This window comes from Pantoea sp. VS1 (assembly GCF_002207995.1).
GTDB lineage: Bacteria > Pseudomonadota > Gammaproteobacteria > Enterobacterales > Enterobacteriaceae > Pantoea > Pantoea dispersa.
On the sequence record NZ_NHZE01000013.1, the window covers coordinates 223678 to 280476 of the forward strand.

General features: G+C 60.4%; 52 protein-coding genes and 1 riboswitch (1 of these 53 only partly in view). Of the genes, 35 read left to right on the top strand and 17 right to left on the bottom strand.

What is annotated here, in order from left to right:
* Positions 1 to 15: 15 nt before the first annotated feature.
* Positions 16 to 798, bottom strand: coding sequence for a molybdenum-dependent transcriptional regulator (gene modE, locus CBW22_RS07090; protein ID WP_088516305.1), 783 nt, complete (start codon positions 796 to 798; stop codon positions 16 to 18).
* Positions 799 to 915: 117 nt separating this feature from the next.
* On the opposite strand from modE, the gene CBW22_RS07095 reads away from it, so the two are divergent.
* The 4 genes from CBW22_RS07095 (at position 916) to modC (ending at position 3722) form a co-directional block, all read left to right on the top strand.
* Positions 916 to 1074, top strand: coding sequence for an AcrZ family multidrug efflux pump-associated protein (locus CBW22_RS07095; RefSeq protein ID WP_021508511.1), 159 nt, complete (start codon positions 916 to 918; stop codon positions 1072 to 1074).
* Positions 1075 to 1201: 127 nt separating this feature from the next.
* Positions 1202 to 1975 carry a molybdate ABC transporter substrate-binding protein gene (modA, locus tag CBW22_RS07100; RefSeq protein ID WP_088516306.1) on the top strand — a complete coding sequence of 258 codons (774 nt, stop codon included), beginning with the start codon at positions 1202 to 1204 and terminating at the stop codon, positions 1973 to 1975.
* On the top strand, positions 1972 to 2664 hold the full coding sequence (modB, locus tag CBW22_RS07105) for a molybdate ABC transporter permease subunit (RefSeq protein WP_058757855.1): 693 nt from the start codon (positions 1972 to 1974) through the stop codon (positions 2662 to 2664). The genes modA and modB overlap by 4 nt, the downstream gene beginning before the upstream one ends.
* Positions 2664 to 3722 (top strand): molybdenum ABC transporter ATP-binding protein ModC, encoded by a 1059-nt coding sequence (gene modC / locus CBW22_RS07110; RefSeq protein ID WP_088516307.1) that lies wholly within the window; start codon positions 2664 to 2666, stop codon positions 3720 to 3722. Before modB ends, modC begins: the two co-directional genes overlap by 1 nt.
* 107 nt (positions 3723 to 3829) lie before the next feature.
* Here modC and CBW22_RS07115 read toward each other — a convergent pair whose 3' ends face one another.
* The gene (locus CBW22_RS07115; protein ID WP_088516308.1) at positions 3830 to 4648 is read right to left on the bottom strand and encodes a pyridoxal phosphatase; all 819 of its coding nucleotides are present in this window, start codon (positions 4646 to 4648) and stop codon (positions 3830 to 3832) included.
* 148 nt (positions 4649 to 4796) lie between these two features.
* On the opposite strand from CBW22_RS07115, the gene pgl reads away from it, so the two are divergent.
* Complete coding sequence (gene pgl, locus CBW22_RS07120) at positions 4797 to 5792, top strand: 6-phosphogluconolactonase (RefSeq protein WP_088516309.1); 996 nt, start codon at positions 4797 to 4799, stop codon at positions 5790 to 5792.
* Positions 5793 to 5870: 78 nt separating this feature from the next.
* Here pgl and CBW22_RS07125 read toward each other — a convergent pair whose 3' ends face one another.
* Both CBW22_RS07125 and bioA read right to left on the bottom strand, forming a co-directional pair.
* Positions 5871 to 6347: a kinase inhibitor gene (locus CBW22_RS07125; protein ID WP_088516310.1), complete on the bottom strand. Its 477-nt coding sequence runs from the start codon at positions 6345 to 6347 to the stop codon at positions 5871 to 5873.
* 67 nt (positions 6348 to 6414) lie between these two features.
* Positions 6415 to 7707 carry an adenosylmethionine--8-amino-7-oxononanoate transaminase gene (bioA, locus tag CBW22_RS07130; protein ID WP_088516311.1) on the bottom strand — a complete coding sequence of 431 codons (1293 nt, stop codon included), beginning with the start codon at positions 7705 to 7707 and terminating at the stop codon, positions 6415 to 6417.
* 87 nt (positions 7708 to 7794) lie between these two features.
* Between bioA and bioB the strand changes: the two genes are divergently transcribed.
* Genes bioB through bioD form a run of 4 tightly spaced genes read left to right on the top strand, consistent with a single transcriptional unit; the run spans position 7795 to position 11382 of the window.
* The gene (bioB, locus tag CBW22_RS07135) at positions 7795 to 8826 is read left to right on the top strand and encodes a biotin synthase BioB (protein ID WP_058757850.1); all 1032 of its coding nucleotides are present in this window, start codon (positions 7795 to 7797) and stop codon (positions 8824 to 8826) included.
* On the top strand, positions 8827 to 9978 hold the full coding sequence (bioF, locus tag CBW22_RS07140; RefSeq protein ID WP_088516312.1) for an 8-amino-7-oxononanoate synthase: 1152 nt from the start codon (positions 8827 to 8829) through the stop codon (positions 9976 to 9978).
* Positions 9959 to 10714, top strand: a complete 756-nt coding sequence (gene bioC / locus CBW22_RS07145) for a malonyl-ACP O-methyltransferase BioC (protein ID WP_058781278.1) — start codon at positions 9959 to 9961, stop codon at positions 10712 to 10714. Before bioF ends, bioC begins: the two co-directional genes overlap by 20 nt.
* Positions 10711 to 11382, top strand: a complete 672-nt coding sequence (gene bioD / locus CBW22_RS07150; RefSeq protein ID WP_058775301.1) for a dethiobiotin synthase — start codon at positions 10711 to 10713, stop codon at positions 11380 to 11382. Before bioC ends, bioD begins: the two co-directional genes overlap by 4 nt.
* A 42-nt stretch (positions 11383 to 11424) precedes the next feature.
* On the opposite strand, the gene CBW22_RS07155 is transcribed toward bioD, so the two are convergent.
* Complete coding sequence (locus tag CBW22_RS07155) at positions 11425 to 12141, bottom strand: ABC transporter ATP-binding protein (protein WP_021508499.1); 717 nt, start codon at positions 12139 to 12141, stop codon at positions 11425 to 11427.
* A gap of 918 nt (positions 12142 to 13059) precedes the next feature.
* On the opposite strand from CBW22_RS07155, the gene uvrB reads away from it, so the two are divergent.
* On the top strand, positions 13060 to 15081 hold the full coding sequence (uvrB, locus tag CBW22_RS07160) for an excinuclease ABC subunit UvrB (protein WP_021508497.1): 2022 nt from the start codon (positions 13060 to 13062) through the stop codon (positions 15079 to 15081).
* Positions 15082 to 15111: 30 nt separating this feature from the next.
* Here the strand turns inward: uvrB and CBW22_RS07165 are convergent, their stop codons facing one another.
* A complete protein-coding gene (locus CBW22_RS07165; RefSeq protein WP_021508496.1) occupies positions 15112 to 16014 on the bottom strand; it encodes a gluconeogenesis factor YvcK family protein in 903 nt (300 codons plus the stop codon).
* A 194-nt stretch (positions 16015 to 16208) separates the two neighbouring features.
* Positions 16209 to 16345, top strand: a riboswitch (molybdenum cofactor riboswitch).
* Here CBW22_RS07165 and moaA point away from each other — a divergent pair.
* The 7 genes from moaA to CBW22_RS07200 all read left to right on the top strand — a co-directional run bounded on the left by moaA (position 16334) and on the right by CBW22_RS07200 (position 20976).
* Positions 16334 to 17320, top strand: coding sequence for a GTP 3',8-cyclase MoaA (moaA, locus tag CBW22_RS07170; protein ID WP_021508495.1), 987 nt, complete (start codon positions 16334 to 16336; stop codon positions 17318 to 17320). Its footprint overlaps the riboswitch before it by 12 nt.
* 17 nt (positions 17321 to 17337) lie before the next feature.
* On the top strand, positions 17338 to 17853 hold the full coding sequence (moaB, locus tag CBW22_RS07175; RefSeq protein ID WP_088516313.1) for a molybdenum cofactor biosynthesis protein B: 516 nt from the start codon (positions 17338 to 17340) through the stop codon (positions 17851 to 17853).
* A gap of 2 nt (positions 17854 to 17855) precedes the next feature.
* A complete protein-coding gene (gene moaC, locus CBW22_RS07180) occupies positions 17856 to 18341 on the top strand; it encodes a cyclic pyranopterin monophosphate synthase MoaC (protein ID WP_058757847.1) in 486 nt (161 codons plus the stop codon).
* The gene (gene moaD, locus CBW22_RS07185; RefSeq protein ID WP_058757846.1) at positions 18334 to 18579 is read left to right on the top strand and encodes a molybdopterin synthase sulfur carrier subunit; all 246 of its coding nucleotides are present in this window, start codon (positions 18334 to 18336) and stop codon (positions 18577 to 18579) included. Before moaC ends, moaD begins: the two co-directional genes overlap by 8 nt.
* A gap of 2 nt (positions 18580 to 18581) precedes the next feature.
* A complete protein-coding gene (gene moaE / locus CBW22_RS07190) occupies positions 18582 to 19034 on the top strand; it encodes a molybdopterin synthase catalytic subunit MoaE (protein WP_021508491.1) in 453 nt (150 codons plus the stop codon).
* A gap of 82 nt (positions 19035 to 19116) precedes the next feature.
* Positions 19117 to 20211, top strand: a complete 1095-nt coding sequence (locus CBW22_RS07195) for a DUF1615 domain-containing protein (protein ID WP_088516314.1) — start codon at positions 19117 to 19119, stop codon at positions 20209 to 20211.
* A 57-nt stretch (positions 20212 to 20268) separates the two neighbouring features.
* On the top strand, positions 20269 to 20976 hold the full coding sequence (locus CBW22_RS07200) for a Bax inhibitor-1/YccA family protein (RefSeq protein WP_088516315.1): 708 nt from the start codon (positions 20269 to 20271) through the stop codon (positions 20974 to 20976).
* Positions 20977 to 21112: 136 nt separating this feature from the next.
* Here the strand turns inward: CBW22_RS07200 and CBW22_RS07205 are convergent, their stop codons facing one another.
* The 3 genes from CBW22_RS07205 to CBW22_RS07215 are packed head-to-tail and all read right to left on the bottom strand — an operon-like array spanning position 21113 to position 24080.
* Positions 21113 to 22078 (bottom strand): lysylphosphatidylglycerol synthase domain-containing protein, encoded by a 966-nt coding sequence (locus tag CBW22_RS07205; RefSeq protein ID WP_058757844.1) that lies wholly within the window; start codon positions 22076 to 22078, stop codon positions 21113 to 21115.
* Positions 22078 to 23322 (bottom strand): cardiolipin synthase ClsB, encoded by a 1245-nt coding sequence (gene clsB / locus CBW22_RS07210; protein ID WP_058757843.1) that lies wholly within the window; start codon positions 23320 to 23322, stop codon positions 22078 to 22080. Before clsB ends, CBW22_RS07205 begins: the two co-directional genes overlap by 1 nt.
* A complete protein-coding gene (locus CBW22_RS07215; RefSeq protein WP_021508486.1) occupies positions 23319 to 24080 on the bottom strand; it encodes an endonuclease/exonuclease/phosphatase family protein in 762 nt (253 codons plus the stop codon). Before CBW22_RS07215 ends, clsB begins: the two co-directional genes overlap by 4 nt.
* A 176-nt stretch (positions 24081 to 24256) precedes the next feature.
* Between CBW22_RS07215 and CBW22_RS07220 the strand changes: the two genes are divergently transcribed.
* The 4 genes from CBW22_RS07220 to CBW22_RS07235 all read left to right on the top strand — a co-directional run bounded on the left by CBW22_RS07220 (position 24257) and on the right by CBW22_RS07235 (position 28635).
* A complete protein-coding gene (locus tag CBW22_RS07220) occupies positions 24257 to 24649 on the top strand; it encodes a YbhQ family protein (protein ID WP_021508485.1) in 393 nt (130 codons plus the stop codon).
* A gap of 238 nt (positions 24650 to 24887) precedes the next feature.
* Positions 24888 to 26294: an ATP-dependent RNA helicase RhlE gene (gene rhlE, locus CBW22_RS07225; protein ID WP_021508484.1), complete on the top strand. Its 1407-nt coding sequence runs from the start codon at positions 24888 to 24890 to the stop codon at positions 26292 to 26294.
* A 4-nt stretch (positions 26295 to 26298) separates the two neighbouring features.
* Positions 26299 to 27261: a tRNA dihydrouridine(16) synthase DusC gene (gene dusC, locus CBW22_RS07230; RefSeq protein ID WP_058769474.1), complete on the top strand. Its 963-nt coding sequence runs from the start codon at positions 26299 to 26301 to the stop codon at positions 27259 to 27261.
* A gap of 174 nt (positions 27262 to 27435) precedes the next feature.
* Entirely contained in the window at positions 27436 to 28635 is a 1200-nt protein-coding gene (locus CBW22_RS07235) for an MFS transporter (RefSeq protein WP_021508482.1), read from the top strand.
* On the opposite strand, the gene CBW22_RS07240 is transcribed toward CBW22_RS07235, so the two are convergent.
* Positions 28619 to 30226: an inorganic phosphate transporter gene (locus CBW22_RS07240; protein ID WP_088516316.1), complete on the bottom strand. Its 1608-nt coding sequence runs from the start codon at positions 30224 to 30226 to the stop codon at positions 28619 to 28621. The two genes, CBW22_RS07235 and CBW22_RS07240, sit on opposite strands and share 17 nt — an antisense overlap.
* Before the next feature lie 166 nt (positions 30227 to 30392).
* Here CBW22_RS07240 and CBW22_RS07245 point away from each other — a divergent pair, with 166 nt between their 5' ends.
* Complete coding sequence (locus tag CBW22_RS07245) at positions 30393 to 31418, top strand: transporter (RefSeq protein WP_088516317.1); 1026 nt, start codon at positions 30393 to 30395, stop codon at positions 31416 to 31418.
* Between the two features lie 98 nt (positions 31419 to 31516).
* On the opposite strand, the gene CBW22_RS07250 is transcribed toward CBW22_RS07245, so the two are convergent.
* A complete protein-coding gene (locus tag CBW22_RS07250) occupies positions 31517 to 32629 on the bottom strand; it encodes a L,D-transpeptidase family protein (RefSeq protein ID WP_058757840.1) in 1113 nt (370 codons plus the stop codon).
* 199 nt (positions 32630 to 32828) lie between these two features.
* Positions 32829 to 34643, bottom strand: a complete 1815-nt coding sequence (locus CBW22_RS07255) for a glycoside hydrolase family 15 protein (RefSeq protein WP_021508478.1) — start codon at positions 34641 to 34643, stop codon at positions 32829 to 32831.
* Between the two features lie 118 nt (positions 34644 to 34761).
* Between CBW22_RS07255 and CBW22_RS07260 the strand changes: the two genes are divergently transcribed.
* On the top strand, positions 34762 to 35541 hold the full coding sequence (locus CBW22_RS07260; protein ID WP_058757839.1) for an SDR family oxidoreductase: 780 nt from the start codon (positions 34762 to 34764) through the stop codon (positions 35539 to 35541).
* Here the strand turns inward: CBW22_RS07260 and CBW22_RS07265 are convergent.
* Complete coding sequence (locus CBW22_RS07265) at positions 35538 to 36113, bottom strand: DedA family protein (RefSeq protein ID WP_021508476.1); 576 nt, start codon at positions 36111 to 36113, stop codon at positions 35538 to 35540. The two genes, CBW22_RS07260 and CBW22_RS07265, sit on opposite strands and share 4 nt — an antisense overlap.
* 164 nt (positions 36114 to 36277) lie before the next feature.
* Here CBW22_RS07265 and CBW22_RS07270 point away from each other — a divergent pair, with 164 nt between their 5' ends.
* The 3 genes from CBW22_RS07270 (at position 36278) to CBW22_RS07280 (ending at position 40694) form a co-directional block, all read left to right on the top strand.
* Positions 36278 to 36865, top strand: a complete 588-nt coding sequence (locus tag CBW22_RS07270) for a Yip1 family protein (protein WP_021508475.1) — start codon at positions 36278 to 36280, stop codon at positions 36863 to 36865.
* A 224-nt stretch (positions 36866 to 37089) separates the two neighbouring features.
* Entirely contained in the window at positions 37090 to 38028 is a 939-nt protein-coding gene (pbpG, locus tag CBW22_RS07275; protein ID WP_088516318.1) for a D-alanyl-D-alanine endopeptidase, read from the top strand.
* 224 nt (positions 38029 to 38252) lie between these two features.
* Complete coding sequence (locus CBW22_RS07280; RefSeq protein WP_088516319.1) at positions 38253 to 40694, top strand: DUF3772 domain-containing protein; 2442 nt, start codon at positions 38253 to 38255, stop codon at positions 40692 to 40694.
* A gap of 102 nt (positions 40695 to 40796) precedes the next feature.
* Here the strand turns inward: CBW22_RS07280 and dld are convergent, their stop codons facing one another.
* Positions 40797 to 42506, bottom strand: coding sequence for a D-lactate dehydrogenase (dld, locus tag CBW22_RS07285; RefSeq protein ID WP_088516320.1), 1710 nt, complete (start codon positions 42504 to 42506; stop codon positions 40797 to 40799).
* Between the two features lie 155 nt (positions 42507 to 42661).
* On the opposite strand from dld, the gene bglX reads away from it, so the two are divergent.
* Both bglX and CBW22_RS07295 read left to right on the top strand, forming a co-directional pair.
* Positions 42662 to 44959 carry a beta-glucosidase BglX gene (gene bglX / locus CBW22_RS07290; RefSeq protein WP_031279874.1) on the top strand — a complete coding sequence of 766 codons (2298 nt, stop codon included), beginning with the start codon at positions 42662 to 42664 and terminating at the stop codon, positions 44957 to 44959.
* A gap of 178 nt (positions 44960 to 45137) precedes the next feature.
* Entirely contained in the window at positions 45138 to 46016 is an 879-nt protein-coding gene (locus CBW22_RS07295) for an oxygenase MpaB family protein (RefSeq protein WP_088516321.1), read from the top strand.
* Here the strand turns inward: CBW22_RS07295 and CBW22_RS07300 are convergent.
* A complete protein-coding gene (locus CBW22_RS07300) occupies positions 46007 to 46300 on the bottom strand; it encodes a hypothetical protein (protein WP_088516322.1) in 294 nt (97 codons plus the stop codon). The two genes, CBW22_RS07295 and CBW22_RS07300, sit on opposite strands and share 10 nt — an antisense overlap.
* 226 nt (positions 46301 to 46526) lie before the next feature.
* Here CBW22_RS07300 and CBW22_RS07305 point away from each other — a divergent pair, with 226 nt between their 5' ends.
* Positions 46527 to 47636 (top strand): suppressor of fused domain protein, encoded by a 1110-nt coding sequence (locus tag CBW22_RS07305; RefSeq protein WP_021508468.1) that lies wholly within the window; start codon positions 46527 to 46529, stop codon positions 47634 to 47636.
* 51 nt (positions 47637 to 47687) lie between these two features.
* On the opposite strand, the gene CBW22_RS07310 is transcribed toward CBW22_RS07305, so the two are convergent.
* Positions 47688 to 48581: a LysR substrate-binding domain-containing protein gene (locus tag CBW22_RS07310; RefSeq protein WP_088516323.1), complete on the bottom strand. Its 894-nt coding sequence runs from the start codon at positions 48579 to 48581 to the stop codon at positions 47688 to 47690.
* A 100-nt stretch (positions 48582 to 48681) separates the two neighbouring features.
* Here CBW22_RS07310 and CBW22_RS07315 point away from each other — a divergent pair, with 100 nt between their 5' ends.
* The 3 genes from CBW22_RS07315 (at position 48682) to idi (ending at position 52230) form a co-directional block, all read left to right on the top strand.
* The gene (locus CBW22_RS07315) at positions 48682 to 49416 is read left to right on the top strand and encodes a sulfite exporter TauE/SafE family protein (protein ID WP_088516324.1); all 735 of its coding nucleotides are present in this window, start codon (positions 48682 to 48684) and stop codon (positions 49414 to 49416) included.
* 191 nt (positions 49417 to 49607) lie between these two features.
* Positions 49608 to 51503, top strand: a complete 1896-nt coding sequence (locus CBW22_RS07320) for a methyl-accepting chemotaxis protein (protein ID WP_058769488.1) — start codon at positions 49608 to 49610, stop codon at positions 51501 to 51503.
* A 193-nt stretch (positions 51504 to 51696) separates the two neighbouring features.
* On the top strand, positions 51697 to 52230 hold the full coding sequence (gene idi, locus CBW22_RS07330; protein WP_088516326.1) for an isopentenyl-diphosphate Delta-isomerase: 534 nt from the start codon (positions 51697 to 51699) through the stop codon (positions 52228 to 52230).
* A gap of 31 nt (positions 52231 to 52261) precedes the next feature.
* On the opposite strand, the gene CBW22_RS07335 is transcribed toward idi, so the two are convergent.
* Positions 52262 to 53728, bottom strand: coding sequence for an MFS transporter (locus CBW22_RS07335; protein WP_088516327.1), 1467 nt, complete (start codon positions 53726 to 53728; stop codon positions 52262 to 52264).
* A 217-nt stretch (positions 53729 to 53945) separates the two neighbouring features.
* Between CBW22_RS07335 and osmF the strand changes: the two genes are divergently transcribed.
* The 3 genes in view from osmF to CBW22_RS07350 are tightly spaced (at most 3 nt apart) and all read left to right on the top strand, a layout consistent with a single transcriptional unit that may run on beyond the window.
* Positions 53946 to 54854, top strand: a complete 909-nt coding sequence (gene osmF, locus CBW22_RS07340; protein WP_058775319.1) for a glycine betaine ABC transporter substrate-binding protein OsmF — start codon at positions 53946 to 53948, stop codon at positions 54852 to 54854.
* 3 nt (positions 54855 to 54857) lie between these two features.
* Entirely contained in the window at positions 54858 to 56024 is a 1167-nt protein-coding gene (locus CBW22_RS07345; protein ID WP_088516328.1) for an ABC transporter permease, read from the top strand.
* Positions 56017 to 56799: the 5' portion of an ABC transporter ATP-binding protein gene (locus CBW22_RS07350; protein ID WP_021508457.1), read on the top strand. It continues 153 nt past the right edge of the window; 783 of the gene's 936 nt are visible here — the first part of the coding sequence; its start codon is at positions 56017 to 56019; the stop codon falls past the right edge of the window. Before CBW22_RS07345 ends, CBW22_RS07350 begins: the two co-directional genes overlap by 8 nt.

Genomic DNA, 56799 nt, shown 5'->3' on the forward strand with positions numbered 1-56799 from the left:
ATCATGGCGGCCAGATCAGAGCAGTGTGGCGATGATGGCGTGTTCTGCATTAAAACAGGCGGTCACGGCGCTGCCGGGCTGCAGATTATGCTGGCGAAGCACCTGGCTGGGGACGGTGGCGCACAGCATTTCACCGCCCGTCAGCGCAATCAGCACTTCACTCTGCGTCTCGCCGGGTTCGATGGTGTGGACAAGGCCCGGCAGCTGATTATCGCCCTCGGCGGCGTCAGGCGTCAGGCGGATCCACGGCGCTTTGATCAGCACCAGCACCTCTTTACCGCTGTCGAGCTGCAGCCGCTCCGCGCTGAGTTCGGTCAGAGCCACCTGCAGGCGCGTCACGCCGTCGTTCAGCAGTACCTCAACGTGCTGCTGCACCTGCTGACGATCGCGCGCCTGCACCGTGCCAAACAGCTGGTTGCGCGCGCTGGTTTGCAGGGAAAAGCGGGCGATCGCCGCCAGCAGGCTGTCGAGCGGCAGGCTGTCGTTTTGCAGCACGTCAAAGGCTTTTTGCTGGATCTGCTCCATCAGCTGAAACAACTGGATCAATCGCTCGCCGTAGCGCGTCAGCCGGGCACCGCCGCCGCCTTTGCCGCCGGTCGCGCGTTCGACCAGCGTCTGATCCGCCAGCTGATTCATCTCATTGATGGCGTCCCAGGCGCTTTTATAGCTGATGCCCGCCAGTCTGGCGCCCTGGCTGATGGAGCCGGTTTCCTGCACGCGCCTGAGCAGCTCAATACGGCGCGGATCGGCAAACAGTTTCTGCTGAAGACGAATGTGAAGAGAGAGTTCTGCCTGCATGTCAGCTCCTTAGGTGAATGCGCCAATTGTAAGGCCTAAAGTAAAAGCACGAAAAGGGCAGTGCCTTTTTTTCTCCAGCCGTTACAATCACTTTTTTACTCTTTGCGCGAGGTTTCCATGCTGGAACTGTTAAAAAGCCTGGCGGTCGCCATCATCATGGTGCCCATCGTGATGGCGATTATGCTGGGTCTGATTTACGGCCTGGGTGAAGTCTTTAACGTCATCTCTAAATTTGGCCGCCGCGACGACCGTCCCGCCAATAGCTCACACCACTGATTTTTAACGCCCGCACGCTGCGGGCGTTTTGCCCTTAACTTCCCGCCGTTTTTGCCGATATAAAGCTCATGACAGCTTTCAGGCTCGCGTTGTATTATCAACTATATAACGTAACCTGGAGCTCTCTATGCAAAATACGCTTTATCACTGGGCGGCGGCAGCCGTGGTCACCGTGTCACTGTCGGGTCAGGCGCTGGCGGCGGAGAAAATTACTGTGTTCGCTGCGGCCTCGCTGACCAACGCGATGCAGCAGATTGCCACGCAATATCAGCAAAAAAGCGGCGTTGAAGTGGTATCCTCGTTCGCTTCCTCGTCGACGCTGGCGCGGCAAATCGAGCAGGGCGCCCCGGCGGATCTGTTTATCTCTGCCGATCAGCAGTGGATGGACGATGCGGTGGCGAAAAACAGCGTGATCGGCAGTACGCGCCACACGCTGCTGGGCAACGATCTGGTGCTGGTGGCGGCAAAAAGCGCTCACGCGCAGCCGGTGACCATCAATGCGCAGACCCAATGGCAGAACCTGCTTAAGGGCGAGCGCCTGGCGGTGGGCGATCCGGATCACGTGCCGGCAGGCATTTATGCCAAAGAAGCGCTGCAAAAGCTGGGCGCGTGGGACACGCTGGCTTCACGGCTCGCACCGGCTAACAACGTGCGTGCCGCGCTGGCGCTGGTGGAGCGCCGCGAAACGCCGTATGGCATCGTGTACGGTTCCGACGCGGTAGCCAGTGATAAGGTGCAGGTGGTCGGACGCTTCCCCGAAGCGAGTCACAAACCCGTAGAGTACCCGATGGCGGTGGTCAGCGATCACCAGAACGCAGCGGTGCAGGCCTTCTATGACTATCTGCAGGGGCCGGATGCCGCTGCCGTGTTTAAACAGTATGGATTTACGCCGAAGAGATGATACTGAGCGATCCCGAATGGCAGGCCGTGTTTCTCAGCCTGAAAGTTTCCTGCGTGGCGGTGCTGTGCAGCCTGCCGTTTGGCATCCTGATGGCCTGGATTCTGGCGCGCTGTCGCTTTCCCGGCAAAACCCTGCTCGATAGCCTGATTCACCTGCCGCTGGTGCTGCCGCCGGTGGTGGTGGGCTATTTGCTGCTGCTGACGCTGGGCCGGCGCGGCCTGATTGGCAACTGGCTGTACGACTGGTTCGGCGTGACCTTCGCCTTCAGCTGGCGCGGTGCGGTGCTGGCCTCGGCGGTGATGGCGTTTCCGCTGATGGTGCGCGCCATTCGTCTGGCACTGGAAGCGGTAGACAGCCGGCTGGAGCAGGCGGCGCGGACCTTAGGCGCGGGCCGCTGGCGGGTGTTTTTCACCATCACGCTGCCGCTAACTTTTCCGGGTATCATCGTGGGCACCGTACTGGCGTTTGCCCGCTCGCTCGGTGAGTTTGGGGCCACCATTACTTTTGTCTCCAACATTCCCGGCGAAACCCGCACCATCCCGTCAGCCATGTTTACCCTGATTGAAACGCCCGGCGCGGAAGGCACTGCGGCGCGGCTGTGCGCGGTGGCGATTGCGCTGGCGCTGCTGTCGCTGGTGGCCTCAGAGCTGCTGGCGCGCTGGGGCCGCAAGCGGCTGGGAGCGGCCTGATGCTGAAAATCAACATTGCGCAACAGCTCGGTGAGCATCAGCTCAACGTCGATGTGGAAATTCCGGCCAGCGGCATCACCGCGATCTTTGGCGTGTCCGGGGCAGGAAAAACCTCATTAATCAATGCTATCAGCGGTCTGACGCAGCCGCAGAGTGGCCAGATTGCGCTTAACGATCGTCTGCTGTTTGACCGCGACAGCGGCATCAATCTGCCGCCGGAAAAACGCCGCATCGGCTACGTGTTTCAGGATGCGCGCCTGTTTCCCCATTATCGCGTGCGCGGCAATCTGCAGTATGGCATGGCGCCCAAAATGAAAGCGCAGTTCGGGGCGCTGGTGACGCTGCTGGGACTGGATGCGCTGCTGGATCGCTATCCGGCCTCGCTGTCGGGGGGTGAAAAGCAGCGCGTGGCGATGGGCCGGGCGCTGCTGAGCGCGCCGGATATCCTGCTGATGGACGAACCGCTGGCGTCGCTCGATCTGCCACGCAAGCGCGAGCTGATGCCCTATTTGCAGAAGCTGGCGAAGCAGGTGGAGATTCCGCTGCTGTACGTGAGCCACAGCCTGGAGGAGATTGTCCAGCTGGCGAATCAGGTGCTGGTGCTGGATAACGGTAACGTCAAAGACTTCGGCGCGCTGGAAAAAGTGTGGGGCAGCAGCGCGATGCGGCCCTGGCTGCCGGCGGCCGAGCGCAGCAGCGTGTTGCGCGTGCAGGTGCTGGAGCAGCATCCGGATTACCCGATGACCGCGCTGTCGCTTGGCGATCAGCACATCTGGGTCAGCCGGGTGAATCAGCCGGTGAAAAGCGTACTGCGCATCCGTATCGCCTCGGCGGACGTGTCGCTGGCGCTGCAGCCGCCGCAAAACACCTCGATCCGCAATATTTTACCGGCGCAGGTGGTGGAGCTGCTGGAGCTGGACGACCAGGTCGAAGTGAAGCTGCGCATCGGCGTCAGCGAGCTGTGGGCGCGCATTTCACCGTGGGCGCGCGACGAGCTGAATATCCGGCCCGATCAGTGGCTGTATGCGCAGATCAAGAGCGTGTCGATTACAGCGTAACACAAACCGGACGACAGCGCGGTACGTCCGGTCTGCGGATCAGCGCGATTAATCGCGCTTTTTTCCGGTCAACCTGACTGATGCCTTGTGCCGCGATCAGCCTGGCATTACAGCACTTCCTGGTAGATCACCTGCGCAATGCCCGGCTCAAGGTTGGTGCCGATCACTTTGCGCGCGCGCGCTTTGATGGCGTCATCGGCATTGCCCATCGCCACGCCCAGCCCGGCCTGCTCCAGCATGCTGAGATCGTTGTAATTGTCGCCAAACGCCAGCACGTCCTGCATGCTCAGACCCTGGCTCGCCACCCACTGCGCCAGGCGTTTGCCTTTGCTGTTGCCGGCCTGAGCGATGTCGACCTGATCGTGCCACGACCATTCACACGCCAGACCCAGCTCGCGTTCGGTGCGTTCGGCAAACTGCTGCAGCGCGCGGGTATCCGGATGCGACAGGGCAAATTTCCAGATCGACTGCGCGTCGTGCGCCGCCTGCGCCAGACTCGGCACCTGCACAAACAGCGGGCGCTGCGCTTCCGGCAGCGACTGCGCCCAGTTGAGGGTGCGCGTCACATGGCCGGTCGCTTCCTGGTACAGCATCGCATCATCGACATACAGCAGACCGTGAATATTCTCCTGATCGAGCATCTCAATCACCCGCGCCGCCTGACGTTTCTCCAGCGGATCGGCAGCCAGCACCCGTTGCGCCTGGTAATCGTACAGGTACGTGCCGTTACAGCAGATGGCGGGCGTTGTCAGCTGCAGCGCCTGATAAAACGGGTGAATCGCGCAGTGATGGCGACCGGTGACGATCAGCACCTGAACGCCAGCCTGTTGCGCGCGGGCTAAGGCTTCAAGGGATTCTGGCAGGATGGTTTTGTTTGGGGTCAGCAGGGTGCCGTCGAGGTCAAGGGCGATTACGCGGTAGCTCATTACACTTTCCGTCCGGAGTTAGCAAAGCATTAAGTCTACACCCGCCAGCGGCCCTGAGACAAAAAGCAGGGCACAAATCAGCCCAGCGCGCCGCGGTGAAACGCGCTACAGTTACTGTTTTTCATCAGGCAGCGAATAAGGAAAACGCATGAAACAAGTCGTCTATACCGCCAGTCCCGAGAGCCAGCAGATCCACGCCTGGCAGATGCAGGAAGATGGCGCACTGACGTTATTGCAGGTCACGGATGTGGCCGGCCAGGTGCAGCCGATGGTGGTGAGCCCGAAGAAAGATTTTCTCTATGTCGGCGTGCGTCCGAATTTTCGCGTACTGGCGTACCGCATTGCGGCCGACGGTACGTTAAGCCTGGCCGGTGAAGCGCCGCTGCCAGGCAGCCCGACTCACATTTCTACCGACCGCCAGGGCAACTATCTGTTCTGCGGCTCCTATAACGATGCCTGCGTCAGCATCAGCCCGATTGGCAGCGACGGCCTGCCGCAGGCGCCGCTGCAGGTGATTAACGGGCTGGAGGGCTGCCATTCGGCGAATATCGACCTCAGCAACCAGACGCTGTTTGTACCAGCGCTGAAACAGGATCGCATCTGCCTGTATCAGCTGCAGGCGGACGGCACGCTGGCGCCGCGCGCGCAGCCGCAGGTGACCACCGTAGAAGGCGCTGGCCCGCGTCATATGGCGTTCCACCCGAACGGCGCCTATGGCTATGTGGTTAACGAACTGGACAGCACCGTCGACGTCTGGGCGCTGAATAATGTTAACGGCCAGGTCGAGCGCGTGCAGAGCCTTGATATGATGCCGCCGGGCTTCAGCGACACACGCTGGGCAGCGGATATCCATATCACCCCGGACGGTCGCTTCCTGTATGCCTGTGACCGCACCAGCAGCACGCTGACCGTGTTCAGTATCAGTGAGGACGGCTCGGTGCTGACGATTGAAGGTTATCAGCCGACCGAAACTCAGCCGCGTGGCTTTAACATTGATGGCAGCGGTCAGTATCTGGTGGCGGCGGGGCAGAAATCGCATCACATTGAAGTCTATCGCATTGGCGATCGTGGCCTGCTGCAACCGCTGGCGCGTTACGCCGTGGGTCAGGGGCCGATGTGGGTAGTGATTCACGCGCTGGACTGAGGAACGCTATTCGGTCATGCAGGGTCGCCATCCACGGCGACCTCTGCCGGGGTGCGCAGCGATGCGCACCTTATGCAATCAGGCGTATTTCACCGTGATCGACGCGCTGGCCAGCGCATGGAAGTGCACGTTGAAGCCGACCATCGCGCCGCTGGCAGCTTCGTCCACCTCAATTTTTTCCACGTCCAGCGCATGCACCGTAAAGATGTAGCGATGCGATTCACCCTGCGGCGGCGCTGCGCCACCGTAACCGCTCTGGCCGAAATCGGTGCGCGTCTGAATGGCACCCTCCGGCAGTTCCGCCACGCCGGAACCGGCGCCCTGTGACAGCACGGTCACCTCAGCCGGAATATTGGCGACCACCCAGTGCCACCAGCCGGAGCCGGTCGGGGCATCCGGATCGTAGCAGGTCACCACAAAGCTTTTGGTGCCGGCCGGCACTTCATCCCATGCCAGGTGCGGCGACAGATTATCGCCCTGGTAACCCATGCCGTTAAACACGTGGCGCTCGGGCATTTTATCGCCATCGTTAAAATCCTGGCTCACTACGCGCATGATCTCTCCTTTCCTGTTGTGTACTGCTCTCCATGATGGTGGAAAATGGCGGCGAGTGCCAGCGGTGTCAGGGCTGAAAGTGGCCGTCCACCGCCAGTGCAGCGCGCAGCGCCGCCGTCAGCTGCGTCAGCTGTGCGGCAGAAATCAGATAAGGTGGCATCAGGTAAATCAGCTTACCGAACGGGCGAATCCATACGCCGCGTTCCACGAAGAACTGCTGCAGCGCCGCCATGTTCACCGGCTGATGTGTCTCAATCACGCCAATCGCCCCCAGCACGCGCGCATCCGCCACCAGCGGATGGTCGCGCAGCGGCAGCAGTTCCGCACGCAGCTGCTGTTCAATCGCTGCCACCTGCGCCGGCCAGTGGCCTTCGTTGATCAGCTTCAGGCTTTCAACCGCCACCGCACAGGCCAGCGGATTACCCATAAACGTCGGACCATGCATAAAGCAGCCCGCCGCGCTGCGGCTGATGGTATCGGCGACGTCGCGCGTAGTCAGGGTGGCGGAGAGTGTCAGGGTGCCGCCGGTCAGCGCCTTGCCGAGACACAAAATGTCCGGTGTGATGCCGGCGTGCTCGCAGGCAAACAGCTTGCCGCTGCGGCCGAAGCCGGTGGCGATCTCATCGGCGATCAGCAATAAACCGTAGCGATCGCACAGCGCCCGCACCTGTTGCAGATAGCGTGGATGGTAAAAGCGCATGCCGCCGGCACCCTGTACGATAGGTTCCAGAATTACCGCGGCGATACTGCGATGGTGCTGCTCGATTAGCCTGGCGAAATCGGTAATATCGTTGTCATCCCAGTCATCGTCAAAGCCACACTGCGGCGCGCGGGCGAACAGATGCTCGGGCAGGTAGCCGCGCCACAGGCTGTGCATGGAGTTTTCCGGATCGCAGACCGACATGGCGGCAAACGTATCGCCGTGATAACCGCGCTGCAGCGTGAGGAATTTCTGCCGCGTCTCTCCGCGTCCCAGCCAGTACTGCAGCGCCATTTTCATCGACACTTCGACGGCGATCGAGCCGGAATCGGCGAGGAACACGCACTCCAGCGCCTCGGGCGTCATGGCGATCAGTTGGCGGCTCAGATCCACGGCGGGCGGATGGGTGATGCCGCCGAACATCACGTGTGACATCTGCGCCATCTGCTGCTGCAACGCCTGATTGAGGCGCGGATGGTTATAGCCGTGGATCGCTGCCCACCACGACGACATGCCGTCGACCAGCTCACGTCCATCGGCCAGCTGCAGCGTGCAGCCGTGCGCGGCCACCACCGGGTAGCACGGCAGCGGATCGCGCATTGAGGTGTAAGGATGCCAGATATGCTGGCGGTCAAAGCGGAGGTCGTCCTGTGTGAACATCTGTCTTGTAAACCATTTTGAAAAGATTTAGTTTACAAGTATAACCACGTTAATCGTCAGGATGAACCCCCTTTTTTGGAGTAAGCAATGGCTAATCGCTGGACACTGGCTCAGGCTCAGGCGCTATTTGATAAACCTTTTCTCGAGCTGATGTTTGAAGCACAGCAGGTGCACCGCCAGCACTTCGACCCGCGTCAGGTGCAGGTCAGCACGCTGCTGTCGATCAAAACCGGCGCCTGTCCGGAAGACTGTAAATACTGTCCGCAGAGCGCGCGTTACAAAACCGGGCTGGAAACCGAGCGCCTGATGGAGGTGGAGGCGGTGCTGGAATCGGCGCGCAAGGCCAAAGCAGCCGGCTCCAGCCGCTTCTGCATGGGCGCGGCGTGGAAAAACCCGCACGAGCGCGACATGCCGTACCTGGAGCAGATGGTGCAGGGCGTGAAAGCCATGGGCATGGAAACCTGCATGACGCTGGGCACGCTTGACCACGATCAGGCGCAGCGGCTGGCCAGCGCCGGGCTCGATTTTTACAACCATAACCTCGATACCTCGCCGGAGTTTTACGGCAGCATCATCACCACCCGTACCTATCAGGAGCGTCTTGATACGCTGGATAAAGTGCGCAACGCCGGCATCAAAGTGTGCTCGGGCGGCATTGTCGGGTTGGGCGAAACGGTCAACGACCGCGCCGGATTGCTGGTGCAGCTGGCCAACCTGCCCACGCCGCCGGAGAGCGTGCCGATTAACATGCTGGTGAAAGTCAAAGGCACGCCGCTGGCGGATAACGATGACGTCGAGCCGTTCGACTTTATCCGCACCATTGCCGTGGCGCGCATCATGATGCCAACCTCGCACGTGCGCCTGTCGGCCGGTCGCGAGCAGATGAGCGAACAGACCCAGGCGATGTGCTTCATGGCGGGTGCCAACTCGATTTTCTACGGCTGCAAGCTGCTGACCACGCCGAACCCGGAAGAAGACAAAGATCTGATCCTGTTCCGCAAGCTGGGCCTGAATCCGGAGCACACCGCCACGACTGCGGGCGATAACGAACAGCAGCATCAGCTCAGCGAGCAGTTGCTGCACGCCGACAGCGCACAGTTTTATAACGCGGCCGTGTAAATGTGGTCTGAACGTATTGCGCAGGCACTGACGGCGCAGCGTGCCGCCGACGGCTGGCGGCAGCGGCGGCGCATTGAGCACAACAGCGTGCGTGAAATTACCCTCGACGGGCAGCGCTATCGCCACTTCTCCAGTAATGATTACCTCGGCCTGAGCCAGCATCCGGCGGTGATGGCCGCCTGGCAGCAGGGCGTGCGCGAGGCGGGCGTCGGTGCCGGGGCTTCCGGCCACGTCACCGGCTACAGCCGTCACCATGCGCAGCTGGAGCAGCAGCTGGCGTCCTGGCTCGGCTACCCGCGCGCGCTGCTGTTTATCTCCGGCTTTGCCGCCAACCAGGCAGTGATCCATCTGCTGGCGCAAAAGTCGGATCGCATTATCGCTGACAAACTGGCGCACGCCTCGCTGCTGGATGCCGCCAGCCACAGTCCGGCAACGCTGCGCCGTTTTGCCCATAACCAGCCGGCCAGCCTGGCGAAGCTGCTGGCAACGCGCGCGGAAGGCGGCACGCTGGTGGTGACCGAGGGCGTATTCAGCATGGATGGCGACAGTGCGCCGCTGGCTGAACTTGCCGCGGAAACCCGGCGCGCGGGCGGCTGGCTGCTGGTGGACGATGCGCACGGCATTGGCGTCACCGGTGAGCAGGGGCGCGGCAGCTGCTGGCAGCAGCAGGTGAAACCGGAACTGCTGGTGGTGACCTTTGGTAAAGGCTTTGGCGTCAGCGGCGCCGCGCTGCTGTGTGATGACGCCACCGCAGATTACGTCGAGCAATTCTCGCGCCATTTAATCTATTCCACCGCCATGCCGCCGGCGCAGTGCTGTGCGCTGCTGGCGGCGCTGCAGCAGATCCAGCAGGGCGACGCGCTGCGCGCGCGGTTGCAGCAAAATATTGCCCGCTTTCGCGCGGGCGCGGCGCAGTTGCCGTGGCAGCTGATGGCCTCTGACAGCGCCATTCAGCCGCTGATCGTTGGCGAAAACCGTGCCGCGCTGGCGCTGTCACAGCGGCTGGCGCAGGCCGGTTGCTGGGTGAGCGCGATCCGGCCACCGACGGTGCCGCCGGGTACCGCGCGGCTGCGTATTACGCTCACCGCCGCGCATCATCCCGAAGATATCGACGCGTTGCTGGAGGCACTGTATGACGCTGCAGGTGAATAAACAGGCGGTGGCGCAGGCATTTGGCCGGGCGGCCGCGCATTACGAACAGCATGCTCAGCTGCAGCGCCAGAGCGGCGAGGCGCTGCTGGCGCTGGCGCCGGCCGGATTTGGACCGCAGCTGCTGGACGCCGGCTGCGGCACCGGCTGGTTCAGCCGCTACTGGCGCGATCGCGGTCGCCAGGTCTGCGCGCTGGATCTGTCACCGGCGATGCTGCAGGCGGCACGCGAACAGCACTCGGCGCACGACTATTTACAGGGCGATATCGACCAATTACCGCTGGCGGATAACAGCGTCGACGGCGTCTGGAGCAACCTGGCGGTGCAGTGGAGCAGCGATCTGCGCACCGCGCTGCAGCAGTTTCTGCGCGTGACGCGCCCGGGCGGCAGCGTGCTGTTCTCGACGCTGCTCGACGGCTCGCTGCAGGAGGTGCACCAGGCGTGGGCGCAGATCGATGGTCGGCGTCACGCCAATCGCTTCCTCAGCGGTGATGCCTTTGCCCTGGCGACCGCGGGCCTGCCGCTGCGCAGCCAGACGCAGATCGTCACGCTGCACTTCCCCAGCGCGCTCAGCGCCATGCGATCGCTAAAAGGCATCGGCGCGACGCACCTGCACGATGGGCGACACGCGGCTCTGCTGACGCGCCCGCAGCTGGCGCAGCTGGAGCAGCACTGGCCGCAGGATGCGCACGGCTATCGTCTCAGTTATCACCTGATGTATGGAGTTTTACAAAAATGACACGCTGGTTTATTACCGGAACTGACACCGAAGTGGGCAAAACAGTCGCCAGCGGCGCTCTGTTGCAGGCGGCCAGCGCTGCGGGATTACGCACTGCCGGCTACAAACCGGTGGCCTCCGGCTGCGAGGTCACGCCCGACGGCGTGCGCAACAGCGACGCGCTGGCGCTGCAGCGCTACAGCAGCCTGGCGCTGAGCTATGAGCAGGTGAACCCGCTGGCGTTCATCGAACCGACGTCGCCGCATATCGTCAGCGCGGAAGAGGGCAGACCGATTGAATTTGCGCAGCTCTCCGCTGGCTTACGCGCGCTGGAACAGCAGGCTGAATGGGTGCTGGTGGAAGGCGCGGGCGGCTGGTTCACGCCGTTGTCCGCGACGCAAACTTACGCCGACTGGGTCGCCGCCGAGCAGCTGCCGGTGATTCTGGTGGTCGGCGTGAAGCTCGGCTGCATCAACCACGCCATGCTGACGGCGGAAGCGGTGAAGGCGCGCGGGTTGCGCCTCGCCGGCTGGATTGCCAATGACATCCAGCCGCCGGGTAAGCGACATGCGGAATATCTGGCGACGCTACAACAGCGCATTGCGGCCCCGTTCCTCGGTGAGATTCCGTGGCTGAGCAGCGCGGCACAGCAGGCCGACTGTGGCCGTTACCTTACCCTGCCACAGTAAATGGCGCGGCGGCGCAGCACTCTGCGCCGCACGCTACCAACGCTAGGTGGCCGTTAACCACTTACTCACCGTTACATCATCCAGCTGCGCCACGCTGCCCTGCGCCACGTTGCGGCCACGATGCAACAGCAGAAAATAGTCTGCCACGCGGCGAATGAACGACACATGCTGTTCCAGCAGCAGAATCGTCAGGCCATAGTCGCGGTTCAGGCGGCGAATCAGATTCCCCATCTCCTCCTCCAGCCACGGCGACATGCCTTCGGTGGGTTCATCGAGGATCAATAGTTTGGGCTGCAGCACCAGCGCGCGCGCCAGGGCCAGCTGCTGCTGCTGATCCATCGGCAGTTCGCCACTGCGCTGATGACGCAGCGAGTAGAGCGCCGGAAACAGATCGAACACCATCTCGGGAATGGCGCGGCTGCGATCGTCCTGTGCCGCCATCAGCGCAATCAGCAGGTTATCTTCCACGCTCATCTGGGAAAAGATGTGGCGTCCCTGTGGTACGTAGCCGATGCCCATGCGCGCGCGCTGCTCAGCAGGCTGCAGCAGCAGGTTTTCCGGCGGCGCGCCGTCTTCCTGCCAGGTCATCGATCCACTATTAATGGGCAGGCGACCCATAATACAGTTCACCAGCGTGGTTTTGCCCATCCCCGGGCTGCCCAGCACGCCGGTGCAGGTGCCTGGCGGCAGATCGAGATCCACATCCCATAAAATATGGTTCTGACCGTAAAATTGATTCACCGAACGTAAACTCAGCATCTGACATTCTCCTTCCAGATTATTCGCCTGAATGCTCCCGCTCTGTGTCGTCTGGCATACAGTCATGCACAATGGCTATTGGGACACTGCTGTCGCCGGCGGCGCTTGTTCATCCTGCCGGCATGGACTCGTCACTCCACCGTTAATTCACTGCAATTCCCAGGCCAGATCCGCCAAAGCAGCCTCAATCGGGGTAAAAGGCAGCGAAACTCGCCATAATTGATGAGAAAAGCTTAACAATTGCCCGCAGTAATAACTCGCCTGCACTTTGACGGTGCTGACTGCTTAACGTTTCTGGTGCATCTGTACTGTCATAAGGCAGGGACTGAAGAAATAAGTGGCCTTAACGCTGGGCTTTTTCCCGTTACGGCACGATGGGGTACGCCAAAAGAATAGTTAAAGCCGCACGGGATGATAGAAAAATAATCGCAAAAAAAATTTTTTCGCACAGCGGGATAAGCGAGGGGAAAATTATACACAGCCGATGGACGTGGGGCTGGATTCAGTTATCCACTATTCCTGTGGATAACCTTGTGCATTAGCGACTGAAAACCGGGCGCAAGCGAGGAAATACGCGGGTTGCATACATAATGCTGCGAAACTGGGCTTTTGAGTCAATCTCTTTTAAATCAGCAGGTTATTTAAAAGCAAGCCTGAGAATTGTCTGGCTTGTCATCAGACTGCAATTTAATGACGCTCTATTGACAATTGTTAAAAGCGTTGCTCGTCTGGGGATAACCTTGCGCAACAAACGCTTCCGGATTACCGCATAAATTACGCTGAAGCGAATTGCGGCATCTCCCCATCATCGTGCAGTATATCTGTAATTATATCCAGTATTTTTTTCTGGCAAAATCGCCATAGCAGAGTAGAATTACCAGCCTGCCCGCCGACTTCTTCAGCAGGAACCGTAATACCATGAGTAAAGCCTTTAAACTCAACTCCGCTTTCAAACCTTCAGGCGATCAGCCTGAGGCGATTCGTCGCCTTGAAGAAGGGCTGGAGGATGGACTGGCGCACCAGACGCTGCTGGGGGTTACCGGTTCAGGAAAAACTTTTACCATCGCCAACGTCATTGCCGATCTCAACCGGCCGACCATGGTAATGGCACCGAATAAAACGCTGGCGGCACAGCTGTATGGCGAGATGAAAGAGTTCTTCCCGGATAACGCGGTCGAATTCTTCGTCTCCTACTACGACTACTATCAGCCGGAAGCCTACGTGCCCAGTTCGGATACCTTCATCGAGAAAGATGCAGCGGTAAACGAGCACATCGAGCAGATGCGTCTCTCTGCCACTAAAGCGATGCTGGAGCGCCGCGACGTGATTGTGGTGGCGTCGGTTTCTGCTATCTACGGCCTGGGCGATCCCGATCTCTACCTGAAAATGATGCTGCATCTGACGCGCGGCATGATCATCGACCAGCGCAGCATTCTGCGCCGCCTCGCCGAACTGCAGTACACCCGCAACGATCAGGTTTTCCAGCGCGGCACCTTCCGCGTGCGCGGCGAAGTGATCGATATCTTCCCGGCGGAATCCGATGACATTGGTCTGCGTGTAGAGCTGTTTGATGAAGAGGTTGAGCGCCTGTCGCTGTTCGACCCGCTGACCGGCCAGGTGATCTCGGTGATTCCGCGTTTCACCATCTACCCGAAAACGCACTACGTCACGCCGCGCGAGCGTATTCTGCAGGCGATGGAAGAGATTAAGGATGAGCTGGCGGTGCGGCGCAAAGTGCTGCTGGAGAACAACAAACTGCTGGAAGAGCAGCGCATCACCCAGCGCACCCAGTTCGACCTCGAAATGATGAACGAACTCGGCTACTGTTCGGGCATTGAAAACTATTCGCGCTATCTCTCCGGACGCGGACCCGGCGAGCCGCCGCCGACGCTGTTTGATTACCTGCCGGCGGATGGCCTACTGGTGGTCGATGAATCCCACGTGACTATTCCGCAGATTGGCGGCATGTATCGCGGTGACCGCGCGCGTAAAGAGACGCTGGTGGAGTACGGTTTCCGCCTGCCGTCGGCGCTGGACAACCGTCCGCTGCGCTTTGAAGAGTTTGAAGCGCTGGCACCGCAGACCATTTACGTCTCGGCCACGCCAGGTAACTACGAGCTGGAGAAATCGGGCGGCGACGTTATCGATCAGGTGGTGCGGCCTACCGGTCTGCTCGATCCGATCCTTGAGGTGCGTCCGGTGGCGACCCAGGTCGACGATCTGCTGTCGGAGATCCGCAAGCGCGTCGAAATCAACGAGCGCGTGCTGGTCACCACGCTGACCAAGCGCATGGCCGAAGACCTCACCGAGTATCTTGAAGAGCACGGCGAGAAGGTGCGCTATCTGCACTCCGACATTGATACCGTTGAGCGTATGGAGATCATTCGCGATCTGCGTCTCGGGGAGTTTGACGTGCTGGTGGGGATCAACCTGCTGCGCGAAGGGCTGGATATGCCGGAAGTGTCACTGGTGGCGATTCTGGACGCCGATAAAGAGGGCTTCCTGCGCTCCGAGCGCTCGCTGATTCAGACCATCGGACGCGCGGCGCGTAACGTCAACGGCAGAGCGATTCTCTACGCAGATAAGATCACGCCGTCGATGGCGCGGGCGATGGAAGAGACCGAGCGCCGCCGCGAGAAGCAGCAGCGTTATAACGAAGAGCGGGGCATTGTGCCGCAGGGCCTGAACAAGAAAATCACCGATATTCTTGAGCTGGGCAAAAACGTGGTGAAAACGCGCGGCAAAGGTAAAACGGCTTCACGCACGGCCGCCGAGGCTGAGGCCAGCTATCTGGCGCTCACGCCACAGGCCATGCAGAAGAAAATCCACGAGCTGGAAGGGCAGATGCAGCAGCACGCGCAGAACCTGGAGTTCGAAGAGGCCGCGCGGGTGCGCGACCAGCTGCACGAGCTGCGTGAACTGTTTATCGCCGCCTCTTAATCTGAAGCCGGCGGTCGCGTTGCGCGCCGGCTAAACCGCCTGAATGGCATGCTCCAGCGCGCGGCGCAGCAGCTGGCGGTCGTGACGATAGCGGATATCGGCGGCTTCCAGCGGTTCGCGCACGATCAACCGCTCAGTGACGCCGCGCGTGTCTGCTGACGGGCCGACCACTACGGCGTCAATCACCCGTTTGCCAATGGCTTTTTCCATCATCGCCAGCTTGTCGGCGACCGTCAGGCTGGCTGCCGCCGGACTCAGTTCGCGCCCGAGATTTCCGATGAACACCATGGTGGCGGGCGTCCGGCGCAGCGCGCGTGCCATCTCCTCCATCAGCAGAATCGGCATCAGGCTGGTGTAAAAGCTGCCGGGACCAATCAGGATCAAATCGGCCTCGGCGACGGCGTCCAGCGCTTCACGCGTCGGCACCACATTAGGGTGCAGCATCAGCTCTTCCGGCGCCTGCTTCATTTCATCAATCGCCGTTTCACCGTACACCATATTACCTTCGCTATCCTGCGCGACCAGGTCCACCGGCTGCTCCGACATCGGAATCAGAAACGCATCCACCTTCAGCAGGTTGCGGATAATATTGATGGCTTCCAGCGGACGCACGCTGAGGTGATCGAGCGCTTTCAGGATCAGATTGCCCAGATTATGCCCGGCCAGTTCGCCGTTGCCGGTAAAGCGATACTCGAACATGGCAGAGGCCACGCTGGGTTCGGTGATCAGCTGATTAATGCAGTTGCGCATGTCGCCCCAGGCAATGCCGCCTTCTGAACGGCGTATGCGGCCGGTGGATCCGCCGTTGTCGGTGGTGGTGACGATGCCGGTCAGGCGTGAGCCCAGCGGCGCAAGCGCCGACATCACGCGGCCAAGGCCGTGGCCGCCGCCGAGTGCCACCACGCGATCCAAATCTGCCAGGGTACGATTCATGCTGCTCCTTAAAACGCCGCACGTGAGGTGCAGACGGCGTTCAACTGATGTGTATCAATATCTGTCGCGCATTTTACCGTATCCTGTCGCGAAAATGCGGTGAAATAACGTTATGTATCAATATATATAGCGATAAATGCCGATGGATGCGAGCGTCAAATCGCGCTACCATTTGCTTTAACCGTGTTGTCCACAATGACAACAGACTCCCAAGCCTTGCGTTCCTAAGTCGTGTGATATGGATGCCTGGCCGCAGCCGCGAGCTGCCAGGGTGCAGAAAGAAATGACTGCATCTCCCGTACTTTGGAAAGGTGTTCAGGTGCCACAATTTACAGATGCCTATGCGCGCAGCTTTTATTATCTGCGCCTGTCGGTCACGGATGTGTGTAACTTCCGTTGTACCTACTGCCTGCCCGACGGCTACCGGCCGAACGGCGTGCACAACAAAAGTTTTCTCTCGTTGGATGAGATTCGTCGCGTGACGCGTGCCTTTGCGGCAGCGGGCACTGAAAAAGTGCGCCTGACCGGCGGCGAACCCTCGATGCGGCGCGACTTCACCGATATCATTGCCGCCGTGCGCGACAACGCGGCGATCCGCCAGATCGCCATGACCACCAATGGCTACCGCATGGCGCGCGACGTCGGCGCCTGGCGTGCGGCAGGCCTCACCCATATCAATGTCAGCGTCGACAGCCTCGACGCACGGCAGTTTCACGCCATTACCGGGCAGAACAAGTTTCATGAAGTCATGGCGGGGATTGATGCGGCCTTTGATGCCGGTTTCAGCACCGTTAAAGTCAACAGCGTGCTGATGCGCGACGTCAACAGCCACAGCCTGGAGACCTTTCTGGCGTGGATCCGCACCCGGCCGATTCAGCTGCGCTTTATTGAGCTGATGGAAACCGGCGAGGGCGGCGATCTGTTCCGTCGTCATCATGTGTCCGGCGAGGTGATCCGCGATCAGCTGATCATGCAGGGCTGGCAGCGCCAGCCGCGCGGCCGCAGCGATGGTCCGGCTCAGGTGTTCCGCCATCCGGATTATCAGGGTGAAGTCGGCCTGATCATGCCGTATGAAAAAGATTTCTGCGCCAGCTGTAATCGCCTGCGCGTATCAGCGATCGGTAACCTGCATCTGTGCCTGTTTGGCGACGGCGGCGTGCCGCTGCGCGATCTGCTGGCCTCCGACGATCAGCAGGCCGAGCTGCAGGCGCGCATCGCCCACAGCCTCGGGCAGAAGAAGCAGACGCATTTCCTGCATCAGGGCAATACCGGCATCACGCAGAACCTCTCCTTCATTGGTGGCTAAACACAGGAGTTACGGCCATGGGTAAACCTTCCGGCGATTTTGTCGCCTTAAATGCGGCGGTGATGACCGTCTCTGACAGCCGCGACGCCAGCAGTGACAGCTCCGGCGACTATCTGCGTGAGGCGCTGACCGAAGCCGGGCATCAGGTGGTTGATCACGCCATCGTCCCGGACAACCGTTATCGCATCCGCGCCACGCTGTCGCGCTGGATCGCCTGTGAAGATGTGCAGGTGGTGCTGATTAACGGCGGTACCGGCTTTAACAGTAAAAACAGTACGCCGGAAGCGCTGCTGCCGCTGCTGGACCGCGAAATTGACGGCTTTGGCGAACTGTTTCGCATGATCTCCTACGAGGAGATCGGCAGCGCGACGCTGCAATCACGCGCGGTGGCCGGTCTGGCCAACCAGACGCTGCTGTTTGCCGTGCCGGGCTCAACCGGTGCCTGCCGCAGCGCATGGGAGCGAATCATTGAAGCCCAGCTGGATGCGCGTACGCGTCCGTGTAATTTTGTCCCACATTTGAAGAAGTTATAAGCATGTCCTCGTTAACCCATATCAACGCGGCCGGCGAAGCCCACATGGTGGACGTCTCCGGCAAAACTGACACCGTGCGAGAAGCGCAGGCGGAAGCCCTGGTGCTGATGCAGCCGGCCACGCTGCAAATGATCCTCGACGGCAGCCATGACAAAGGCGATGTGTTCGCCACCGCACGCATTGCCGGCATCCAGGCGGCGAAGCGCACCTGGGAACTGATTCCGCTGTGCCATCCGCTGATGCTGAGCAAAGTCGAGGTAACGCTGGTGGCTGAGCCGGAGCACAGCCGCGTTCGCATTACCTCGCGCTGTCGCCTGAGCGGCAAAACCGGCGTGGAAATGGAAGCGCTGACCGCCGCCTCGGTCGCGGCGCTGACCATCTACGACATGTGCAAAGCGGTGCAGAAAGATATCGTTATCGACCAGCTGCGGCTGCTGAGCAAAAGCGGCGGTAAATCCGGTGATTTCCAGGCGGTGCGCCATGATTAAGGTGCTGTTTTTTGCCCAGGTGCGCGAACTGACCGGCACCGCCACGCTGGATCTGGCGGCAGAGTATGCTGACGTCGCCACGCTGCGCGCTGCGCTGGCGCAGAAAAGCGATCGCTGGGCGCTGGCGCTGGAGTCCGGCAAGCTGCTGGCGGCGGTGAATCAGACGCTGGTGCCGATGAACCATCCGCTGCGCGCCGGTGATGAAGTGGCGTTCTTCCCGCCGGTTACCGGAGGCTGAGCATGACAACCCGAATTCGCGTCGGCAGCGCACCGTTTAACGTTGGCGACGAGTATGCGCTGCTGGCGGCGCATGACAGCGACGGCGCGGTCGTCACTTTCACCGGCAAAGTCCGCAACCACAATCTCGGCGACAGCGTGGCCGCGCTGACGCTGGAGCACTATCCGGGTATGACGGAAAAAGCGCTGGCGGAGATTGTGGCGGATGCGCGTCAGCGCTGGGCGCTGCAGCAGGTGACGGTGATTCATCGCGTAGGCGAACTGTTCCCTGGTGATGAGATCGTGTTTGTTGGCGTCAGCAGCGCCCATCGCGGCAGCGCCTTTGCCGCCAGTGAATTCATCATGGATTACCTGAAAACCCGCGCGCCGTTCTGGAAGCGCGAAGCCACCGCGCAGGGCGATCGCTGGGTCGATGCCCGCGACAGCGATCATCAGGCCGCTGAACGCTGGAACTAGCGCGCAAAATCCGCCCGCGCTGATAGCCGCCAGACCACGAAAACGGTAAGGTACGGTTTTTGCTGGCTTATCAGGGAGCAGGATGAACACCACCACGATATTACGAGGCGCAGCGCTGCTGGCTGCGCTGGTGCTGGCCGGATGTAGCACCAAAAAGGAGCCGCAGCTGCCGGCCCGCCAGCCCGCTGACGTGAAAGCGCAAATTCAGCAATTGCTGCCCGCCCATGTGACGCAAAAATCGGCCTGGGCCGACGACATCTACACCGCGCTGCGCGTGCAGCACATCGACGCCAGCGCCGGCAACATTTGCGCGGTGATCGCCGTGACCGATCAGGAATCTAACTTCAGCGCCGATGCCACCGTGCCGGGTCTGCCAAAAATCGCCTGGGCGGAGATTGACCGCCGCGCCGCCAGCGTGCACGTGCCGGCGTTTCTGGTGCGCACCGCGTTACTGATCAAGTCCTCCAACGGCGAGAGCTACGCGGCACGTCTCGATAAGGTGCACAGCGAGAAAGAGCTGAGCGCCATTTTCGATGACTTTATCGATATGGTGCCGATGGGGCAGAAGCTGTTCGGTAATCTCAACCCAATCCACACCGGCGGGCCGATGCAGGTCAGCATTGCCTTCGCCGAAACGCATGCGCAGGGCTATCCGTACCCGATTGACGGTTCGATCCGGCGCGAAGTATTCAGCCGGCGCGGCGGTATCTACTTCGGCACGCTGCACCTGCTGGGCTATCCGGTGGAGTACAGCCAGCCGCTGTACCGCTTCGCCGACTTCAACGCCGGCTGGTACGCCAGCCGCAACGCCGCGTTCCAGGCTGCGGTGGCGCGTGCCAGCGGCATCAAACTGGCGCTGGATGGCGACCTGATCCGCTACGGCAGCGAACAGGCGAGCGCCACCGAACTGGCGGTGCGCACGCTGGCGAAGCAGCTGGACATGAGCACACGTGAGATTCGCCGCGATCTGGAGAAGGGCGACAGCGAAAGCTTCAGCGACAGCACGCTGTGGAAACAGACCTTTATCCTCGCCGATAAGATGGCGGGAAAACGTCTGCCGCGCGAAGTGCTGCCGGGCATTAAGCTGGAGAGCCCGAAAATTACCCGTAATCTCACCACCGCGTGGTTTGCCCAGCGGGTTGACGGGCGATATCAGCAGTGTATGACGCGCCGTTGACGATCGGTGGTGTACACTTCACACTGACGTTATCAGTAACTTTTAAAGAGGTGCATCATGGATCGATATCCACGTAATGGTTCAATCGTGCAGCAGGCATCGACCGGGCTGCAAACCTATATGCCGCAGGTGTATGGCTGGATGACCTGCGGCTTACTGCTGACGGCGTTTGTGTCGTGGTTTGCCGCGCGCACGCCTGCCGTCATGGAGCTGGTGTTTGCCAATCGCATCACCTTCTTCGGCCTGATTATCGCGCAGCTGGCGCTGGTATTCGTGCTTTCCGGCATGGTGCAGCGCATGAGCGGCGCCGTGGCGACCGGGCTGTTTATGCTCTATTCCGCGCTGACCGGGCTGACAATGGCGAGTATTTTTCTTGTTTATACCTACTCGTCGATCGCCAGTACCTTCTTCGTTACCGCGGGTATGTTTGGTGCCATGAGCTTTTACGGCTACACCACCAAACGCGACCTGAGCCGCTTCGGCAGCCTGCTGTTTATGGCGCTGATCGGCATTCTGCTGGCGTCGCTGGTGAACTTCTGGCTGAAAAGCCCGGCGCTGATGTGGGCGATTACCTATATCGGCGTGGTGGTGTTTGTGGGCCTGACGGCTTATGACACGCAGAAGCTGAAAGCCATCGGTGAGGGCATTGATGTTAACGACAAAGAGAATCTGCGCCGCTTCTCCATCATGGGCGCGCTGACGCTGTATCTCGACTTCATCAACCTGTTCCTGATGCTGCTGCGGATTTTCGGTAACCGTCGCTAAGAGTAACCAGCCATTCAGGCTGTGAAAATAATCGCGCCGCTACGGCCAGGTGAACGGTTTGTACTTATCAGCCCGTTTCACCTTCTCCGTAGCGGCGCAATGTATTAAGCATTATTCAGCCTCCGCCTGGCACGCCTTATCGCGCCGCCATCTTGCGCTCATTCTTCTGCCGTAAATGCTTCGCGCGGCTCTCCAGCCACAGATACAGCACCAGTGCCAGCAGCAGCGGCAGAATAAAATAGAGCACGCGATAAGCCAGCAGCGCGGCGATAATCTCACCGTGCGAAGCATGCTGGCCGCTGAGCAGCGCGAGGAACACCGCTTCCAGCACGCCAATGCCCGCCGGAATATGAATAATCACCCCGGCAATACTGCTGATTAACAGCACGCCCAGCACGATGGGATAATCCACTTCACGCGCCAGCAGCAGCCAGATAATGGTGCCCATCACCATCCAGTTGGCGCAGGAAACGGCAAACTGAAACAGCGCCATGCGCAGCGAGGGCAGTTGCAGATGCTGGCCCTTTACCGTCCAGCGGCGCTTCTTCGCGAAAGCACAGGCCCACAGATAAACCGCCACCATCGCCAGCAGTACCGCACCAATCACCCGTAGCGTGCCTTCGCCGATGAACCAGCCGGGCGGAATCGGCACCATACCGGAGACAAACACTACGCCGCCAAGCAAAATGTAGCCGAGCCAGTTGGTGGCAATACTCAGTGAAAAGATGCGCGTGATAGTGCCGCCGGGCAGGCCGAGGCGCGAATAGAGGCGATAGCGCATCGCCACACCGCCCACCCAGGTGCTCAGCGTCAGGTTAAAGGCGTAACAGATGAATGACACCAGCATCACCTGACGTTTCGCCAGCTTATGCCCGCAGTAGGCGCGGCCAATCAAATCGTACAGACCATAGGTGAGGTAGCTCACCACCACTAACGCGGCGGCGCTCAGCACCACGTAGCGGTTATAGCCGACGATGACCTTGTACACGTCCTCCCAGTTCACCTTGCGTGCGTAAACCACCAGCAGCACGATCACCGCAATGAAGAACAGCCAGGTAAGGATTTTTTTCGCTAACTGCCAGCGCGGGTTCTTTTTGCTCATCAGGGTTTCGCTCCTTCGTTATCGGCTTCAACCCGGTCCTGGGTTTCCATTTCCGGCTGCACCGGCGGATCGACCTGAGACAAATGGGGCGTATGGGCAGGCAGCCAGCCGGCGATGGCCGGGAAATGGCGCAGGAAATGGAACACGATGACGCTTTTGGTCAGCTGCCACCAGGTGCGCGGCGGCAGCTTGTCTTCATCGACGCGCACGCAGTCCGCAGCCAGCAGCTGCTCAAGGTTATCGCGCAGCGTCTGGTTGAAGGCGTGGTCGTGAATGATCAGGTTGGCTTCGAGATTCAGTGACAGGCTGAGCGGGTCGAGATTGCTGGAACCGACCGTTGACCACTGCTGATCCTGCACCGCCACTTTGCCATGCAGCGGGCGACGGCAGTATTCGTACACTTCAACGCCAGCATCCACCAGATAGTTGTACAGCAGCTCGGCGCCGACTTTGACAATCGGCATGTCCGGTTCACCCTGCACAATCAGCCGCACGCGCACACCGCGCTGAGCCGCACTGCGCATTTCCCGCAGCAGGCGATAGCCGGGGAAGAAGTAGGCGTTGGCGATAATCACATCCTGCTTCGCTTTGCGCAGCATATCGAGATAGTGCTGTTCGATGTCATCGCGGTGCTCATCGTTATCGCGATAGACAAACAGCACCTGCGCATCACCGGGCAGGGCGTTCACCGCCAGGCGCTGGGAGCGCGCGCCCCACCAGCGGCGCGTCACCTGTTCGCTGCCGATCGCCTGCTGTACATAGCGTGCGATGTCCAGCACCACTGGTCCTTTCACCTCGACGGCGTAATCCTGCTTGGCTTCCGGCCCGTAATCGGTGTTGTGCTCGGCGGAGAAATTGATACCGCCAACAAACGCAATCTCCTCATCAATCACCACAATTTTGCGATGCAGACGGCGGAACACGTTGGTGCGCATGCCCATCACCAGCGGGCGCGGATCGTAATAGATAAAGCGCACGCCTGCTTCGGTCAGGCTGTTGATGTACTGGGTGGAAAGATCCGGCGAGCCGTAGCCATCCACCATCACTTCCACCTTAACGCCGCGCTGCGCGGCGGCCAGCAGATCGCGGTGCAGCGCCTTACCGACCTCATCTTCAAACAGGATAAACGTCTCAAGCAGCAGCGTACGCTGGGCGCGCTGAATCGCGCCGGAGACGCGCGGAAAGAATTGATCGCCATTTTCCAGCAGCCGCAGCTGGTTACCTTCGCGCCAGCTGAAATTCATAGAAAGATCTCCACGGCCAGCGGGGCATGATCGGACAGATGTGACCAGGGTTTCACCGGCAGCGCCCACGGCTGGCTCACCGATGCATTACGGATATAGATCCGATCGAGACGCAGCAGCGGAAAGCGCGCCGGGAAGGTGCGCGCCGGGCGACCGTTTTTCATGCTAAACACCTCCTGCAGACCGGCTCCGCGCTGTAAAAATCGATTAGCGCGTACCTGCCAGTCATTAAAATCGCCGGCCACCACCAGGGGCGCATCCGGTGGCAGCGACTCAATCAGTTCACACATCATGCGCATCTGCGCCAGACGGTGCTTCTCTTTCAGGCCGAGGTGCACGCACAAGGTGTGAATCGGTTCCGGCCGATCCGGCAGGCTAATCTGGCAGTGCAACATGCCGCGTTTCTCACTGCCGGCGACAGAAATATCGCGGTTTTGGTATTCGGTGATCGGAAAGCGTGACAGTATCGCGTTGCCGTGATGGCCTTCGGGATAGACCGCGTTGCGGCCGTAAGCGAAATCGTGCCACATGGTGTCGGCAAGGTATTCGTAGTGCGAATTTTCCGGCCAGTTTTCAATGTGTGCGGAGTGGATGGCGTGCGTGCCCATCACCTCCTGTAAAAAGACGATATCCGCCGAGGTCGCGCGCACTGCGTCGCGCAGTTCCGGCAGGATAAAGCGACGGTTAAAGCTGGTGAACCCCTTATGGGTATTGATCGTCAGGACTTTAAATGAAGATCCTTGCGTGTTTTGTGGCATACTGCGACGCGCTCCTTTTCATCATCAACAGAACAAAGTGTAGTCTTTGTCACAAATGGGTGGTGCTGGAGACAGAAAATTAGGGTGTTATCCGAAATTTGCTTTACATTGAGGAAATCCGTCTGGCTGCGGTCAGATACACTTGGGCGACCTGTTGGGTCTGCCAGGAGAAGAGAATGAAATGGTCTAATCGTGTTCAGATTGTTACCGGTCAAACCTGCCTGCATATTGCGACCCACCTGCTGGTGATCGCGGCGCTGGTGTGGGGCTGGAAACATAAGGCACTGGTCGAAGTGAGCAGTACCCTGGTGGCAGCTTATGCGCTGGTGTTCATCACCATGCTGGCCCTGCAGCGTAGTGCCCGTTTGCGCCGCTTTGGTGACTCTCTGGAAGAAGTAACGACGACATACTACTTCGGCGCGGCGATGCTGACGCTGTTCCTGATTTCACGCTTCATTCACAACAATCTGCTGATTGGTTGTCTGGGCGTGGTGATGCTGGTGGGCCCGGCGCTGGTGTCGCTGCTGGCCAAAGAGCCACCGCAGCGCGTGCAGAAAAAACGCAGCTAAGCGGACGTGCCAGCAAGAAAAGAGGAGCCCACTGCGGCTCCTTTTTTATGCGCCATCGCGTAGCGGCACAGCACGCCACGTTTTGCCGGTCGCGGTTCTTGCGGAAAGCTGCTACACTGCCGCTCTTACGCATGGTAGTTTGTGCCCTTTTCACACGCAGGCCTTGAGGCTGCGTCATATCCCCCCTGAAAACTACATCGCGCAGCGCGATCAGGGCGGTTCGGAGTAATACACCTGCATGTCTTTTGACTCTCTCGGCTTGAATGCCGATATTTTGCGTGCGGTAGCAGAACAGGGCTACCGTGAACCGACGCCAATCCAGCGTCAGGCGATTCCCGTGGTGCTGGCCGGTCGTGACCTGCTGGCGAGCGCCCAGACCGGCACGGGTAAAACCGCCGGTTTCACGCTGCCTCTGCTGCAGCGTCTGTCAGAAAAACCGGCAGCGGCGCGCGGTCGCCGTCCGGTACGTGCGCTGATCCTCACTCCAACCCGTGAACTGGCGGCGCAGGTTGGCGAAAACGTACGTGAATACAGCCAGTACCTCAATATGCGTTCGCTGGTGGTGTTCGGCGGCGTCAGCATTAATCCGCAGATGATGAAACTGCGCGGCGGCGTCGATGTACTGATCGCCACGCCGGGGCGTTTGCTCGATCTGGCGCACCAGAACGCGGTCGATCTGTCACAGGTGGAAATCCTGGTGCTGGACGAAGCGGACCGTATGCTTGACATGGGCTTCATCCACGACATTCGCCGCGTGCTGGCAAAACTGCCGGCCAAACGGCAGAACCTGCTGTTCTCTGCCACCTTCTCGGACGAGATCAAAGCGCTGGCGGAAAAACTGCTCACCAACCCGGAACAGGTAGAAGTGGCACGCCGCAACACCGCTTCCGAGCAGGTGTCGCAGCAGGTGCATTTTGTCGATAAGAAGCGCAAACGGGAACTGCTGTCGCTGATGATTGGTCGCGACAACTGGCAGCAGGTGCTGGTGTTCACCCGCACCAAGCACGGTGCTAACCACCTCGCTGAGCAGCTCAACAAAGATGGCATCACGGCCGCCGCCATTCACGGCAACAAGAGCCAGGGCGCGCGTACCCGTGCGCTGGCCGACTTCAAAACCGGCGGCATTCGCGTGCTGGTGGCGACGGATATTGCCGCGCGCGGTCTGGATATCGAAGAGCTGCCGCACGTGGTCAACTACGAGCTGCCGAACGTGGCGGAAGATTACGTGCACCGCATCGGCCGTACCGGTCGTGCCGCGGCCACCGGTGCTGCGCTGTCGCTGGTGTGCGTGGACGAGCACAAGCTGCTGCGTGATATCGAGCGCCTGCTGAAGCGGGAAATTCCGCGCATTGCGCTGCCGGGCTTTGAGCCGGATCCGAGCATCAAGGCGGAGCCGATTCAGAATGGCCGTCAGCAGCAGCCACGCGGACGTGGCCAGGGCCGCGCGCCGGGGCAGGGTGCTGACGCACCGCGCAGCCGCAGCGGCGGCAATGGTCAGCGTGCCAGCGCCGGTAACGGCGGCGCGCGTCCACAGGGCGAGGCGCGTGCACCGCGTCGTCCGGGCAACAACGGCCCGGCGGCTGGCAACGCGGGTAAACCGGCGCGCTCACGCCGTCCGGCAGCGAAGAGCAACGGGAACGCGTAACGGTATGCGGGTTTTACTGGCGCCCATGGAAGGCGTACTGGATTCGCTGGTACGTGAACTGCTCTCCGGCGTGAATGACTATGACCTGTGCGTCACTGAGTTTTTACGCGTGGTCGATCAGCTGCTGCCGGTAAAATCCTTCTACCGTTTGTGTCCGGAACTGCACCATCACAGCCGGACGCCCTCCGGCACGCGCGTGCGCATGCAGCTGCTGGGCCAGTATCCTGAGTGGCTGGCAGAAAACGCCGCACGCGCGGTGGAGCTGGGCTCGTGGGGCGTTGACCTCAACTGCGGCTGCCCGTCGAAGCTGGTGAACGGCAGCGGCGGCGGTGCGACGCTGCTGAAAGATCCGGAGCTGATCTATCGCGGTGCCAAAGCGATGCGCGAGGCGGTGCCCGCTCATCTGCCGGTCACGGTGAAAGTGCGGCTCGGCTGGGACTCGGGCGCGCGGCGTTTCGAGATCGCCGATGCGGTGCAGCAGGCCGGTGCCAGCGAGCTGGTGGTGCATGGCCGGACCAAAGAGGACGGCTATCGCGCAGAGAGCATCAACTGGCAGGCGATTGGTGAAATTCGCCAGCGTCTGACAATTCCGGTGATCGCCAACGGCGAAATCTGGAACTGGCAGGATGCGCAGGATTGCCTGCGCATTACCGGCTGCGACGCGGTCATGCTCGGGCGCGGCGCGCTCAATGTGCCTAACCTGGGGCGCGTGGTGAAATACAACGAAGCCCCGATGCCGTGGTCGCAGGTGGTTGAGCTGCTGCTGCGCTACACCCAGCTGGAGAAGCAGGGTGATACCGGCAACTACCACGTTGCGCGCATCAAGCAGTGGCTGGGCTATCTGCGCAAAGCCTACCAAGAGGCCGACGGCCTGTTCAGCGAGATCCGCACGCTGCGTGTCTCCGCCGAGATCGCCAGCGCCATCGAACGCCATGCCGCACGCATGGCCCAGGTGTCCTGCATCTGAACCTGAGCGGTGGTACCTGAACCGTCAGGTCCGCCGCGTTAACGGGCAAGCCAGCGATCACCACGCGAGAGTGTGCGCTGCCGCCATGTTTTATAACAAAAAAAGCCGCGATCCTTAGTCTGCTAACCGGTATAGTGAACCTTCGCTTTCACCACGTTTCTGACGCCATCTTCCATGTCTGACGCCGCTGTACTGAGTAATGCTCAGTTAAATAAACGCATCCTCTCCGTCATCGTTTTCACCTTCTTTTGCTACCTGTCCGTCGGGTTGCCGCTGGCGGTGCTGCCGGGGTTTGTGCATAACCAGCTGGGCTTCAGCTCGTTTATCGCCGGGCTGATTATCAGTCTGCAATATTTCGCTACGCTGCTCAGTCGCCCGCACTCTGGCCGGCTGGCCGATCGCTACGGCCCGAAACGCGTGGTGATGATGGGGCTGGTGTGCTGCGGCATGAGCGGCGTGCTGTCGATCATTGCCGCGCTGTGCAGCGGTGCGCCGCTGCTGAGCCTGACGCTGCTGGCGCTGGGGCGGCTGTTTCTCGGCGTCGGGGAAAGTTTCAGCAGTACCGGCTCGACGCTGTGGGGTATGAACATCGTTGGCCCGCGGCAAACTGCGCGGGTCATTTCGTGGAACGGCGTGGCGACTTATTTTGCCATGGCGATTGGTGCGCCGCTGGGCGTGCTGCTGAATCAGATTTTTGGCATCAGCGGCTTTGCCGGTCTGGTCGCGCTGATGGGGGCGATCGGCTTCTGGATGGCCTCCGGCAAGCCGGCGGTCAGCGTCAGCGCCGGCGTACGCATTCCGTTTCATCGCGTGGTCAGCCGCGTCTGGCTGTTTGGCCTGGCGCTGGGATTTGGCACCATCGGCTTTGGCGTGATCTCCACCTTCATTACCCTCTATTTCGCCAGTCGCGACTGGAGCGGCGCGGCGTTCGCCCTGACGCTGTTCAGCCTCGGCTTCGTGCTGGTGCGGCTGGCGTGCGGGCGCTATATCACGCGCTTCGGCGGGCTGCAGGTTTCGCTGATCTCCTTCGTGCTGGAGGGCGCCGGTCTGCTGCTGATCTGGCAGGCGGACAGCAGCTGGCTGGTGGATATTGGCGCCTTCCTCACCGGCGGCGGTTTCTCGCTGGTGTTCCCGGCGCTTGGCGTGGAAGCGGTGAAGCGGGTACAGCAGCAGGATCAGGGATCGGCGCTCGGTACCTATTCGGCGTTTCTCGATTTGGGGCTGGGGTTGACCGGACCAGTGGCGGGGCTGTTAATCGGCCACTGGGGCATGCAGTCGGTGTATCTGGCGGCAGCACTGATGGTGCTGGGCGCGTTCCTGATTACGCTGCGCCTGCACCAGCAGTCTTCAGAGCCTATCAGGCCAGATGAATAAACAGCGCATACAGCAGCCCTGACAGCAGCACCGATACCGGCAGCGTCAGCACCCACGCCAGCGCCAGATTACGCAGGGTGGCGAGCTGCAGGCCGGATCGGTTGGCCGCCATGGTACCGGCCACGCCGGACGACAGCACATGGGTGGTCGACACCGGTAAACCAAAGGCATCGGCTGCGCCAATGGTGGCCATCGCCACCAGCTCCGCACTGGCACCCTGCGCATAGGTGAGATGGGTTTTGCCGATACGCTCACCTACCGTAACCACAATCCGGCGCCAGCCGACCATGGTGCCGAGACCCAGCGCAATCGCCACCACCACTTTGACCCACATCGGGATAAAGCGCGTAGCCGCGTCCAGCTCGTGCTTCACCGCCGTCAGGTTGCGCGCCGTCTCTTCCGGCAGCGCGACGTTGGCCGATTGCAGATGCTTGATGGTCTCCGAGGCGAGATACATATCGTTGCGCGTGTTGGTGACCGCCTGCGCCGGAATATTTTCTACTGAACCGTACTGGCGAATCTGTTCGCCGATATCGCCGAGCATCATGCCAAGCGCCGGCAGCACCTGCGGCCGGTTCTGGCTGGTGCGCACATATTCCGTCAGCACCTCACGCGCTGCCGGCATTGCGGCGGGCGGTGGCTGCAGCGTCAGCAGTTGCTGTTCGGTCACCTGGGTTAACGCCGCCACGCGCGGAATTTGTTCCGGCGGTAGCGAGCGGTTGAGCGCATAGGCGATCGGCATAGTGCCGACCAGGATCAGCATAATCAGCCCCATGCCTTTCTGACCGTCGTTCGAGCCGTGGGCAAACGAGACGCCGGTACAGGTGAGGATCAGCAGACCACGAATCCACGCAGGCGGCGGCTGATTGCCTTCCGGCGCCTGATACAGCTGGCGATTGCGTACCAATGCCTTCATGGCCAGCAGCAGCACGGCGGCGCAGATGAAGCCAATCACCGGCGACAGCAGCAGGGCGTAACCGACTTTAACCGCCTGCTCCCAGTCGACGCCGCTGGTGCCGCTGCGGCCATGCAGCAGCGCATTCGCCACGCCCACGCCAATAATCGAGCCGATCAGCGTGTGCGAAGAGGAAGAGGGCAGGCCGAAATACCAGGTGCCGAGGTTCCAGACAATCGCCGAGCACAGCAGCGCATACACCATGGCGAAACCGTGACCGCTGCCCGCCTGCAGAATCAGCTCCACCGGCAGCAGCGAAATAATGCCAAACGCCACCACGCCACTGGAGAGCAGTACACCAAGGAAATTACACAAGCCGGACCACACCACCGCCACGCCCGGCGACAGCGAGTGAGTGTAGATCACCGTGGCGACGGCGTTGGCGGTATCATGGAAGCCGTTAACAAACTCGAAGCCGAGCGCAATCAGCAGCGCCACGCCGAGCAGCAGGAACGGCGTATAGCTGGTGACGACTGCGCCGGTCTCTTCTACGTCGTTAAACAGGTTGATGCCGGTAAAGAGCAGCCCGGCCACCAGCAACAGCAGAAAGAGCATGCGCGACGCGCGACCGCTGCGCGGGTGCAGATTGGGCCGTCCGCTGGCGGACGATGATGCAGGGAAACTGTTTTCAGCCATAACACACCCCCCAGGGTGAATTAACGATGCACAAATGGCACCCGTTAACTGCAGTGTGATACGGGTTTTGTATGACAGAATGATGATGCCAGCGCGGGCTGTCATCATGCTGTAACAGACCTGTCGCAGGCTGTGGATCTGACCGCTCTGGGATCTTCACGCCGCTATGCTCCAGCCTGTCCTGCCGCTTGCCTCGCTGCCCGACTTCAACAACGACGTCGCCGGACTGATTCACGGTTACCTTTTCAACCCGGATGCGCCGCCACAGCGGCTCAACGCCCGCGAGGCCGCGCAGCTGGCGCGGCACACCTTACCCGACGGCTGCTTTCTCTGGCTGCACATTAACCTGAATCATGCCCGCGCCGAGCGCTGGGTTCAGGACCACTTCAGCGTAGATGACGATTTTTTCGATGAGATTCATTCAGCCTCGCCGCGCACCCGGCTGGCACAGCAAAACGATGCGCTGCTGGCGGTGCTGAATGACGTCACCTTCAGTAAGGAGGAACGCAGCACGCAAAATGCGACGCTGTGGATCTGGTGCCGGCCGCAGGTGATGGTCAGCGCGCGCTATCGCCCGGTTGGCATGATTGAACGTATGCATCAGCAGATTGATCGGCTGTGCTTCAGCGCGCCGGATGCGATGCTGCTGTGGCTGCTCGGCGAACAGGAAGCGCAGCTGGAGCAGGTGGTGCGGCGCTCCAGCCAGGCGGTGGATGCGATAGAAGAGCGGCTGCTGAGCGCGGCGATCAAAGCCAACCGCAGCGAGCTGGGCCATCTGCGCCGCATGCTGCTGCGCGTCCAGCGGCTGCTGGCGCCGGAGCCGGCCGCGCTGTTTCGCCTGCTTAACCGGCCGCCAAACTGGCTCAACCGGGAGCCGCTCAGTGAGCTGAGGATTTTCACTGAGGAGTTCAGCGTGGCGCTTAACGACCTTGCCAGCCTGATGGAGCGCATTCGCCTGCTGCAGGAGGAGATCGCTGCCCGCCTGATGGAGCAGAGCAACCGAACGCTGTTTTTGCTCACCTCAATCACCGTGCTGGCGCTGCCCATCAATATCGTGGCCGGTTTTTTTGGCATGAACGTGGGCGGCATTCCGCTGGCGAACAATCCGCACGGCTTTCTGCTGTTAGTGCTGGTGGTGCTGGTGTTTACTCTGGTGGCGGGCTGGCTGGCGTTACGCCGACCACACGATTGAGCGCGCAACTGCGCCGCGACACAACCGCACAATGATCCCGGCGATCGGGCAATAAAAAAGCCAGCCCTGCGGCTGGCTTGATCATCGACAGCGAACCCTTACAGGCTGTTGCCGTTGCTGGCAGGCTGTGCCGGCGCGGCCTGCTCAACCGGAGCGGCTTCAGCGGGCTGCTGCACATCGGCCTGCGGCGCGACGGCGGTGGCACCCTGCGGCGTCATCGGCTCTTCTTTCGGCATCGCGTCAGAAGACTCTTGTACCATCACCGGCGCAGGCTGGGCTTCGCCCGGCTGACCGTTGATTTTGGTCGGCATACCGGTACGTGCCTGGATGGCGTTGTTCACGGCATCCTGATTGGTGCTGGCATCGGCCACCACTTTGGTCACGGCGGACGTCAGGCTGATTGGTACCAGTTCACGTGAGTTAAACTGCTCTTCGGTGGTCGACAGCGGGTTGTGAACCTCGATGTAGCGCGAACCGTCTGGCTCAACGGTGGCTTTTACCGGCTGGTCAATGAACTGGACGCGCGTACCCACTGGCACGTTGTCGAACAGCCATTTGATGTCGTCCGCACGCAGACGCACGCAGCCGTGGCTCACGCGCAGGCCGATACCAAAGTTGGCGTTGGTGCCGTGAATCGCATACAGACGGCCAATGTACAGCGCGTACAGGCCCATCGGGTTATCCGGACCTGCCGGGAACACGGCCGGGATGCTCTCGCCGCGCGCCGCGTACTCTGCGTGCATCGCTTTGGTTGGCGTCCAGGTTGGGCCATTCTTCTTGCGCTCAACCGCGGTGGTCCAGTTAACCGGCGTATCTTTACCCAGCTCGCCGATACCTATCGGCAGCACCACGACAGTCTTAGTGCCTTTCGGGTAGTAATAGAGACGCATCTCGGCGCTGTTGATCACGATGCCTTCACGCGGTGCGTCAGGCAGAATCAGCTGCTGCGGGATCACCATTTTAGTGCCTGCTTTTGGCAGGTAAACGTCCACGCCCGGATTGGCTTCCAGCATGTTGCTGAGGCCCATCTGGTACTGCGCCGCAAACGCTTCCAGCGGCAGTTTGCTGTCGTCTGGCACGGTGATTTCAATATTTTCGCCAATCAGGCGGCTATTCGCTGGAGGCAGCGGATAGACGACTGCAAAGGCCGACTGGCTGAACGCCGCCAGTACGAGGGCGAGTGAAGCGAACGCGCGAATGCTTTTTTTCATGTTTTTACAAGTCGTTATGGCCATTTTCATGGCTTGTCAGTGTGTCGAACCCATCAGGGTCAGAATAACCCGCTGCGCATTATATGTGCATAGGCGCAATGATGGGAATCAGGATTTTCGCTGGTTGAAGATACTTTACGCAAAACGCGGCGTTTCACAGACTATTCTCTTTGCCACGCCGCCCAAAATGTGAATTTTCTTACGGTTGCCACAGCGTCACTTCGCCGCTCAGTTTACGGTTGAGGAAAAACGCGGCACTGATCAACGCCAGATGGGTCAGCGCCTGCGGCATGTTGCCCAGCGCGTTGCCGTGCGAGGTAAACTCCTCGGCGTACAATCCCAGCGGATTGGCGTAGCTCAGCAGCTTTTCAAACTCGAAGTGCGCCTCATGCACCCGCCCGGCGCGCGCCAGACACTCCACATACCAGAACGAACAGGCGGCAAACGCGCCCTCGCCACCGGTCAGGGCATCGGCGGGCGTCTCACTGATGTTATAACGCCGCACTAAACCGTCGCTCACCAGATGGGTTTTAATGGCATCCAGCGTGGCGATCCACTCCGGATCGGTCGAGCTGACAAAGCGCACCAGCGGCATCAGCAGCATCGACGCATCCAGGTATTTACCGCCGCGCGTAGCGGTGAAGTGGCCGAGTTCGTCGTTCCAGAAGTTCTGCCAGATGTCGTCGCGGATCTCGCTGCGCACCCGATCCCAGCGATCGTACGGCATCGGCAGCGAACGCTTCATACCCAGCCGCAGTGCGCGGTCCAGCGCCACCCAGCACATCAGGCGCGAATGCAGAAAGTGCTCCGGCTCGCCGCGCATCTCCCAGATACCGGCGTCCGGCTGGTTCCAGTTAACGCAGACGTAGTCAATCATGCTGGATACATGGCGCCAGCCGCGCTGCGAGATGGCTTCGCCGTATTTATTGGCAAGGTAGACCGCATCCATCAGCTCGCCATAAATATCCAGCTGCGTCTGGCGCCAGGCATCATTGCCGATGCGCACCGGGCGCGAGTTGGCGTAACCGGAGAGGTTGAGCAGTTCGGTTTCGTGCAGCTCGGTGCCGCTGTCGAGGCGGTACATTACCTGCAAATGCGGCGTATCGTCGTGGCTGTGCTCAACGCAGCGGCCGACCCAATGGGTGAAGTCACGCGCTTCTTCCACATAGCCGAGCCGCATCAGCGCGTACATGCTGAACGAGGCATCGCGAATCCACGAGGCGCGGTAATCCCAGTTACGCTCGCCGCCCAGCTCTTCCGGCAGGCCAAAGGTGGCGGCTGCCGCAATCGAGCCGTGCTGGTGCGAGGTGAGCAGCTTGAGCGCCAGCGCCGAGCGCGTCACCATCTCACGCCAGCGGCCGCGATAGGAGCTGTGGCTGCTCCAGCGCCGCCAGTAATCCACGGTATCGCGAAAGCAGCGCTCGGTCGCGATATGCTGCACCTGCGGATCGTCGTCGTTGCCAAACACAAATTCGGCGTGCTCACCGGCCTGCAGGGTAAACTGCGCTACCGCGCTGTCCGGTTCGCGCGTCATCACCACCGTGGCGCTCAGGCGCAGCGACGGCTGGCCTTCAGCGACAAAGGCGATGCCGCCGGGGCGCGTCTCCGTGCGCGTTTCCGCACGGGCATAGTCGTGACGCGGCGCGCAGCGCAGATCAAAGGTGGCGGTGCCGCGGATCATTTTTACCCGCCGCACCAGGCGCGGCACTTTGCTGCGCTCGTCGCAGATCGGCATGTAATCAGTGATTTCCGCCACGCCAGCCTCATCAAGCCAGCGGGTTTGCAGAATGTTGGTATCGGGCAGGTAGAGCTGCTGCTGGCGCGCGTTTTGCCACTGCGGTGCCAGCGAAAACAGGCCGGCTTCGTCGCTGTCGAGCAGGGCGGCAAACACGGAGGGGCTGTCGAGTTCGGGCCAGCAGAGATAATCAATGGTGCCGTCGTTCGCGATCAGGGCACAGGTGCGTAAATCACCGATGACGCCGTGGTCGTCAATTCTGCGTTTAATCTTGCTCATCCTGCCTCCTGAACGCTATCCAATTGTTAACTATAGACGAAACGGCAGAATCGGCTGCGACGTGGCACAGAACGATAACTTCTATACTGTGAAGACACCCATCAGGCAGGAGAACGTTATGACACTGGGCAAACAGAAAGTCGCCGTAGTGACCGCTTCAGATTCGGGGATTGGACGCAGCTGCGCCGTGATGCTGGCTGAGGCCGGCTACACCGTCGGCATTACCTGGCGCTCGGATGAAGAGGGCGCGCAGGAGACCGCGCGGCTGGTGGAGAGTAAAGGCCAGCTGGCCCAGGTGCGGCAGCTCGATCTGTCCGATCCGCAGGCTGGCGGGCAGCAGCTGGCGCAGCTGATCAACTCGCTGGGGCGCATCGATGTGCTGGTGAACAATGCCGGCGTGATGACCAAAGCCGATTTTCTTGATGTGACCTTTGAGGACTGGCGCAAAGTCTTTACCGTTGACGTAGACGGCGCCTTTGTCTGCGGACAGATTGCCGCGCGTCATATGGTGGATCAGGGCGACGGCGGGCGCATCATCAACATCACCTCGGTGCATGAGCATACGCCGCTACCGGACGCCGCTGCCTATACCGCGGCCAAGCATGCGCTTGGCGGGCTGACCAAATCAATGGCGCTGAGCCTGTTACCGCACCACATTCTGGTGAATGCCGTGGCGCCGGGTGCCATCGCTACGCCGATGAACGACATGAGCAACAGCGAGGCGCACAGCCGGCGCATGCCGGAAATCCCGATTGGCCGCCCTGGCGATACGCGCGAAATCGCCAGTCTGGTGGCGTGGCTGTGCTCGGAATGGGCCACTTACACCACCGGGCAGTCATTCGTGGTCGACGGCGGCTTCATGCTGGCCAACCCGCAGTTCAAGGGTTACCACAGTTAACCGGCGCGGCGGCGGTTCCAGCGGCGAATCACAAAGCGCAGCACGATGCCGAACACAATTGCCGCCGCCAGCCAGATGAAGTGCTTGAGGTGCTGATCAAGCTTGTGCAGCCACGGCGTAATAATTTCACCGGCGAAGTAGCCGAGGGTGACAAAAATCAGCGCCCACAGCGCGGCGCCAATGACGTTAAGCACGAAAAAGCGCAGCGGCTTAAGACGGCTGGTGCCAATAATAATCGGTCCAATCAGGCGAAAGCCGTACATGAAGCGCACGCCAATCACAAACAGGCTGGGGTGCTTCTGAATCAGCCGGTTAGCTTTTTTAATGGTGTCCTGATGTTTGCGGAAGCGCCGCAGAATGCGCGTGCCATAGCGACGGCCAAGCCAGAACAGCAGCTGATCGCCAATAATGCCGCCGCCCATCGCCGCCAGCACCACGCCGCTGAAGTGCAGCAGGCCCTCGTGCGCCGCGACGCCGCCCAGCAGGGTAAAGGTTTCCCCTTCGGCAATGCAGCCAATCAGCAGCGCCAGGTAACCGTACTGGGTGATTAATCCATTGATATCGATGTGCAATTGCTCCTCCCTGGGTAAGCGATACAGCTAACAGTCTAGCTGGCTGCGGCTTTTTTTGTGCCGCTGGCCGCAAAAACAGCCGCGCCGATTATACTTGAACTGAAGCTGCCTGCATTGGACAGCCTGATCGCTGGGGCAGCCCGTCGCATCAGAGGAGTGATTGTATGAATCATGTCTGGGGTCTTCTGGCGCATCCCAATCAGGAGATGCGTGATATTAAGCAGGAAAACGAGAGCGTTTCGCACCACTACACCCATCACGTTCTGCTGATGGCGGCGATCCCGGTGATCTGCGCCTTTATCGGCACCACGCAATTGGGCTGGAACCTGGGCGAAGGGCAGTTCGTGCAACTCAACATGCTGACCGGTATTGGTCTCGGCATTCTGTTTTACCTGATCATCTTAGGCGGTGTGGCGGTGATGGGCCGCGTCATTCACTGGATGGCGCGCGACTATCCGCAGCGTCCCAGCATCCAGCGCTGCACCGTGTTTGCCGGCTATGTGGCAACGCCGCTGTTTATCAGCGGGCTGGTGGCGCTCTATCCGCTGGTGTGGCTGTGCGTGCTGGCCGGAGCGTTAGCGCTGATGTACACCGGCTATCTGCTGTACGTCGGCATCCCGGTATTCCTTAACATTGACCGTGAAGAGAGCCTGCGCTTCTCCGGCTCTACGCTGGCGATTGGCGTGCTGGTGTTTGAGGTGCTGCTGGCGCTGACGGTGATTCTGTGGGGTTACGGACCACGCTTGTTCTGACCGTGAGAGGGGTCAGGTCGTCAGCCATGGCGACCTGACTGATCCCGCTGCGCCTGGCAGCGTTTGTTATGCCCGCCTTTTTTAACGCCCGGAAACAATCTCCCTAAGAAATTTCGCAGACGAGCGCGTATGATAGCGCAGCCAGCCCGCGTCGCATCAGGCCTGACGCCGGCGGCCTGTGTTACAACACAGCGCAAACCTCCTCACCGGATTTTTTTGACACGATGTCTGTAAAAATGCGTATTTCTTTGCTGTCGCTGGCGCTGTTTGTCGCCGCGCCAGCTGTGATCACTCCGGCGCTCGCCGCCGCAGCAAAACTGTCCGATCTGGCGCCGATTGCCCAGCCGCAAATCGCCTCCGGCAGCGCGCTGATTGTCGATCTCGATAATAATAAAGTGCTGTTTTCCAGCCATCCGGACCGGGTGCGGCCTATTGCGTCGATCACCAAAGTGATGACCGCGATGGTGGTACTGGATGCCCGGCTGCCGATGGACGAAATGCTGTCGGTGGATATCAGCCAGACGCCCGAAATGCGCGGCGTGTTCTCGCGCGTGAAGCTCAACAGTGAAATCAGCCGCCGCAACATGCTGCTGCTGGCGCTGATGTCCTCGGAAAACCGCGCGGCGGCAAGCCTGGCGCATCACTATCCCGGCGGTTACGATGCCTTTATCCGCGCCATGAACGCCAAAGCGCGCGCGCTCGGCATGACGCACACCCACTATGTGGAGCCGACCGGTTTGTCGCTGCACAACGTCTCCAGTGCGGAAGATCTGGTGAAGCTGCTCAAGGCCACGCGACAGTATCCGCTGATTGGTCAGCTGAGCACCACCAAAGAGGAGACGGCGGTGTTTAAACACCCCAGCTACGCGCTGCCGTTCCGCAACACTAACCATCTGGTGTACAAAAATGACTGGCGCATTCAGCTGACCAAAACCGGTTACACCGACGAGGCCGGTCACTGCCTGATAATGCGTACCATGATTAATAACCGTCCGGTGGCGCTGGTGGTGCTGGATGCGTTTGGCAAATATACCCACTTTGCCGATGCCAACCGCCTGCGCGACTGGCTGGAAACCGGCAAGGCGGCGCCGGTGCCGGCGGCCGCGCTGGCGTACAAAAAGCAGAAAGCGTCGCAGCTTGCCAGCAGTGCGGACGTGGAGTAACGCAACCCGTTACTCAGCGTAGCGGCGCAAGGGAGTGCGCCGTGTGTCGTGGTGGCGCGTGGCTGACGGTCAACGGCGCTTAAATGAACAAAATTTCTTATCGTTAGCACCAATGTTTTACGCCACCATTCCTATAGTTTCCCTGACGGCAAAGTCCTACACTGGCGACCATTCACGGTCAACCTTGCGTTTATAGGCTGTTATTGCGCTGGAATCTCACTCATATGTTCAAGTTTCGTTCTCTGTTTACCCCGTTCCTGCTGCTGCTGGTGTTATTCACGCCGGCGCTCAGCTATGCGGATGACAACGCCGCGCCCGCGCAGCAGGAAGAAGACGCGGCACCGAAGGTCAATCCGGCGGTTGAACTGCCGAAGATGCAGAAGATCCTCGACAAAATTAAGGGCCAGGTGTCTGGCGATACCAATGAAAACCAGCTCAACCAGCTCAATGAGATGGCGCTGGAGCTGTCAGGTAATGCGGAAACCCTCGGCCAGGCGCTGATTCCCCAGCGTCAGCAGCTGGATGCGCAGCTGGCGGTGCTCGGCCCGGCGCCGAAGGCGGACAGCGGCGTGAAAGAGACGCCGGAAGTGACGCGCAAACGCGCCGCGCTGGAGAATCAGAAGGGCAAGCTGGATGATCAGATCAAGCAGGCCGACGGCATCAAAAACGGGGCGCTGGTACTGTCCTCGCAGATCGTCAACCTGCGGCGCGATCAGCTGAAAAGCCAGCTGGCGCTCAACTCCGGCAGTATTTTAGGGCCACGCTTCTGGTCACCGCTGTTCAGCCGTCAGGACCTGGATGGCGAAAAAATTGGCGACTTTATCAGCGAGCTGCAGGATACCGCCGCGCTGTCGTGGGAGCCGGGCTGGCGCGTGGGCACGGTCGGCTGGCTGCTGGCGGCGCTGCTGGTGATGACGCTGGGCCGGCGTTACAGCGAAGAGTTTCTGGCGTGGGTCAGCATTCACAAACTGCCGGAAGGGCGGCTGCGCCGCAGCTTCCTCGCGGCGGCGATCGCGCTGACCACGCTGGCGGCCGTGGTGCTGACCTTTAACTTTCTCTCGCTGGCGTTTGTGCGCCGCGATGAAGTGTCCAGCGACGTGCAGGATTTTATCAGCCGTCTGGTGCAGCTCAGCGTCTACTGCGGGCTGATCGCCGGTCTCGGCCGCGCGTTCCTGTCAACGCGCCGTCCAAGCTGGCGTCTGCCGAGCATCTCCAGTGAAGTGGCGCTGGCGCTGAAGCCGTTCCCGCCGATTACCGCCGCGCTGGTGTTTATCTTCCAGACCGCCGAGTCGTTTAACTACACGGTCGGCACCAGCCTGAACACCACCATTTTTGCCAACGGCCTGACGGCGCTGCTGATTGGCAGCACCGGGCTGGCGATCAGCATGCGCACCAATCGCGTGCGTCGTCGCATGGCGCAGGCCGGCAATCCGCCGGAAGCGCGTCCCACGATCGTCGGTCTGGTGCAGCTGGCGCTGACGGTCACCGCCGTGGCGATTCTGGTTTCGCTGATTGTCGGCTACGTCACGCTGGCGCGCTTCCTCAGCTATGAAGTGATCTGGTGCGGCATCCTGTTTGGCTCGTTCTACTTCCTCAGTCATCTGATCAACGACGGTTGTGAAAGCCTGTTCTCCACCAACAACGCGACCGGCAAGCGGTTGCAGACCTCACTGAATATTGACGAGCGCTACCTGCAGCAGGCCGCAACGCTGCTCAGCGCCGTGGGTAAAACTCTGCTGGTGGCATTTGTTGCGCTGGCGCTGCTCAACGGCACGTTTGCCTCGTCCACGCCGATTGAGCTGATCCAGAAAGTCATTGAGTTCTGGGGTGGCAAAGGGCTGGAGTCGCTCAACATTGTACCGGCGCACATGGTGAACGCCATTCTGTGTCTGGTGGTGGGTATCTACGTGCTGCGCTCGGTGCGGCGCTGGCTGGACAAAGAGTTCCTGCCGAAGACCACCATGGACATCGGCATGCGCGTGTCGCTGGTGACGCTGTTCAGCAATATCGGCTACGTGCTGATTATCCTGCTGACGCTGTCGATTATGGGGCTGCAGTGGAACAAGCTGGCATGGATCGTCAGCGCCCTGTCGGTGGGTATCGGTTTCGGCTTACAGGAGATCGTGAAGAACTTTATCTCCGGTCTGATCCTGCTGACCGAGCGTCCGGTGAAGGTCGGCGACCTGGTGAGCATCAGCGGCATCGAAGGGGATATTCGCCGTATTAACGTGCGTGCGACTGAGATTCAGCTGGGCGATAAATCCACGGTGATCGTGCCGAACTCGCAGCTGATTTCGCAGAACGTGCGTAACGCCACCATGGGCAATGCGCAGGGCGTGGTGACGATTCAGCTGACTTTCCCGCTGGATATCGATCCGGTGCAGGTGCGCGAACTGTTGCTGGACGTGTATCGCGAGAACGAGCGTATTCTCGAAACGCCGGAGCCGTCGGTTTCGTTTAAAGATTTGACGCCGGCCGGTATTGTGCTGAGCGTGACCGGCAACGTCGCCAGCCAGCGCCAGATTTCCGGTGCGAAAAGCGATCTGCTGTTCGATATCCTGACGCGCCTGCGTAAAGAGGGCATTGTGCTGTCGACGCCACAGACCATGATCATCGAACGCCGCGCGCTGCCGGCGACGCAGAATGAAGGTGAAACGTTGCCATAATGGCATGAGACCGTAGCGGCGCAATTCATTGCGCTAAGGTTTGCCTCTGATGCAGCAAACCCGCGCGATAAATCGCGCCGCTACGGGGCCGGCAGATCTGACTCAGGCTTTCACCGCCCAGCCTTTCTGCTTACTGGTTTTCCCGATGCCCGGGTTAAAGGTATTGGTCGGATCGAGCTGGCGGTAAAACGCCTGCAGCTGCGGTTTGGCCGCATACAGATGGCCAACGTTATGTTCCGCCGGGTATTCCGCGCCGCGCGCCGCGAGGATCGCCAGCATCTTCTCCTTCAGCGCATGGGCATCTACGCCTTTCTTCACAATGTAATCCTGATGGAACACGTGGCAGAAGAAGTGGCCGTAGTAAAGGCGATGAATCAGATCGTTATCAAACTCCGGCGGCAGGCGCTCAAACCACTCCTGATCGTTGCGGCGCAGCGCAATGTCCAGCGCCAGAATATCCTCTACTTCGTCAGCGTGCACCGCGTGATAGCGCACGGCGGCACCGGCTGCGGCAAAACGATGCAGAAAGGCGTGCGCGCCCTCTTTGGCGTCGCAGGCAAAGAACTCACCGCCGCCTTCGCGGAAATACTCCTGCAGATACGTCTGCGCTTCGGCCACGCCGTCGCCAGACATCTTCAGCATCAGGTGGTGCTCGTATTTGTCACGATACTGCTTCAGGCGCTTCGGCAGATGCGCCGGGAACCAGCGGCTGATGCGTTGCAGCAGGCGATCGGTCAGGTGCGGCTTAACGAAGCTCAGCTTGCTGAGCCAGGCATCCACCCGGCCTTTGAGGGTGAAAAACAGCGGCATCTTGTCGGTGCCGAGTTTATCAATCATCACAAAGGTGTCTTTGCCGTAGACCTCGGCGATGTCGAAAATATCGCGGTGCATGTACTCACCGGCGACCGGTAAATGGGTAAACTCCGCCAGCATGTGGCGACGCAGCTCGCCGAGCGTCGCCGGGTCGTTGGTGCCAATGTAAAACACCTGCTGCTTCGGTTCGGTGGGGAAGGTGTCGAGCCGCACGGCAAACACCGCCAGTTTGCCGGCGCAGCCTGACGCCTCAAACAGGCGCCGCTGGTCGGCGTTGAAACGCGCCGGCGTATCGGCATGAATGTCCCGCACCCGCTCGGCGTATTCGTGGTCGGACGCGTGACGCGCATCCCAGCGCACATCATCCGGCTGCCAGCGCTCGTCGTCCAGCCGGCCGAGAATCTCTTCCGGCGAATGACCGAGGTCGATGCCCAGATGGTTGACCAGCCGAAGCTTGCCGTCGGCGTCCACCTGCGCAAACAGCGCCATTTCGCTGTAGGCCGGGCCGCGTTTGATCAGCGAGCCGCCGGAGTTATTGCAGATGCCGCCCAGCACCGAGGCGCCGATGCACGAGGAGCCAATCACCGAGTGCGGCTCGCGCCCGAGCGGTTTAAGGGTTTTCTCCAGCTGATACAGCGTGCTGCCGGGGAAGGCGAGAATCTGCCTGCCGCCGTCGATCAGCTGCAGTTTGTCGAGACGCAGGGTACTGATGATCACCACCGGGCGATCGTAATCGTTGCCGTTGGGCGTTGAACCTTCGGTCAGGCCGGTATTGGCGGCCTGCATCAGCACGATGGCATCGGCCTGTACCAGCGCCTGCAGCACGCGCCATAGCTCCAGCAGCGAGCCGGGGAAAACCACCGCCAGCGCATCGCCCTCGCCGGAACGGAAACCCTTACGATAGCGCGCGGTCTGCTCCGCGTCGGTCAGCAGCTGTGATGCGCCGACCAGACGGCGCAGCTCGGACAGCAGGGCAGGGTGTGAGGTGTTGTTATTCATTAGCCTATCCTTGTCGTTAACGTGGCGTTTCTACTGTAGCACGCGTCGGCCACGGGGGCGCAGTGTGACAATGGCGGCTACCTGCTATCCTCATCTTGTGGCACACTGCCCCGGTTATTTCGATATTGCGCAGTTACTTAAGAGAACCCGACCTGATGAAATGGATTTACTCTGTTAGCCTCGCTGTTTCCCTTGCCGTGCAACCCGCGTTTGCGGACGATCTGTTCGGCCCCCATCCAATGACGGAACAGGCGCGCGACGCCTTTGTTAATCAGCTGCTGAGCAAAATGACGCTGGATGAAAAGATTGGGCAGATGCGCCTGATCAGCGTCGGTCCGGATACGCCAAAAGAGGCGATTCGCGACATGATTCAGCACGGCCAGGTCGGGGCGATTTTCAATACGGTAACGCGTCCGGATATCCGCGCCATGCAGGATCAGGTCATGCAGCTCAGCCGCCTGAAGGTGCCGCTGTTCTTTGCTTATGACGTGGTGCACGGCCAGCGCACTATTTTTCCGATTCCGCTCGGCCTCGCCGCCAGCTGGGATCTGCAAGCCGTTAGCGAAGTGGGGCGCATCTCGGCCTATGAAGCGGCAGACGATGGCCTCAACATGACCTGGGCACCGATGGTGGATGTGTCGCGCGAACCGCGCTGGGGCCGCGGCTCTGAAGGGTTTGGCGAGGATACCTATCTCACGTCGCAGATGGGCAGTGCGATGGTCAAAGCCATGCAGGGCAAGAGCGCAGCCGACCGCTATGCCATCATGACCAGCGTTAAGCACTTTGCAGCTTACGGCGCAGTGGAAGGCGGTCGTGATTACAACACCGTCGACATGAGTCCGCAGCGCCTGTTCCAGGATTATCTGCCGCCGTATAAAGCTTCGCTGGATGCCGGCAGCGGCGGCGTGATGGTGGCGCTTAACTCGCTGAACGGCACCCCGGCCACCGCCGACAGCTGGCTGCTGAAAGATATTCTGCGCAACGACTGGAAATTCAAAGGCATCACCATCAGCGATCACGGCGCCATTAAAGAGTTAATCAAACACGGCGTCGCCAGCGATCCGCAGGATGCCGTGCGCATTGCGCTGAAATCCGGCATCGACATGAGTATGAGCGACGAGTATTACAGCAAATACCTGCCGGGACTGGTGAAAAGCGGCGCGGTGAGCATGGCGGAAATCGACGATGCGGCCCGTCATGTGCTCAACGTTAAATATGACATGGGCCTGTTCAACGACCCGTACAGCCATCTCGGTCCGAAAGGCAGCGATCCGCAGGACACCAATGCGGAAAGCCGCCTGCACCGGGCGGAAGCGCGCGACGTGGCGCGCCGCAGTATGGTGCTGCTGAAAAACTGGCATGAAACCCTGCCGCTGAAGAAAGAGGCCACCGTGGCGCTGGTGGGACCGCTGGCCGATAGCCAGCGCGATATCATGGGCAGCTGGTCGGCTGCGGGCGTGGCGAAGCAATCTGTCTCGCTGCTGCAGGGCATGCGCAGCGCCATGGCCGGCAAAGGCACCGTGCTGTATGCCAAAGGGGCCAATATTTCCGATAACAAAGGTATCCAGAACTTCCTCAACCTGTATGAGCAGGCGGTTAGTGTCGATGCCCGTTCGCCGCAGCAGCTGATTGACGAAGCGGTCGCGCAGGCGAAAAAAGCGGACGTGGTAGTGGCGGCCGTGGGCGAGGCGCAGGGCATGGCGCATGAAGCGTCGAGCCGCAGCGACCTGGTGATCCCGCCGAGCCAGCAGAAGCTGCTGGCGGCCCTGAAAGCCACCGGGAAACCGCTGGTGATTGTGCTGATGAATGGACGTCCGCTGGCGCTGGTGAATGAGGACCGCATGGCGGATGCGATGCTGGAGACCTGGTTCAGCGGTACCGAGGGCGGTAACGCCATCGCCGATGTGCTGTTCGGTGATTACAACCCATCGGGCAAACTGCCGGTGTCATTCCCGCGCTCGGTCGGGCAGATTCCGATTTATTACAATCATTTGCCAACCGGCCGTCCGTACAATTTCGAGAAGCCGAACAAGTACACCTCGCACTATTACGACGCGGTCAACGGTCCGCTCTATCCGTTTGGTTACGGTTTGAGCTATACCCAGTTCAGCGTGTCACCGGTGAAGATGTCTGCACCAACCATGCCGCGTAACGGCACGGTGGAAGCCAGCGTGACGGTGACGAATACCGGCAAACGCGATGGTGCCACGGTGGTGCAGCTGTACCTGAACGATCCGGTTGCCAGTATCAGCCGTCCGGTGCAGGAGCTGCGCGGCTTCCAGCGCATTATGCTGAAGGCCGGCGAGTCGCAGACCGTGCGCTTTAAGATTGATGTCGATGCGCTGAAGTTCTGGAATCAGAAGATGCAGCACGTCGCCGAGCCGGGCAAATTCAACGTGATGATCGGTCTGGATTCAGTCAGAACCCAGGATGCGCAGTTCGATTATTTGTAATTGAGGGTTTGTTATCCTGATTTTTCCCTCACCCTCTCCCGGCGGGAGAGGGAACCGATCAAACCGACTTTTAGCGGATATTATCCTCTGACCTGCCCGCTTCAGCGAACTGCCCCCTCTCCCGCGCGCGGGAGAGGGCTGGGGTGAGGGAAAAGGTCATTAGCGCAAGAACGAACAAATGAATCTCCGCCACCGCATCGAACAGCAGGTCTTTCGCCTTAACGGCCTGTCGCTCAACGAGTTTGACATCTCTCAACCGCCGGGCGATCCCGGCCTGTTCGGCCCTGACCACATCATCTGGCAGGTGCACGGCGACTTTCCCGCGATGCTGTGCGGCGGCATCAGCGCGCTGATGCTACAGATGCTGCATCCGGCGGCGCTGGCGGGCGTGTGGGATCACTCCAGTTTCCGCCAGGACATGCTTGGCCGGCTGCGGCGCACCAGTCAGTTCATCGCCGTCACCACCTTCGGCAACACCGCCGATGCGCATACCCTGATTGAGCGGGTCAAACGCATCCATCTGCGCGTCACCGGCATCGATAACACCGGCAAACCTTATGCCGCCAGCGATCCGCATCTGCTCACCTGGGTGCACGTTGCAGAAACCAGCCGCTTCCTGGCCGCGCATCTGCGCTACAAAAATCCGCAGCTCAGCCTCGCCGATCGCGATCGTTATTACGCCGAAGCGGCGCGGGTGGCGGAAGCGCTTGGTGCGCAGCAGGTGCCGAAAAGCGTAGAGGCAGTTGAGGCCTATTTACAGGCGATGCGGGCAGAGCTGGTTTACGATGCGCGCACTCACGAAGTGATGCAGCTGCTGCTTAATGCGCCAGCACCCAGCTGGCAGGCGAAACCGGCGATGCGCGTCATGCTGCGGGCTGGCTGTGGTCTGCTGCCCGACTGGGCGCAACAGCTGATGCACCAGCCGATCGGGCCAGTGACGCAATGGCGGATTGATAAGCAGATCGCGTTGATTGCCGCCCTGTTGCGCTGGTCAATCCAGCGTGGCGCCTGGGCGCGTGCCATGCAGCGCATGGGGCGCGATCCGCGTTACAGGTGAAATTCATCCTGCTTGCTGGTGTAGCTGCGCGGCGTGCGCGCCTCGCGTTTCAGCAGGAGCTGGCGCTGCTGATAGTGATGCAGCAGCATGCCCAGGCCAACGCCCAGTAGCGCCAGCGGCACCAGCGTGTAGTAGATATCCAGCGGCAGCAGCACCAGCAGCGCGATGGCAGCGACGATCAGCATCAGGGCTGCCATCACCCACGTATAGCGGACAAACAGCCACAGCAGCAGGGCGAGAATCACGATTTCGCGCAGATTGAGATCGAGGGTTTGCAGCACCATGACGACAGCTCCGCAACAGAAGAGTGCGCTGACAATAGCATGCGAAGCGGTAAAAGAATCGCAAAAAAATCTGAAGCTTCGCCGCCGCTGCCCCCGCCATTCTTAAGCCGGGCTGAACGATGGCCTGGCGCACTTTGAGAGTTTTACCCTTGTGTCACATGGCGCGAGTGCCGATCCTGCTCTATTCTCGGGGAAAATGGATCCCTCCAGGCATTGTCGAGGCGTTATGACACACCAACCTCTGATTGCTGAGGTGCCGAATCAGCAACACACTTTAACCGCCATCGTCGAACAGGATGCGCGTACCGCCTATTTTTATATCTGGCCGAACGACCTGTTCCGCAGTCAGTACGCCGTGCGCGGCTGCTGGTTGCGCAATCTGCTGCCGGCACCGGCGCAGGAAGATCGCGAAGCGATGGAGCAGGGTATTGCGCCGCTGCTCAGCGCCAGCTATTGCCGCACGCTGGAAGCGGAGCCGATGCTCGATCCGGCCGGCCTGCAGATTCTGTGGGAGCCCAGCGACGACGGTGCCGCGCTGTGGTATTACGGCCAGCTGCTGGCGGTGATCCCCGGCTGGAGCCTGTATCAGGACAAGCAGGTCAGCTTCTCGGCGGGCTGCATCAAAGAGAACCGTCTCACCGCGCCGCTCGGTTCAGCCTCCACCAACGATTACTACGCGCGCGCCGAACAGCAGCGTCATTTCTGGCGTGACTGGCACGATGGCCAGCAGTGGGATCGCGTGCAGAGCGAGCTGCTGCAACGTTACCAGGCGCAGTTTGGTGAGTCGGTAAAATATTACGCCATCGATCAGGGCAACTGGCCGCCGATGGCGATTTCGCAGCACTGGCATAACGGCGTGTGGTATTTCTTCACGCTCGGCATGAGTATCCGGCCGATGCCGCAGGTGGATTACCTGTTTGATGAGCTGGCACCGCAGTACCGGCGTGTAGAGCTGGCGATGGCGGTGGATGGCGAAGTGATGACAGAGGCCAACGCGGTACAGATGGCCAGCGCGCTGGCGGAGTTTGCTCATCTGCCGTGGGCGCGGCTGACGTGGATTGGCGAAGGGCACACGCTGGCGTCGGAAGTTGCGCCGGTCGGCTTTGAAAGCTTCCTGCTGGCCAACGGGCTGGCGGGCGAAAACGCGCAACTGCGGCTGCCGAAGCGCGACGGCGATCGGCCAAATCTGCTGTGGGCGACGCCGATCACCGAAGCCGAGCGGCTGTTTGCCCAGGCGGACGATCGCGGCGGCCAGCAGCTGCTGCAGCGTTTGCTGGCGCAGGGCAGCGATCATGTGTTCCGTCCGCGCCAGGAAGTGGTGGAGTCCGCACCGTAGTGCCTGCCGAAAAAGCCCCGACATACCCCTCTGGCAGCGACCGGGCGGGTATTAAGCGGATGCTTCCCGTTCCAGCCATGCGACAAAGCGGTTTAGCGAGGATGATTTATCCACGTCAGGCGCAATCAACGCCACGTAGCGGCTCCCCTTCGCCTCAATAGCTAACGGGGTGACAAGCCGGTTTCCCTGCAGGTCATGCCCCAGCATTTGTATTCCACCGATACCCACACCGACGCCATCAATAATCGCCTGCAGACTAATATAATTGTGTTCGAATCGCTGAAAACGTTCCGGACGCACCTCGCCGACGCCAGCCTGCTTCATCCACCGTTCCCACTCACCTGACCGCGTACTGGATAACACGACAACGTGGGTCGCCAGGTCTGCAGGGGTGTTCAGTGCTTTTGTGGCTAACAGTTTCGGCGCGGCAATCAGGGTGAGCTTTTCCTCAAATAACGCTTTCTTCTCAAAGTAACGCCATTCAGGTTTGTTCAGCGCATCCCGGCGAATCAATACGTCAAAGCCAGATAACCCTTTCACCTCCGAACTGTTTGAGGTGGATACCGAGATTTCAATGTCGGGATATTGGCTGTGGAATGCCGGCAGGCGCGGGATCAACCAGTGCATCGCAAAGGTGGTTTGCGCATTGACGCGTATCGTGCGGGTGTTGGGTGTTTTGCCAAAGCGCACTGCGGCATCGCTGATGATGTCAAAAGCGGTGCTGATCTCTGAGGCAAAAGCCCGGGCATGTTCCGCCGCCACGCTGCGCTGTCCCTGACGTTCAAATAACGGTTGTCCCAGCCACTCTTCAAGCAATTTGATCTGGCGGCTAACGGCACCGTGGGTAATTCCTAATTCCTCAGCCGCATCACTCAGGCTGTTGGCGTGCGCGGCCGTTTCGAACAGCCGCAATGCATTCAACGGCGGCAGGTTACGTTTTTTCATCTGTGACTTTTAGTATCAGGAGTGGGCAATATTTATCGATATTATGATCCAATCTCCCTCATTAAGATGCGTGCTTTGCCGTTGAAAATGAGGAAAGTCAGTGGGTGATTATCTCTTTGTGACGCTGATCGCGATCCTCTCCGGAGCGCTGAGTGGCATCATCGGCACCGGTTCTTCGTTACTGCTGCTGCCGCTGATGGTCAGCAATTTCGGCCCCAGAGTGGCGATGCCGGTCATGGCTATCGCCGCAATCCTGGGAAATCTCTCGCGCATCGCGGTCTGGTGGCGTGAAATCGACTGGCGCGCCACTCTGGCCTATAGCCTTCCTGGCGTGCCAGCTGCGTCGTTAGGCGCACATGTGCTGCTCTCTTTACCTGCCTGGATCATTGATGGCGCGCTGGGTCTGTTTTTCTGGGTGATGATTTTGGTCAGACGCAGCCTGAAAAACAGTCACTGGACGCTCTCGATAAAGCAGTTAGGGCTTTGTGGTGGCGTGGTGGGTTTTCTGACCGGACTGGTTCTCTCCACCGGACCGGTGAGCGTGCTGATTTTTACCGCCTATGGATTGAGTCGTGGCGCATTTATTGGCACGGAAGCATCGAGTGCCTTGCTGTTATATTTCAGCAAGGTCAGTACGTTCGCCTTCCAGCAGGCGCTCTCAATGCAGGTTGTGCTCACAGGTGTGTTAGTGGGCAGTGGCATTATGCTGGGCACCCTGAGCACGAAGGTGATAGTCCAGAGACTGTCAGTCACACAATTTGCCGTGCTGATAGACGCCATTCTGTTTATTTCCGGCGCAGGATTAATCGTTAATGCCTGGTCAGGAGCACAATAAAGTTACATTTCATTCTTTGCAGTCTCTTCATTGCTGAGGAACGGCAGGGTAAGGCCAGTGACAATAAGCGCTCTTATGATCACGCTATTCAATCAGTTAACCATTTTGTGATCTTGCGCACCTCAAGTTCCTCTGTAACAAGCCGTTAACCTCGATCAGGCAACTCGCCACACCAGGGTAAGGGCACACCGATGTTAAAAACCACACAATCCCGTTTTACCGCGACTTTAGTCGCATTCTTCGTTGTTCTTATGCTGGTCACCGTCCTGGTGATTAACCAGTTCATCGCGCCGCAGCTTAGCCAGAACGAAAGCCGGCTGGTGCGCTATGAGGTGGATGGTCTCGCCGGACGTATCGTCGAGCAGATGAACCGCGTGCAGGCGCAGCAGCGTGCCATTACCGAAGCGGCGGGCGTGATGGACAGCGCCGCCATTGACACGCTGCTGCCGGCGCTGGTTAACCAGTATCAGGACAGCAACGTGTTCGGCGGCGGTATCTGGCCGTTACCTAACCGGCGCGATCCGGCGAAAGAGAAAGACAGCTCGTTCTTTGCGCGTAACGCCAGCAACCAGTTGCAGGTCAACACCTACTGGAACTCCGATGCTGCCGACAAATACTGGGAGCAGCCGTGGTACAAAGATGGCATGGCCGCAGAAAAAGGCCAGTGCGCGTGGGCGAAGGCTTATCAGGATGCTGCCAGCCCGCAGCCGCGCACCAACTGCGCGATGGCGATTTACCGTAACGGCACTGTCTGGGGCGTCTCAACCATTGACGTCACGCTCGGCTTTTTCAACCAGCTGGCGCAGCAGATGGGTGAGGCGATTCATGGCCGCGTACTGATTGTCGAAGCGGACGGCAAAGTGGTCGGCAATGCCGCGCTGCTGGAGGGGACGCCGAAGCTGGAAAATCTGGCTGATACCCAGCTGCCAATGGCGGCGGCGCTGAAAGGGCTGCTGGCACAGGCCGGTTCTCAGCCGTCGCAAACCACCTTCAGCGGAGAAGATGGTGAGCACACGCTGTTCCTGCAGGCCATTCCCGGCAGCCCATGGTATCTGGCCAGCGACGTGCCGTCAGCGCTGCTGGATGCGCAGACGCACAGCATGCTGACCCGTCTCGGCCTGGTCCAGATCCCGCTGGCGATTCTGCTGCTGCTGGTGCTGCTTGGCTTTGTCCGCGCGATGATGAAACGCCTGAATCTGCTGCATCAAAACATCGAAGCGCTGTCGACCGGTGGTGCGGATCTGACGCAGCGTCTGCCAGCCAGCAATAGCCCGGAATTCAACGCCGTGGCGCAAAGCTTCAACCAGTTCATCGCCCATTTGCAGGGGCTGATGCGCCAGGTGGGCGACAGCGCACTGGCGATTACCGCGGCTTCACGCGAAATTGCCAGCGGCAACGCCGATCTCTCGGCGCGGACGGAATCGCAGGCGAGTTCCATTGTGCAAACCGCCGCGTCGATGGAAGAGCTGACCGGCACGGTGCGTCAGAACGCCGACAACGCCACGCACGCCAACCAGCTGGCAGATGGCGCGTCCCAGGTCGCGGCGCGCGGCAGTGAAGTGGTGCGTCAGGTGGTCAGCACCATGGGCGAAATCCATCACTCCTCGCGTAAGGTGGTGGATATCATCAGTGTCATCGACAGCATCGCCTTCCAGACCAACATTCTGGCGCTCAACGCGGCGGTAGAAGCGGCACGCGCCGGTGAACAAGGCCGCGGGTTTGCCGTGGTGGCTTCGGAGGTACGCAATCTGGCGCAGCGTTCCGCTAACTCGGCGCGCGAAATCAAGAAGCTGATTGAGGAGTCGGTGGCCAATATCGACACCGGCAGCCAGCTGGTGGAGCAGGCCGGACAAACCATGGACGAGCTGATGCAGGGTGTCAGCAGCGTGACAACGCTGATGAGCGAAATCATGTCCGCCAGCCGCGAGCAGAGCATGGGGATCGAACAGGTGAACGTGGCGATTACCCAGCTCGACGGCAGCACCCAGCAGAACGCGGCGCTGGTGGAGCAGGTCTCGGCAGCGGCGCGCGCCATGGAGGAGCAGAGCGTGCAGCTTGAGCAGGTGGTACACGGCTTCAAACTGTAATTCATCCCGTCAGAGATCACAGCGGCGCGTTTTTTGCGCCGCTGTCACGCTTTTCCCCGCCTTTTTCTGCTGAATTATCTGCTGGCTGCTAAGCTTACTGCTTATCGCGCCAGCGCACGGAATGTGCGCGATTTTCTCCGCTGCCGCTTCCGCTATTGTGTACAATAGTGGGGATTTTTCCGAAGGAGTTGTCATGCCCGCCATTGAAGTTATCCTCGTTGACCACCTCGATCGTCCCACCGGCAAGATGGAAAAGCTGGAAGTGCATGAGAAAGGATTGCTGCATCGTGCGGTAACGGTTTACGTGTTCAATTCGCGCCATGAACTGTTGCTGCAGCGCCGGGCGCAAAGCAAGTATCACTGCGGCGGTTTGTGGAGCAATACCTGCTGCAGCCATCCCTACCCGCAGGAGCCGACGCGCGATGCGGCTGAGCGCCGCCTGCGTGAAGAGATGGGACTGGATCTGGCGTTAACGCCGGTGTTTGAACTGAGCTATAACCTGCCGCTCAGCAACGGTCTGATCGAACATGAGTACGGTCACGTGTTTTTCGCCATCAGTGACGAAGTGCCGGTGCTCAACCTTGATGAGGCTGACGACTGGTGTTACCGCTCAGTCGACCAGATTCAGCAGGAGATGCGCGAGAATCCGGCAAAATTCACGCCGTGGTTCCTGCACACTTTTCCACGCATCCCCAACACGCTGGGCGATTTCCGCCTCACCGCCTGAGCCAACGCCTCATCGCTGAGGCGTTATCCGCTTACTGAAAATCTTCCGCATCGACATCATAGCCTGACGGTTCCCAGCGAATCGCCAGCAGCGCCAGTAATCCGGCCAGCGGTGCGAGCAGGATCACCCAGAACACGCCGGTGCCGAACGCCGCCACCAGCAGCGGAAACACAAACAGGGATACCGTCGAACTGGCGCGCATCAGCGTCTGGTTAAAGCCGACGCCCACGCCGCGCAGCGAAGCCGGATAGCTCAGCGAGGCAAACGTCATGGTGTGCGAACCCGGACCAAACCCCTGGCCGAACAGGAACAGCGCCAGCATGGCAATCGCCAGGGCCGCTTCCTCGCCGCCGGCCGGGCGACCAATCAGCGCCAGACCCAGCAGCGCCGCACACTGGCAGGCGTAACCGGCCACCGACATCTTCCATGCGCCCAGCCGCGGCACCAGCCGTACCGCCAGCAGCCCCCCGACAAAGGCAAACAGCAGGTTAAGCGCCAGCGAGACCAGAATGGTGGTCAGCATCGACTGCGCGAGGAAACTGGAGATGATCACCGGCAGGCCAAAGGCCACGGCGTTATAGGCGAACGACGAGGCAATCGAGGTTATCGTTGCCAGCAGCGTACGGCGGCGGTAAACGCCCTGCAGCAGCGCGCCGTAGTTGCGCCAGCTGGCTTTACGTACTGGCTGTGCGGCAGTGAGCTCGGCATCCTGCGCGACCTCCGCGTTGATGTTATACGACCGCCGCAGGATTGCCGCTGCACCCTGCAGGTTGCCCTGATTTGCCGCCCAGATCGGTGATTCGCTCATGTAACGACTGCGGATGGCGATGATCAACAGCGCCGGTACCGCGCCAAAGCCGAGGATCAGCCGCCACAGCCAGTCAGTATGGCTCTCTGGCAGCACCGCATACAGCAGCAGCACCAGCAGATAGGAGATGCTGATCGCCGCGTACCAGGTGGGACACCACATCGCGACGCTGGCGGCCTTATTGCCCTGACCGCGCAGTCGGGAAAACTCCGTCAGAAACGCCATCGCCACCGGCAGATCGATGCCGACGCCGAGCCCCATCACAAAGCGCGCCGCCGCCAGCACGTACTCGTTCGGCGCAAAGGCACAGGCCAGTGCCGCCACCACGAAGAAGAACATATCGGCCATGAAGACCCGATAGCGGCCAATTTTATCGGTGAGATAGCCACCGATCAGCGCGCCAACAATCGCGCCAAAGGTGATAGCTGACGCCACCATGCCGGTGCCGGCGGGCGTCAGATTGAATTCGTGCGTGACATCTTTAATACCGAAGGCCAGCGCACCAAGGTCGTAGGCATCGAGAAAAACCCCGCCCAGCGCAATGGCGATGACGATGCGCGCATTGCTGCGCGAGGCGTTACTGTTGTTGACCAGCCGCGTCACGTCGGCCGCGCTGCGAATCCACTGCGTCTCGCCCTGCGGCGTATTCCCTGCCAGCGCCACGTGCGCCGAAGAAGTTAAGTCAGACATGATGTTGTGTGATTTATTGTAAAGAGTGGGGCTATGAGCATAAGCCGCGCCACGGATGTGAAAAATTCTATTTGGTTATAAGTGCAACCAAAGCGTTCTATAAAACCGGCAACGGATAGCAGAAAAAGAACGAATTGCGCCGCTTGACCGCACCCATCCCGTTTCGCCAGGCTACGCTTGATAATCACTGAAAGAAAATAATGCTGAGGAAAGCGCCATGATTAAGCAGGGTTTATTGGGGATGATCGCATTCGCGATGAGTGTCGGGGCCGTGCAGGCAGCGGACCCGGTCAAGGTAGGTTCCAAGATCGATACTGAAGGTTCACTGCTCGGCAATATCATTCTGCAGGTGCTGAACCAGCATGGGGTAAAAACCGTGAATAAAATCCAGCTCGGTACCACGCAGGTGGTGCGCGGCGCAATCACCGCCGGAGAGCTGGATATCTATCCGGAATATACCGGCAACGGGGCGTTTTTCTTCAATGATGAGAAGGACGCGGCGTGGAAAAACGCGCAGCAGGGCTATGAGAAGGTGAAAAAGCTCGATGCAGAGAAAAATCATCTGGTGTGGCTGACGCCAGCACCGGCCAACAACACCTGGACCATTGCGGTGCGCGGCGATGTCGCGCAGCAAAATAACCTGCAATCCCTCGACGATCTCAGCGCTTACCTGAAAAAAGGCGGCACCTTTAAGCTGGCGGCGTCGGCGGAGTTCATCGAGCGCAGCGATGCGCTGCCGGCGTTTGAGAAAGCCTACAACTTCAAGCTGAGCCAGTCACAGCTGCTGTCGCTGGCCGGCGGGGACACCGCTGTTACCATCAAAGCGGCCGCCCAGCAAACGTCCGGCGTCAATGCGGCGATGGCTTACGGTACCGACGGCCCGGTCGCGGCGCTCGGCCTGCAAACCCTGAGCGACCCGAAGGGCGTACAGCCGATTTACGCGCCCGCGCCGGTGATCCGCGCCAGCGTGCTGCAACAGTACCCGCAGATTGCCGACTGGCTGCAGCCGGTATTCAGCAAGCTGGATGAGAAAACCCTGCAGCAGCTCAACGCGCAAATCGCCGTTGACGGTCAGGACGCCAGCCAGGTGGCGCAGCAGTGGCTGCAGCAGAATAAGTTGCTGTAAGCGGTGCTGTCACGGATAAACCGACCGCGCCAGCAGCCGGTGCTGCTGGTGCTGACGCTGCTGATCACGCTGGCGCTGGGAGCGCTACCGCTGCTGAGCTATGCGGCCAACCGGCTGGTCTCCGGACAGCCGCTGATGCTATGGCAGGTAACGACGGGCTGGCTGCTGCTGCTGCCGCTGTTATGGCTATGGCTGGGATTGTGGTGGCCGCCGGGACGCGGTGCGGCGCTGGCGCAGTTGCTGGGCGCGGAGCTACTGTTCGCCCTGCTGATTGGCATCGGCGGCCACGCCGCCAGTGAGCTGGCCCGCAGCGGCAGCCCGCTGGCGCGCACCGCGCTGGGCAGCGGCCTCTGGTGTGCGGCAGGATTAGCGCTGCTGCTGGCCGCCGAAGCGATTCGCCAGCTTAGCCAGCAGACGCCGCTGCGTATTCTGCTTAATCTGCAACTGTGGCTGCCGCCGCTGATACTGCTGCTGAGTGGTCAGCTGGACGCGCTGTCGCTGCTGAAAGAGTACAGCAATCGCACCGCCGTCTTTAACGCCGCGTTCAGCCAGCATCTGCTGCTGCTGGGCGGCACGCTGCTGCCCACCTTACTGATTGGTCTGCCGCTGGGATTCGCCATCGCGCGTCGCGCCCGCTGGCAACATGCCGCCTTCAGCGTGCTGAATCTGATCCAGACCGTGCCGTCTGTGGCGTTGTTTGGCCTGCTGATTGCACCGCTGGCCGGGCTGGCGGCGCATTTTCCGCAGCTGGCGCGCCTCGGTATCAGCGGGATTGGCGTCGCGCCGGCGCTGATTGCGCTGGTGCTGTATGCACTGCTGCCGCTGGTGCGCAGCGTGGTCGCGGGGCTGCAGCAGGTGCCGCAGGAGGTGCGTGAAACCGCGCGCGGCATGGGCATGAGCGGCTGGCAGCAGTTCTGGCACGCCGAGCTGCCGCTGGCGCTGCCGGTGTGGCTCTCCGGACTGCGCGTGGTGGTGGTGCAAACCGTCGGGCTGGCGGTAGTCGCCGCACTGATTGGAGCCGGCGGCTTCGGCGCCATTGTGTTTCAGGGACTGCTGAGCAGCGCACTGGATCTGGTGCTGCTGGGCGTGATTCCGGTGGTGGCGCTGGCGGTGATATTCGATGCGCTGCTGCGATTGCTGTCGGCGCTGCTGGAGAGAGGACATGATTGAATTTCATCAGGTGAGCAAAGCGTTCGCCGGTAAAGAGGCGATTCGCAACCTGTCGCTAAAGATTGAGAAGGGCAGTTTTACCGTGCTGATCGGCACGTCCGGCTCGGGTAAATCCACCACGCTGAAGATGATAAACAGGCTGGTTGAGCATGACAGCGGCGAAATCCGTTTTGCCGGTGAGCCGATCGAGCAGATGGATGCACGCGCGCTGCGGCGGCGCATTGGCTATGCCATTCAGTCCATCGGCCTGTTTCCACACTGGAATGTGGCCAAAAATATCGCCACCGTGCCGTCGCTGCTCGGCTGGCCGCGGGAAAAAATTGCCGCACGGGTTGAGGAGCTGCTGGCGCTGCTCAATCTCGACAGTCAGCTGGCGTCGCGCTATCCGCACCAGCTCTCCGGCGGCCAGCAGCAGCGTGTTGGCGTGGCGCGCGCGCTGGCGGCCGACCCGGAACTGCTGCTGATGGATGAACCGTTCGGCGCGCTCGATCCGGTCAACCGTCAGGCGCTGCAGCAGGAGATGCTGCGCATTCAGCAGCTGTCGGGGCGCACTGTGGTGCTGGTCACGCACGATATCGACGAAGCGTTAACCCTCGCCGATCAGCTGGTGCTGATGGACGGCGGAGAGATTGTGCAGCAGGGACGGCCGATTGACCTGCTGACGCAGCCTGCCAGTGATTTCGCGCGCCAGTTCTTTGGCCGCAGCGAGCTGGGCGTGCGTCTGCTGGCGCTGGGGCGGGCCGGCAGTGCGGCACGACGCGGTGAGTGGCTGGAG

Coding starts and splice junctions, on each gene's coding strand:
- modE (WP_088516305.1), bottom strand. CDS start 798: ATGCAGGCAGAACTCTCTCTTCACATTCGTCTTCAGCAGAAACTGTTT.
- CBW22_RS07095 (WP_021508511.1), top strand. CDS start 916: ATGCTGGAACTGTTAAAAAGCCTGGCGGTCGCCATCATCATGGTGCCC.
- modA (WP_088516306.1), top strand. CDS start 1,202: ATGCAAAATACGCTTTATCACTGGGCGGCGGCAGCCGTGGTCACCGTG.
- modB (WP_058757855.1), top strand. CDS start 1,972: ATGATACTGAGCGATCCCGAATGGCAGGCCGTGTTTCTCAGCCTGAAA.
- modC (WP_088516307.1), top strand. CDS start 2,664: ATGCTGAAAATCAACATTGCGCAACAGCTCGGTGAGCATCAGCTCAAC.
- CBW22_RS07115 (WP_088516308.1), bottom strand. CDS start 4,648: ATGAGCTACCGCGTAATCGCCCTTGACCTCGACGGCACCCTGCTGACC.
- pgl (WP_088516309.1), top strand. CDS start 4,797: ATGAAACAAGTCGTCTATACCGCCAGTCCCGAGAGCCAGCAGATCCAC.
- CBW22_RS07125 (WP_088516310.1), bottom strand. CDS start 6,347: ATGCGCGTAGTGAGCCAGGATTTTAACGATGGCGATAAAATGCCCGAG.
- bioA (WP_088516311.1), bottom strand. CDS start 7,707: ATGTTCACACAGGACGACCTCCGCTTTGACCGCCAGCATATCTGGCAT.
- bioB (WP_058757850.1), top strand. CDS start 7,795: ATGGCTAATCGCTGGACACTGGCTCAGGCTCAGGCGCTATTTGATAAA.
- bioF (WP_088516312.1), top strand. CDS start 8,827: ATGTGGTCTGAACGTATTGCGCAGGCACTGACGGCGCAGCGTGCCGCC.
- bioC (WP_058781278.1), top strand. CDS start 9,959: ATGACGCTGCAGGTGAATAAACAGGCGGTGGCGCAGGCATTTGGCCGG.
- bioD (WP_058775301.1), top strand. CDS start 10,711: ATGACACGCTGGTTTATTACCGGAACTGACACCGAAGTGGGCAAAACA.
- CBW22_RS07155 (WP_021508499.1), bottom strand. CDS start 12,141: ATGCTGAGTTTACGTTCGGTGAATCAATTTTACGGTCAGAACCATATT.
- uvrB (WP_021508497.1), top strand. CDS start 13,060: ATGAGTAAAGCCTTTAAACTCAACTCCGCTTTCAAACCTTCAGGCGAT.
- CBW22_RS07165 (WP_021508496.1), bottom strand. CDS start 16,014: ATGAATCGTACCCTGGCAGATTTGGATCGCGTGGTGGCACTCGGCGGC.
- moaB (WP_088516313.1), top strand. CDS start 17,338: ATGGGTAAACCTTCCGGCGATTTTGTCGCCTTAAATGCGGCGGTGATG.
- moaC (WP_058757847.1), top strand. CDS start 17,856: ATGTCCTCGTTAACCCATATCAACGCGGCCGGCGAAGCCCACATGGTG.
- moaD (WP_058757846.1), top strand. CDS start 18,334: ATGATTAAGGTGCTGTTTTTTGCCCAGGTGCGCGAACTGACCGGCACC.
- moaE (WP_021508491.1), top strand. CDS start 18,582: ATGACAACCCGAATTCGCGTCGGCAGCGCACCGTTTAACGTTGGCGAC.
- CBW22_RS07195 (WP_088516314.1), top strand. CDS start 19,117: ATGAACACCACCACGATATTACGAGGCGCAGCGCTGCTGGCTGCGCTG.
- CBW22_RS07200 (WP_088516315.1), top strand. CDS start 20,269: ATGGATCGATATCCACGTAATGGTTCAATCGTGCAGCAGGCATCGACC.
- CBW22_RS07205 (WP_058757844.1), bottom strand. CDS start 22,078: ATGAGCAAAAAGAACCCGCGCTGGCAGTTAGCGAAAAAAATCCTTACC.
- clsB (WP_058757843.1), bottom strand. CDS start 23,322: ATGAATTTCAGCTGGCGCGAAGGTAACCAGCTGCGGCTGCTGGAAAAT.
- CBW22_RS07215 (WP_021508486.1), bottom strand. CDS start 24,080: ATGCCACAAAACACGCAAGGATCTTCATTTAAAGTCCTGACGATCAAT.
- CBW22_RS07220 (WP_021508485.1), top strand. CDS start 24,257: ATGAAATGGTCTAATCGTGTTCAGATTGTTACCGGTCAAACCTGCCTG.
- rhlE (WP_021508484.1), top strand. CDS start 24,888: ATGTCTTTTGACTCTCTCGGCTTGAATGCCGATATTTTGCGTGCGGTA.
- dusC (WP_058769474.1), top strand. CDS start 26,299: ATGCGGGTTTTACTGGCGCCCATGGAAGGCGTACTGGATTCGCTGGTA.
- CBW22_RS07235 (WP_021508482.1), top strand. CDS start 27,436: ATGTCTGACGCCGCTGTACTGAGTAATGCTCAGTTAAATAAACGCATC.
- CBW22_RS07240 (WP_088516316.1), bottom strand. CDS start 30,226: ATGGCTGAAAACAGTTTCCCTGCATCATCGTCCGCCAGCGGACGGCCC.
- CBW22_RS07245 (WP_088516317.1), top strand. CDS start 30,393: ATGCTCCAGCCTGTCCTGCCGCTTGCCTCGCTGCCCGACTTCAACAAC.
- CBW22_RS07250 (WP_058757840.1), bottom strand. CDS start 32,629: ATGAAAAAAAGCATTCGCGCGTTCGCTTCACTCGCCCTCGTACTGGCG.
- CBW22_RS07255 (WP_021508478.1), bottom strand. CDS start 34,643: ATGAGCAAGATTAAACGCAGAATTGACGACCACGGCGTCATCGGTGAT.
- CBW22_RS07260 (WP_058757839.1), top strand. CDS start 34,762: ATGACACTGGGCAAACAGAAAGTCGCCGTAGTGACCGCTTCAGATTCG.
- CBW22_RS07270 (WP_021508475.1), top strand. CDS start 36,278: ATGAATCATGTCTGGGGTCTTCTGGCGCATCCCAATCAGGAGATGCGT.
- pbpG (WP_088516318.1), top strand. CDS start 37,090: ATGTCTGTAAAAATGCGTATTTCTTTGCTGTCGCTGGCGCTGTTTGTC.
- CBW22_RS07280 (WP_088516319.1), top strand. CDS start 38,253: ATGTTCAAGTTTCGTTCTCTGTTTACCCCGTTCCTGCTGCTGCTGGTG.
- dld (WP_088516320.1), bottom strand. CDS start 42,506: ATGAATAACAACACCTCACACCCTGCCCTGCTGTCCGAGCTGCGCCGT.
- bglX (WP_031279874.1), top strand. CDS start 42,662: ATGAAATGGATTTACTCTGTTAGCCTCGCTGTTTCCCTTGCCGTGCAA.
- CBW22_RS07295 (WP_088516321.1), top strand. CDS start 45,138: ATGAATCTCCGCCACCGCATCGAACAGCAGGTCTTTCGCCTTAACGGC.
- CBW22_RS07300 (WP_088516322.1), bottom strand. CDS start 46,300: ATGGTGCTGCAAACCCTCGATCTCAATCTGCGCGAAATCGTGATTCTC.
- CBW22_RS07305 (WP_021508468.1), top strand. CDS start 46,527: ATGACACACCAACCTCTGATTGCTGAGGTGCCGAATCAGCAACACACT.
- CBW22_RS07310 (WP_088516323.1), bottom strand. CDS start 48,581: ATGAAAAAACGTAACCTGCCGCCGTTGAATGCATTGCGGCTGTTCGAA.
- CBW22_RS07320 (WP_058769488.1), top strand. CDS start 49,608: ATGTTAAAAACCACACAATCCCGTTTTACCGCGACTTTAGTCGCATTC.
- idi (WP_088516326.1), top strand. CDS start 51,697: ATGCCCGCCATTGAAGTTATCCTCGTTGACCACCTCGATCGTCCCACC.
- CBW22_RS07335 (WP_088516327.1), bottom strand. CDS start 53,728: ATGTCTGACTTAACTTCTTCGGCGCACGTGGCGCTGGCAGGGAATACG.
- osmF (WP_058775319.1), top strand. CDS start 53,946: ATGATTAAGCAGGGTTTATTGGGGATGATCGCATTCGCGATGAGTGTC.